This window comes from Acidocella sp. C78 (genome assembly GCF_907164655.1).
In genome coordinates, this window is sequence record NZ_CAJQZK010000019.1 from 1 (window position 1) to 54754 (window position 54754).

50 protein-coding genes, 1 tRNA gene and 1 pseudogene (1 of these 52 cut by a window edge) are annotated in these 54754 nt (G+C 70.6%); 34 read left to right on the forward strand and 18 right to left on the reverse strand.

Going from position 1 to position 54754, the window contains the following annotated elements; translation table 11 throughout:
• Nucleotides 1-150: 150 nt before the first annotated feature.
• The 9 genes from ACIDOCELLA78_RS000000107695 (at nt 151) to ACIDOCELLA78_RS000000107735 (ending at nt 9253) form a co-directional block, all read left to right on the forward strand.
• The gene (locus ACIDOCELLA78_RS000000107695) at nt 151-810 is read left to right on the forward strand and encodes a glutathione S-transferase family protein (RefSeq protein ID WP_201729085.1); all 660 of its coding nucleotides are present in this window, start codon (nt 151-153) and stop codon (nt 808-810) included.
• Nucleotides 807-1448, forward strand: coding sequence for a uracil-DNA glycosylase family protein (locus tag ACIDOCELLA78_RS000000107700; protein WP_201729086.1), 642 nt, complete (start codon nt 807-809; stop codon nt 1446-1448). Before ACIDOCELLA78_RS000000107695 ends, ACIDOCELLA78_RS000000107700 begins: the two co-directional genes overlap by 4 nt.
• A complete protein-coding gene (locus ACIDOCELLA78_RS000000107705; protein ID WP_201729087.1) occupies nt 1445-1732 on the forward strand; it encodes a 4a-hydroxytetrahydrobiopterin dehydratase in 288 nt (95 codons plus the stop codon). The genes ACIDOCELLA78_RS000000107700 and ACIDOCELLA78_RS000000107705 overlap by 4 nt, the downstream gene beginning before the upstream one ends.
• Before the next feature lie 63 nt (nt 1733-1795).
• Nucleotides 1796-3199, forward strand: a complete 1404-nt coding sequence (locus tag ACIDOCELLA78_RS000000107710; protein ID WP_201729088.1) for a dipeptidase — start codon at nt 1796-1798, stop codon at nt 3197-3199.
• A gap of 4 nt (nt 3200-3203) precedes the next feature.
• Entirely contained in the window at nt 3204-3803 is a 600-nt protein-coding gene (locus tag ACIDOCELLA78_RS000000107715) for an ATP-binding cassette domain-containing protein (RefSeq protein WP_201729089.1), read from the forward strand.
• A complete protein-coding gene (locus ACIDOCELLA78_RS000000107720) occupies nt 3800-4591 on the forward strand; it encodes an ABC transporter permease (RefSeq protein WP_201729090.1) in 792 nt (263 codons plus the stop codon). The genes ACIDOCELLA78_RS000000107715 and ACIDOCELLA78_RS000000107720 overlap by 4 nt, the downstream gene beginning before the upstream one ends.
• A 158-nt stretch (nt 4592-4749) precedes the next feature.
• Complete coding sequence (locus ACIDOCELLA78_RS000000107725) at nt 4750-6675, forward strand: S9 family peptidase (protein ID WP_201729091.1); 1926 nt, start codon at nt 4750-4752, stop codon at nt 6673-6675.
• Nucleotides 6672-7304: a VC0807 family protein gene (locus ACIDOCELLA78_RS000000107730; RefSeq protein ID WP_201729092.1), complete on the forward strand. Its 633-nt coding sequence runs from the start codon at nt 6672-6674 to the stop codon at nt 7302-7304. Before ACIDOCELLA78_RS000000107725 ends, ACIDOCELLA78_RS000000107730 begins: the two co-directional genes overlap by 4 nt.
• A 95-nt stretch (nt 7305-7399) precedes the next feature.
• On the forward strand, nt 7400-9253 hold the full coding sequence (locus ACIDOCELLA78_RS000000107735) for an ATP-binding protein (protein ID WP_249676156.1): 1854 nt from the start codon (nt 7400-7402) through the stop codon (nt 9251-9253).
• A gap of 21 nt (nt 9254-9274) precedes the next feature.
• Here the strand turns inward: ACIDOCELLA78_RS000000107735 and ACIDOCELLA78_RS000000107740 are convergent, their stop codons facing one another.
• The 4 genes from ACIDOCELLA78_RS000000107740 to ACIDOCELLA78_RS000000107755 form a co-directional block, all read right to left on the reverse strand.
• Nucleotides 9275-10291 carry a glycosyltransferase family 4 protein gene (locus ACIDOCELLA78_RS000000107740; RefSeq protein WP_201729094.1) on the reverse strand — a complete coding sequence of 339 codons (1017 nt, stop codon included), beginning with the start codon at nt 10289-10291 and terminating at the stop codon, nt 9275-9277.
• 66 nt (nt 10292-10357) lie between these two features.
• Nucleotides 10358-10765: a hypothetical protein gene (locus tag ACIDOCELLA78_RS000000107745; RefSeq protein WP_201729095.1), complete on the reverse strand. Its 408-nt coding sequence runs from the start codon at nt 10763-10765 to the stop codon at nt 10358-10360.
• Entirely contained in the window at nt 10762-11172 is a 411-nt protein-coding gene (locus ACIDOCELLA78_RS000000107750; RefSeq protein ID WP_201729096.1) for a rod-binding protein, read from the reverse strand. Before ACIDOCELLA78_RS000000107750 ends, ACIDOCELLA78_RS000000107745 begins: the two co-directional genes overlap by 4 nt.
• On the reverse strand, nt 11169-12323 hold the full coding sequence (locus ACIDOCELLA78_RS000000107755; protein WP_201729097.1) for a flagellar basal body P-ring protein FlgI: 1155 nt from the start codon (nt 12321-12323) through the stop codon (nt 11169-11171). The genes ACIDOCELLA78_RS000000107750 and ACIDOCELLA78_RS000000107755 overlap by 4 nt, the downstream gene beginning before the upstream one ends.
• A 120-nt stretch (nt 12324-12443) precedes the next feature.
• On the opposite strand from ACIDOCELLA78_RS000000107755, the gene ACIDOCELLA78_RS000000107760 reads away from it, so the two are divergent.
• Nucleotides 12444-12839 carry a flagellar assembly protein FliX gene (locus tag ACIDOCELLA78_RS000000107760; protein WP_201729098.1) on the forward strand — a complete coding sequence of 132 codons (396 nt, stop codon included), beginning with the start codon at nt 12444-12446 and terminating at the stop codon, nt 12837-12839.
• A gap of 121 nt (nt 12840-12960) precedes the next feature.
• Nucleotides 12961-13377 carry an RNA polymerase-binding protein DksA gene (dksA, locus tag ACIDOCELLA78_RS000000107765; RefSeq protein ID WP_201729099.1) on the forward strand — a complete coding sequence of 139 codons (417 nt, stop codon included), beginning with the start codon at nt 12961-12963 and terminating at the stop codon, nt 13375-13377.
• Between the two features lie 31 nt (nt 13378-13408).
• Here dksA and ligA read toward each other — a convergent pair whose 3' ends face one another.
• Genes ligA through ACIDOCELLA78_RS000000107780 form a run of 3 tightly spaced genes read right to left on the reverse strand, consistent with a single transcriptional unit; the run spans nt 13409 to nt 18051 of the window.
• A complete protein-coding gene (gene ligA, locus ACIDOCELLA78_RS000000107770; RefSeq protein WP_201729100.1) occupies nt 13409-15448 on the reverse strand; it encodes an NAD-dependent DNA ligase LigA in 2040 nt (679 codons plus the stop codon).
• Complete coding sequence (recN, locus tag ACIDOCELLA78_RS000000107775) at nt 15445-17124, reverse strand: DNA repair protein RecN (RefSeq protein ID WP_201729101.1); 1680 nt, start codon at nt 17122-17124, stop codon at nt 15445-15447. The genes ligA and recN overlap by 4 nt, the downstream gene beginning before the upstream one ends.
• Before the next feature lie 18 nt (nt 17125-17142).
• Nucleotides 17143-18051: an outer membrane protein assembly factor BamD gene (locus ACIDOCELLA78_RS000000107780; RefSeq protein WP_249676160.1), complete on the reverse strand. Its 909-nt coding sequence runs from the start codon at nt 18049-18051 to the stop codon at nt 17143-17145.
• A 382-nt stretch (nt 18052-18433) separates the two neighbouring features.
• Here ACIDOCELLA78_RS000000107780 and rpsA point away from each other — a divergent pair, with 382 nt between their 5' ends.
• The gene (gene rpsA, locus ACIDOCELLA78_RS000000107785) at nt 18434-20161 is read left to right on the forward strand and encodes a 30S ribosomal protein S1 (protein WP_201729102.1); all 1728 of its coding nucleotides are present in this window, start codon (nt 18434-18436) and stop codon (nt 20159-20161) included.
• Between the two features lie 164 nt (nt 20162-20325).
• Here rpsA and ACIDOCELLA78_RS000000107790 read toward each other — a convergent pair whose 3' ends face one another.
• A complete protein-coding gene (locus ACIDOCELLA78_RS000000107790) occupies nt 20326-20538 on the reverse strand; it encodes a hypothetical protein (RefSeq protein ID WP_249676162.1) in 213 nt (70 codons plus the stop codon).
• Between the two features lie 283 nt (nt 20539-20821).
• On the opposite strand from ACIDOCELLA78_RS000000107790, the gene ACIDOCELLA78_RS000000107795 reads away from it, so the two are divergent.
• Genes ACIDOCELLA78_RS000000107795 through der form a run of 4 tightly spaced genes read left to right on the forward strand, consistent with a single transcriptional unit; the run spans nt 20822 to nt 24199 of the window.
• Nucleotides 20822-21490, forward strand: coding sequence for a tetratricopeptide repeat protein (locus ACIDOCELLA78_RS000000107795; protein ID WP_201729103.1), 669 nt, complete (start codon nt 20822-20824; stop codon nt 21488-21490).
• Nucleotides 21487-22533 carry a PQQ-binding-like beta-propeller repeat protein gene (locus tag ACIDOCELLA78_RS000000107800; RefSeq protein WP_249676164.1) on the forward strand — a complete coding sequence of 349 codons (1047 nt, stop codon included), beginning with the start codon at nt 21487-21489 and terminating at the stop codon, nt 22531-22533. The genes ACIDOCELLA78_RS000000107795 and ACIDOCELLA78_RS000000107800 overlap by 4 nt, the downstream gene beginning before the upstream one ends.
• Nucleotides 22476-22847, forward strand: coding sequence for a PQQ-binding-like beta-propeller repeat protein (locus ACIDOCELLA78_RS000000107805; RefSeq protein WP_249676177.1), 372 nt, complete (start codon nt 22476-22478; stop codon nt 22845-22847). The genes ACIDOCELLA78_RS000000107800 and ACIDOCELLA78_RS000000107805 overlap by 58 nt, the downstream gene beginning before the upstream one ends.
• On the forward strand, nt 22844-24199 hold the full coding sequence (gene der / locus ACIDOCELLA78_RS000000107810; RefSeq protein WP_201729104.1) for a ribosome biogenesis GTPase Der: 1356 nt from the start codon (nt 22844-22846) through the stop codon (nt 24197-24199). The genes ACIDOCELLA78_RS000000107805 and der overlap by 4 nt, the downstream gene beginning before the upstream one ends.
• 65 nt (nt 24200-24264) lie before the next feature.
• On the opposite strand, the gene ACIDOCELLA78_RS000000107815 is transcribed toward der, so the two are convergent.
• The 3 genes from ACIDOCELLA78_RS000000107815 to ACIDOCELLA78_RS000000107825 all read right to left on the reverse strand — a co-directional run bounded on the left by ACIDOCELLA78_RS000000107815 (nt 24265) and on the right by ACIDOCELLA78_RS000000107825 (nt 27009).
• Nucleotides 24265-24825, reverse strand: coding sequence for a YMGG-like glycine zipper-containing protein (locus ACIDOCELLA78_RS000000107815; protein ID WP_201729105.1), 561 nt, complete (start codon nt 24823-24825; stop codon nt 24265-24267).
• 276 nt (nt 24826-25101) lie between these two features.
• Nucleotides 25102-26331: an argininosuccinate synthase gene (locus ACIDOCELLA78_RS000000107820; protein ID WP_201729106.1), complete on the reverse strand. Its 1230-nt coding sequence runs from the start codon at nt 26329-26331 to the stop codon at nt 25102-25104.
• Between the two features lie 75 nt (nt 26332-26406).
• The gene (locus tag ACIDOCELLA78_RS000000107825; protein WP_201729107.1) at nt 26407-27009 is read right to left on the reverse strand and encodes a TlpA disulfide reductase family protein; all 603 of its coding nucleotides are present in this window, start codon (nt 27007-27009) and stop codon (nt 26407-26409) included.
• Between ACIDOCELLA78_RS000000107825 and argH the strand changes: the two genes are divergently transcribed.
• From argH to ACIDOCELLA78_RS000000107845, 4 genes are read left to right on the forward strand one after another with little or no spacing between them, the layout of a single operon-like run.
• Complete coding sequence (gene argH, locus ACIDOCELLA78_RS000000107830) at nt 27008-28453, forward strand: argininosuccinate lyase (RefSeq protein ID WP_201729108.1); 1446 nt, start codon at nt 27008-27010, stop codon at nt 28451-28453. The genes ACIDOCELLA78_RS000000107825 and argH overlap by 2 nt on opposite strands.
• On the forward strand, nt 28450-28578 hold the full coding sequence (locus ACIDOCELLA78_RS000000107835) for a hypothetical protein (protein ID WP_283770848.1): 129 nt from the start codon (nt 28450-28452) through the stop codon (nt 28576-28578). Before argH ends, ACIDOCELLA78_RS000000107835 begins: the two co-directional genes overlap by 4 nt.
• Entirely contained in the window at nt 28575-29891 is a 1317-nt protein-coding gene (gene lysA, locus ACIDOCELLA78_RS000000107840; RefSeq protein ID WP_201729109.1) for a diaminopimelate decarboxylase, read from the forward strand. Before ACIDOCELLA78_RS000000107835 ends, lysA begins: the two co-directional genes overlap by 4 nt.
• A complete protein-coding gene (locus tag ACIDOCELLA78_RS000000107845) occupies nt 29891-32212 on the forward strand; it encodes a DUF4175 family protein (protein ID WP_201729110.1) in 2322 nt (773 codons plus the stop codon). The genes lysA and ACIDOCELLA78_RS000000107845 overlap by 1 nt, the downstream gene beginning before the upstream one ends.
• A gap of 118 nt (nt 32213-32330) precedes the next feature.
• Here the strand turns inward: ACIDOCELLA78_RS000000107845 and ACIDOCELLA78_RS000000107850 are convergent, their stop codons facing one another.
• Both ACIDOCELLA78_RS000000107850 and ACIDOCELLA78_RS000000107855 read right to left on the reverse strand, forming a co-directional pair.
• Nucleotides 32331-34205: a ribonucleoside-diphosphate reductase subunit alpha gene (locus tag ACIDOCELLA78_RS000000107850; protein WP_201729111.1), complete on the reverse strand. Its 1875-nt coding sequence runs from the start codon at nt 34203-34205 to the stop codon at nt 32331-32333.
• 321 nt (nt 34206-34526) lie between these two features.
• The gene (locus ACIDOCELLA78_RS000000107855; protein ID WP_201729112.1) at nt 34527-35729 is read right to left on the reverse strand and encodes a pyridoxal phosphate-dependent aminotransferase; all 1203 of its coding nucleotides are present in this window, start codon (nt 35727-35729) and stop codon (nt 34527-34529) included.
• 142 nt (nt 35730-35871) lie between these two features.
• Here ACIDOCELLA78_RS000000107855 and ACIDOCELLA78_RS000000107860 point away from each other — a divergent pair.
• From ACIDOCELLA78_RS000000107860 to ACIDOCELLA78_RS000000107875, 4 genes are all read left to right on the forward strand, one after another.
• Nucleotides 35872-35946, forward strand: a tRNA-Gln gene (locus ACIDOCELLA78_RS000000107860).
• Nucleotides 35915-36895: an ABC transporter permease gene (locus tag ACIDOCELLA78_RS000000107865; protein WP_249676167.1), complete on the forward strand. Its 981-nt coding sequence runs from the start codon at nt 35915-35917 to the stop codon at nt 36893-36895. The genes ACIDOCELLA78_RS000000107860 and ACIDOCELLA78_RS000000107865 overlap by 32 nt, the downstream gene beginning before the upstream one ends.
• 3 nt (nt 36896-36898) lie before the next feature.
• Nucleotides 36899-37708 carry an ABC transporter ATP-binding protein gene (locus ACIDOCELLA78_RS000000107870; RefSeq protein ID WP_201729113.1) on the forward strand — a complete coding sequence of 270 codons (810 nt, stop codon included), beginning with the start codon at nt 36899-36901 and terminating at the stop codon, nt 37706-37708.
• 299 nt (nt 37709-38007) lie between these two features.
• On the forward strand, nt 38008-39024 hold the full coding sequence (locus ACIDOCELLA78_RS000000107875; protein ID WP_201729114.1) for a ribonucleotide-diphosphate reductase subunit beta: 1017 nt from the start codon (nt 38008-38010) through the stop codon (nt 39022-39024).
• A gap of 27 nt (nt 39025-39051) precedes the next feature.
• On the opposite strand, the gene ACIDOCELLA78_RS000000107880 is transcribed toward ACIDOCELLA78_RS000000107875, so the two are convergent.
• The gene (locus tag ACIDOCELLA78_RS000000107880; protein WP_214006285.1) at nt 39052-39246 is read right to left on the reverse strand and encodes a hypothetical protein; all 195 of its coding nucleotides are present in this window, start codon (nt 39244-39246) and stop codon (nt 39052-39054) included.
• 520 nt (nt 39247-39766) lie between these two features.
• Here ACIDOCELLA78_RS000000107880 and ACIDOCELLA78_RS000000107885 point away from each other — a divergent pair.
• Complete coding sequence (locus ACIDOCELLA78_RS000000107885) at nt 39767-40978, forward strand: DNA methyltransferase (RefSeq protein WP_201729115.1); 1212 nt, start codon at nt 39767-39769, stop codon at nt 40976-40978.
• On the opposite strand, the gene ACIDOCELLA78_RS000000107890 is transcribed toward ACIDOCELLA78_RS000000107885, so the two are convergent.
• Together ACIDOCELLA78_RS000000107890 and ACIDOCELLA78_RS000000107895 are read right to left on the reverse strand one after the other, a co-directional pair.
• Nucleotides 40975-41778, reverse strand: coding sequence for a carbon-nitrogen hydrolase family protein (locus ACIDOCELLA78_RS000000107890; RefSeq protein ID WP_201729116.1), 804 nt, complete (start codon nt 41776-41778; stop codon nt 40975-40977). The two genes, ACIDOCELLA78_RS000000107885 and ACIDOCELLA78_RS000000107890, sit on opposite strands and share 4 nt — an antisense overlap.
• Before the next feature lie 63 nt (nt 41779-41841).
• Nucleotides 41842-42072: a hypothetical protein gene (locus ACIDOCELLA78_RS000000107895; RefSeq protein WP_201729117.1), complete on the reverse strand. Its 231-nt coding sequence runs from the start codon at nt 42070-42072 to the stop codon at nt 41842-41844.
• A 153-nt stretch (nt 42073-42225) separates the two neighbouring features.
• Here ACIDOCELLA78_RS000000107895 and ACIDOCELLA78_RS000000107900 point away from each other — a divergent pair, with 153 nt between their 5' ends.
• From ACIDOCELLA78_RS000000107900 to topA, 6 genes and pseudogenes are all read left to right on the forward strand, one after another.
• Nucleotides 42226-43035 (forward strand): helix-turn-helix transcriptional regulator, encoded by an 810-nt coding sequence (locus ACIDOCELLA78_RS000000107900; protein ID WP_201729118.1) that lies wholly within the window; start codon nt 42226-42228, stop codon nt 43033-43035.
• A gap of 45 nt (nt 43036-43080) precedes the next feature.
• On the forward strand, nt 43081-44016 hold the full coding sequence (locus ACIDOCELLA78_RS000000107905; protein WP_201729119.1) for an aspartate carbamoyltransferase catalytic subunit: 936 nt from the start codon (nt 43081-43083) through the stop codon (nt 44014-44016).
• Nucleotides 44009-45294: pseudogene (locus ACIDOCELLA78_RS000000107910) on the forward strand (dihydroorotase). The gene ACIDOCELLA78_RS000000107905 and the pseudogene ACIDOCELLA78_RS000000107910 overlap by 8 nt, the downstream one beginning before the upstream one ends.
• Nucleotides 45291-45869, forward strand: coding sequence for a glycerol-3-phosphate 1-O-acyltransferase PlsY (gene plsY, locus ACIDOCELLA78_RS000000107915; protein ID WP_201729120.1), 579 nt, complete (start codon nt 45291-45293; stop codon nt 45867-45869). Before ACIDOCELLA78_RS000000107910 ends, plsY begins: the two are co-directional and overlap by 4 nt.
• A complete protein-coding gene (gene dprA / locus ACIDOCELLA78_RS000000107920) occupies nt 45866-46987 on the forward strand; it encodes a DNA-processing protein DprA (protein WP_201729121.1) in 1122 nt (373 codons plus the stop codon). The genes plsY and dprA overlap by 4 nt, the downstream gene beginning before the upstream one ends.
• Nucleotides 46988-47006: 19 nt before the next feature.
• A complete protein-coding gene (gene topA, locus ACIDOCELLA78_RS000000107925) occupies nt 47007-49673 on the forward strand; it encodes a type I DNA topoisomerase (protein WP_201729122.1) in 2667 nt (888 codons plus the stop codon).
• Nucleotides 49674-49697: 24 nt separating this feature from the next.
• On the opposite strand, the gene ACIDOCELLA78_RS000000107930 is transcribed toward topA, so the two are convergent.
• Complete coding sequence (locus tag ACIDOCELLA78_RS000000107930) at nt 49698-50774, reverse strand: anhydro-N-acetylmuramic acid kinase (RefSeq protein WP_201729138.1); 1077 nt, start codon at nt 50772-50774, stop codon at nt 49698-49700.
• A gap of 99 nt (nt 50775-50873) precedes the next feature.
• Between ACIDOCELLA78_RS000000107930 and ACIDOCELLA78_RS000000107935 the strand changes: the two genes are divergently transcribed.
• The 3 genes from ACIDOCELLA78_RS000000107935 to ACIDOCELLA78_RS000000107945 are packed head-to-tail and all read left to right on the forward strand — an operon-like array spanning nt 50874 to nt 53846.
• Nucleotides 50874-52115, forward strand: coding sequence for a glycosyltransferase family 87 protein (locus tag ACIDOCELLA78_RS000000107935; protein ID WP_249676170.1), 1242 nt, complete (start codon nt 50874-50876; stop codon nt 52113-52115).
• A 43-nt stretch (nt 52116-52158) separates the two neighbouring features.
• Nucleotides 52159-53412 (forward strand): tyrosine--tRNA ligase, encoded by a 1254-nt coding sequence (tyrS, locus tag ACIDOCELLA78_RS000000107940; RefSeq protein ID WP_201729123.1) that lies wholly within the window; start codon nt 52159-52161, stop codon nt 53410-53412.
• The gene (locus ACIDOCELLA78_RS000000107945) at nt 53409-53846 is read left to right on the forward strand and encodes a SufE family protein (protein WP_201729124.1); all 438 of its coding nucleotides are present in this window, start codon (nt 53409-53411) and stop codon (nt 53844-53846) included. The genes tyrS and ACIDOCELLA78_RS000000107945 overlap by 4 nt, the downstream gene beginning before the upstream one ends.
• Here the strand turns inward: ACIDOCELLA78_RS000000107945 and ACIDOCELLA78_RS000000107950 are convergent.
• Nucleotides 53841-54754, reverse strand: the 3' portion of a protein-coding gene (locus ACIDOCELLA78_RS000000107950) for a glycosyltransferase family 2 protein (protein ID WP_283770849.1). The gene runs 49 nt beyond the window's last position; 914 of the gene's 963 nt are visible here — the last part of the coding sequence; its start codon lies beyond the right edge, outside the window; the stop codon is at nt 53841-53843. The genes ACIDOCELLA78_RS000000107945 and ACIDOCELLA78_RS000000107950 overlap by 6 nt on opposite strands.

Here is a 54754-nt window from a genome sequence, read left to right on the forward strand (position 1 = left end):
CGGCGGATATGGCGGGGCGGCTGCATCCGGGCTAGAGCACTACATCCGATCCGGTTGGATCGGATGTAGTGCTCTATTATATTGATAAATCGAGCATCTTTTTTCGATCAGATGATTCCATCTGATCGGATGATGCTCTAGGCTTCGGCCATGAACGACAGCTCATCCATCCTGTATATCGGCAGCCGCCGCTATTCCTCGTGGTCGCTGCGCGGGTGGCTGGCGGTGCGGCTCGCCGGGCTCGCGGCGGAGGAGCGGGTGATCCCGCTGGCCGGCGGGCATACCCCGGCGGTCAAGGCCGTCTCGCCCTCGGGCATGGTTCCGTTCCTCGAACACGCGGGCGCGCGCGTGTGGGACAGCCTCGCCATCATCGAGTATTGCGCCGAGATCGCGCCGCGGATCTGGCCGGCGGCGCGCATCGCCCGCGCCCATGCCCGCGCCATCGCCGCCGAGATGCATTCCGGGTTCCGCGACCTCCGCCTCGGCATGCCGATGAACTGCACGCGCACGCTGCCGCCCGCCGAGCCGGCGGCGGCGGTGCGCGCCGATCTCGACCGGATCGAGGCGATCTGGGCGGAGACGCGGGCGCGTTTCGGCGCCGGCGGGCCGTTCCTGTTCGGCGCGACGCTGACCGGGGCGGATGCGATGTATGCGCCGGTGGTCTCGCGGCTGCTGACCTACCGGCCGAAGGTCTCGGCGGCGACCGCGGCCTATATCGCCGCAGTGCGGGGGCATGAGCTGGTCGATGCCTGGTATCGCGCCGCCGCCGCCGAGCCGGAGGACTGGAAGATCGCCCGGTTCGAGGCATGATCGCGGCCGCCGGCCCTGGCGTGGCGGAGGGGGGCGGCGCGGCGGGCGAGACGATCGAGGCGGTGGCCGCCGCGGCGCGGGCCTGCACCGTCTGCGCCGCATCGCTGCCGCTCGGCCCGCGCCCGGTGTTCCGCATCTCGGCGACGGCGCGCGTGCTGATCATCGGACAGGCGCCGGGGACGAAGGTTCACGCGAGCGGGATTCCCTGGAACGATCCCTCGGGCGACCGGCTGCGCGACTGGCTCGGCATCGATCGCGCCACATTCTATGACGACAGCCGGATCGCGATCGTGCCGATGGGGCTGTGCTATCCGGGACGGCTGGCGCGCGGCGGCGACGCGCCGCCCCGGCCGGAATGCGGCAGGCTGTGGCAGGGGCGGCTGCGCGCGGCGATGCCGGCGATCCGCCTCACGCTGCTGGTCGGCAGCCACGCGATTCTTTATCATCTCGGCAAGGGATCGATGGAGGCGCGGGTGCGCGGCTTCGCCGCCCACCTGCCCGCGCGGTTTGCGCTGCCGCACCCCTCCTGGCGGACCCGGGCCTGGGCGGCGCGGCGGCCCTGGTTCGAGACCGAGGTGATCCCCGCCCTGCGCGACGCCTTCGCCGCCGCCCTCTCACCGCAAGGAGACCCGACATGATCCCCCGCCTGACCGATGCCGAACGCGCCGCCCTTGTCGACCTGTTGCCGGAATGGGCGCTGGCGAAGGACCGCGACGCGATCGAGCGGCGCTTCGCCTTCGCGAATTTCTCGGAGGCCTTCGCCTTCATGACCCGGGTCGCATTGCTGGCCGAGGCGCATGACCATCACCCGGAATGGTCGAACGTTTACAACCGGGTGTCGATCCTGCTCTCGACCCACGATGCGGGCGGGCTTTCGGCGCGCGATATCCGGCTGGCCGAGGCGATCGACCGGCTGGCCTGACGCCGCCGGCCTTTTCCGGCCCGCCGCCCTCCCCTATCGTTGCGGCGCAACCAGGGGAAAGCGATGAGCAGCAGGATCGACGACGTTCTCGCCCATATCGACAGCCAGCTCGACAGCGCGCGCGGGCGCTGGTTCGAGCTGCTGCGGATTCCCTCGATCAGCGCGCAGGGGCTGACCGAGGCCTCGCCGCATCGGGCGGATTGCCTGCGCGCCGCGACGCACATGCGCGACCTGCTCGGCGGCATGGGATTCGCGGCACGGCTGTCGGAGACCGCGGGTCTGCCCGGCGTGATCGCGACGCATCACCAGGCCGGGCCGGAGGCGCCGACCGTGCTGTATTACGGGCATTACGACGTGCAGCCGGCCGATCCGCTGGAATTGTGGGAGAGCGATCCGTTCGACCCGGTGCTGGCCGATCATCCCGAGGGGCCGCGGGTGATCGCCCGCGGCGCGGTGGACGACAAGGGCCAGGTGATGATGGTGCTGGAGGCGGTGCGCGCCTGGCTCGACGTGACGGGCGGCCTGCCGGTGAACCTCACCGTGCTGCTGGAGGGCGAGGAGGAGTGCGGCAGCCCCTCGCTCGCCGCCATGCTGGAGGCGGAGCGCGACGCGCTGAAGGCCGATTTCGTGCTCGTCGCCGACACCAACATGTGGGACCGGCAGACCCCGGCGATCACCACCAGCCTGCGCGGGCTCGCGGCGGTGGAGGTACGGATCTCGGGGCCGGCGCGCGACCTGCATTCCGGCCTGTTCGGCGGGCCGGCGCTCAACCCGATCCGCGCGCTGACGCGGATTCTGGGCGAGTTGTTCGACGCCGACGGGCGGATCGCGATTCCGGGGTTTTATGACGGGATTCTCGACATTCCGGCGGACGTGCTCGCCTCGTGGCGGGCGAGCGGGTTCGATGCGGCGGCCTGGCTCGGCGGGGTGGGCCTGCACCATGCGAGCGGCGAGCGCGGCTATTCGGCGCTGGAGCAGAACTGGGCGCGGCCGACCGCCGAGATCAACGGGATTTTCGGCGGCTATCAGGGCGAAGGCACCAAGACGGTGATTCCCGCCGAGGCGGGTGCGAAGCTCACATTCCGCCTGGTGCCGGGGCAGGACCCGGCGAGGGTGGTCGAGGGGTTCAGGGACTTCGTCAACGCGCGGCTGCTGCCCGACGCGACGGCGCGTTTCGAGGTGCATGGCGCCTCGGCCGGGCTGGTCGTGCCGGTCGATCTGCCCTTCGTGCGCGCGGCGCGGGCGGCGCTGGAACAGGAATTCGGCCGCGCGCCGGTGCTGGCCGGCTGCGGCGCGTCGATCCCGGTGGTCGAGGCGTTCGAGCGGCAGCTCGGGCTGAAGACGCTGCTGGTCGGCTTCGGGCTGGACGATGACCGTATCCACAGCCCGAACGAGAAATTCGAGATGCGGTGCTTTCATCGCGGCATGCGCGCCGAGGCGCGGATGCTCGCCGCCTTCGCCGGCTGACGCGGTGACGGGATTTCTCGTGGCATCCGGGTTGCGCGGCGCGGCGGGCGGGCCGTTCGACCTCGCCCTCGGGCGCGGCGCGGCGGTGGCGATCACCGGGCCGTCCGGTGCGGGCAAGTCGGTGCTGCTGCGGATGATCGCGGATCTCGACCCGCATGAGGGAGAGGTGACGCTGGGCGGGGCGGATCGCGCGGCGATGCCGGCACCGTCCTGGCGGCGGCGCGTCGCCTATCTGCCGGCCGAGCCGGGCTGGTGGCACGAAAGGGCGGCCGCGCATTTCCCCGACCGCGCGGCGGCCGAGGCGATGATGCCCTCGCTCGCCCTGGCACCGGCGCTGCTCGACCAGACGATCCACCGGCTGTCGACCGGCGAGCGGATGCGCCTCGCGCTGATCCGCACCATCCTGCCGCGGCCGGATGTGCTGCTGCTCGACGAGCCAACCGGCGCGCTCGATCCGAAGGCGACCGCGCTGGTCGAAGCGCTGCTGGCGCTGCGGCTCGCCGCCGGCACCGCGATCGTGATGGTGACGCATGACGAGGCGCAGGCGCAGCGACTCGGCGCGCAGCGGATGCATCTCGAAGCCGGGCGGCTGAACCTCGCATGACCCCGATCGACCTGACCCCGGCGGATCTGCTGATCGCCGCCTCGCTCGTGCTGGTGGACGCGCTGGCCTCGGTGCTGCTCGGCCTCCGGCTGCACCGGCAATTGCTGGTCGCGGCGGCGCGCTGCGCGGTGCAGCTGCTGCTGATCGGGTTTCTGCTCCGCTTCGTGTTCGCCGCCGAGGCGCCGCTGCTCACGCTCGGCATCATCCTGCTGATGGTCGCGATCGCGGGGCGCGAGGTCGCGGCACGGCCGGAGCGGCGGCTCGCGCGCCATGGCAACCAGATCGCCGGGCTCTCGGCGGTGGCGCTGGCCACCTTCATCACCGCGATTTTCGCGCTGGCCACCGCGATCCGCCCGGAACCGTGGTATGCCGCGCGCTATGCGATTCCGCTCGCCGGGATCATGCTCGGCAACGCGCTCAACGCCGCCTCGCTCTCGCTCGACGCGCTGCTCTCGGCGGTGACGCGCGAACGCGCCGCGATCGAGGCGCAGCTCGCCCTCGGGACGAGTTTCCGCGACGCGATGCGCCCGCTGCTCCGCGAGGCGGTGCGCCGGGGGATGCTGCCGATCGTCAACACCATGTCCGCCGCCGGGCTGGTGACGCTGCCCGGCATCATGACCGGGCAGATCCTGGCCGGGCTGTCGCCGGTTGCGGCGGTGAAATACCAGATCATGCTGATGTTCCTGCTCGCCGGGGCGACCGGCATCGCCGCCGTGGGGGCGGCCTATTTCGCGGCGCGACGGCTGACCGACGGGCGCGAGCGGCTGCGGCTCGACCGGCTGCACTGAAACGGGGCGCGGCGGTTTCGCCGCACTGACGGGGCGCGGCGGTTTCGCCGCACTGACGGGGCGCGGCGGTTTCGCCGCACTGACGGGGCGCGGCGGTTTCGCCGCACTGACGGGGCGCGGCGGTTTCGCCGCGACGCGATCTCCGATAGGAAGTCCGCATGGACCGCACGACAGACACCACCGCCCTGCCCCTCATTCCGCGCGCCGCCCTGTTCGGCAATCCGCGCCGGGCGGGGGCGCAGATCAGCCCCGATGGCGGCGCGATCGCCTTTCTCGCGCCGCGCGACGGGGTGATGAACCTGTTCGTCGCCCCGCGCGGGCGGATCGACGCGGCGCGGCCGCTGACCGACGAGCGGCGGCGCGGCATTCCGGGCTACGCCTGGGCGCATGACGGGCGGCATCTGCTCGTGGTCAAGGACAATGACGGGGATGAGAATTTCCATCTCCACGCCGTCGACCGCGAGACCGGCGCGATGCGCGACCTGACGCCGCACGGCCCGATCCAGGCGGGTATCGTCAAGCTCTCCCGCCGCCATCCCGGCGAGGCGGTGGTCAGCCACAACGCGCGCGATCCGCAATGGCCGGATCTCTACCGGATCGAGATCGCGACCGGGCGGGCGACGATGATCGCGGAGAATCCCGGCCTCGCCGGCTTCGATGTGGACGAGGATTTCACCCTGCGCCTCGCCGCGCGGCTGGAGGGCGATGGCAGCCAGACGGTGCTGCGCCCGGATGGCGCCGGCGGCTGGGCGCCGTTCATGCGCTTCGCGCCGGAAGACGCGATGACCTCGGGCGTGCTCGGCCTGTTCACCGCCGATGGGCGGACGACGCTGATGCTGAGCAGCGCCGGGCGCGATACCGCAGCACTCTTCCGCCTCGACCTCGAGACCGGCGCGGCCACGCTGCTCGCCGAGGATGCGCGGGCGGATATCGGCGAAATCATCGTCCGGCCGCACGAGAACACGCCGCTCGCCTATGGGGTGAATTACGAGCGCAACCGCTACGTGGCGCTCGACCCCGCGATCCAGCCGGATCTCGACGCGCTGGATGCTGCCGGGATCGGCGATTGGGGCATCCAGTCGCGCAGCGAGGACGACCGGTTCTGGATCGTCGGCGCCGCCTCGGACACGGCGCCCGGCGTCGCCTGGCTGTATGACCGCGAGAACCGCCAGCTCGAAAAACTCTACGACACGCGGCCCGACCTCGCCGCCGCCCCGCTCGCGCCGATGCGCCCGGTGGTGATCGCCGCACGGGACGGTCTGTCCCTCGTCTCCTACCTCACCGTGCCGCCGGATGCGGGCGCGGCGCCGCGCCCGCTGGTGCTGCTGGTGCATGGCGGGCCGTGGGCGCGGGATTCCTTCGGGTTCAACCCGTATCACCAGTGGCTGGCCAATCGGGGCTATGCCGTGCTCTCGGTCAATTTCCGGGCCTCGACCGGGTTCGGCAAGGCGTTCCTCACGGCCGGCGACCGCGAATGGGGCCGGGCGATGGATGACGACCTGCTGGACGCGGTGGACTGGGCGATCGGCCAGGGCATCGCCGATCCGGACCGGATCGCGATCATGGGCGGCTCCTATGGCGGCTATGCGACGCTCGCCGCGATGACCCGGCACCCCGAGCGCTATGCCTGCGGGGTGGATATTGTCGGCCCGTCCAATCTCGAAACCCTGCTCGCCACCATTCCGCCCTATTGGGAGGCGGGGCGCAGCATCTTCACCCGCGCGCTCGGCGACCCGGCAACGCCGGAGGGGGCGGCGCTGCTGCGCGAGCGCTCGCCGGTTCACCTTGCCGCGCACCTCGCCCGGCCGCTGCTGATCGGCCAGGGGGCGAACGACCCGCGGGTGAACCAGGCGGAATCCGACCAGATGGTGGCGGCGCTGAAGGAAAAGGGCATTCCCGTCACCTACGTCCTGTTCCCCGACGAGGGGCACGGCTTCGCGCGGCCGGAGAACAGCATCGCCTTCAACGCGATCACCGAGCATTTCCTCGCGACCCATCTCGGCGGCCGGGCGGAGGCGCTGGCGGCGGACGAGATCGGCCGCTCGACGGCTCAGCTCCTCGAAGGCGCGGACATCCTGCGATGACGGGCATCGTCACCCGCAAGCGCGTCATGATGGCGCTGGAGATTCTGTTCAATTTCCTGCTGCCCTGGACGGTCTATCACTTCAGCAAGCTGCATATCGGCGAGATTCACGCCATCATGGCCTCGGCCGCGCCGCCGATCGTGTGGAGTCTCGTGGAATTCGCCCGCCACCGGCGGGTGGACGCGATTTCGGTGATGGTGCTGGGCGGCATCGCGCTGTCGCTGCTCGGCTTCGCGCTCGGCGGCTCGCCCAAGCTGCTGCTGATGCGGGAATCGCTGATCACCGGGCTGATCGGCCTCGTGTTCATCGGCTCGGCGCTGATCCGCCGGCCGCTGATCTATGTGCTCGCCAGCGCCAGCCTGAAGCGGCAATCGGCCGAGGACAGCGCGGAATTCGAGGCGCATCGCGACCAGCCGGGATTCCGGCGGGTGATGAGCGTGATGACGATCGTCTGGGGCGTCGGGCTGGTGGCGGAGACGGCGGTGCGCAGCGTTCTGGTGTTTTCGCTGCCGGTCGGGCAGTTTCTCATCGTCGGGCCGGTCGTCGGCTATGCGACGATCGGGCTGCTGATGCTGTGGACGTTCCTTTATGGCCGCGCCGCCGAAAAAGCCGGGCTGATCGGCGAGTAAGGCGGCGGGCGGGGCGGGACCGGCGGCAGGGATTCGGTATTTATTAAAATTTATCTAATTAATTTGTAATATTTCAAATTTGTCTCATATACTGGGTGTCACGGACGGGTGCCTGGCGCATCGCGACCGCGCTTGAGACCCGGCCGGACCGCGAACGCCGCGGCTGGACGGCAATTCCGATGACGGCAGGCCTGCGGCGGGATTGGCCCGCATCGCAGGATGGAGGCGAGCAGGACATGACGGCCGGTTCCATTCCGCTGACCCTGACGCGCGCGCGGCAGCCGGCGACAGCCGCGCCGACGCCGCTGCGCGCGCTGATCGAGGCGTTCGACTGGGAGACAACGGCGCTCGGGCCGATCGGGTCGTGGCCGGCGATCCGCCGCCGCCGGATCGAGCTGATCTGCGCCTCGGATACCGCCATCGCCACCATGTGGGGGCGCGAGGGCGTGCTGATCTATAACGACGCCTGCGCCGCGCTGCTGGGGCGGTGGCATCCGCGCAGCCTCGGGCGGACGGCGCGCGAGGCGCCGGGCGGTGTGCGGCGGCTGGTTCGCGACATTCTCGGCCGCACCCTTGCGGGCGACTGCGTGATCCTGTCGGATCACTGCCTCGTCGCCGACCGGGACGGCACGCCGGAGCGGATCTGGCTGAGCCTGTCCTCGGTGCCGATCATCGATGGCGCCGGGCGGATCGACGGCGCGCATGTCGTGCTGCGCGACACCACGGCGCAGATGCGCGGGCGCGAGGCGGTGGAGGCGGAGCTGCGGCAGGCGCACAAGATGGACGCCATCGGCCAGATGACCGGCGGGATCTCGCACGATTTCAACAATATCCTGACCGGAATCCTCGGCAATCTCGACATGCTCGCGGCACGGCTCGAACAGGGCGAGACCGAGGCCGCGCGGTCGTATCTCGAAGGCGCGCGCAGCGCCGCATCCCGCGCCGCCGGGCTCACCCAGCGCCTGCTCGCGTTCGCGCGCCGGCAGACGCTGGCGCCGGACGTGATCGATATCGGCGCGCTGATCGAGGACATGCGCGAGCTGATCGACCGCATGGCCGGCCCGGCGATCGCGGTGCGGACATCGTGCCCGCCGGATATCCGGCCCGGCTTCTGCGACCGCAACCAGCTGGAGAACGCGCTGCTCAACCTCGCGATCAACGCGCGCGACGCCATGCCGGAGGGCGGGGTGCTGACGCTGGACGCGGCGAACGCGGCGCTGGGCCCGCCGCCGCGCGGCCAGAGCCGGAAGGCCGGGGCGTATGTGCGGATCGGCATCGCCGATACCGGCTGCGGGATGACGGAGACGGTGCTGGCACAGGCTTTCGAACCCTTCTTCACCACCAAGCCCGCCGGCCAGGGCACCGGGCTCGGCCTGTCGATGGTCTATGGCTTCGTCCAGCAATCGGGCGGGCATGTCGAGATCGCCAGCCGGATCGGCGAGGGCACAAGGGTCAGCCTGTTCATCCCCTGCCCTGCCCCGGACGCCTCGGCGGCGGCGACGACAGGAGAGGCGGCGGCGGCGGGCGATTCGGCGCCGCACGCGGCATGGCTGCCGGCGGGGCGCGATGTCGTGCTGATCGTCGATGACGAGGATGCGCTGCGGACGCTGCTGGCCGACATGCTGGGCGAGCAGGGATTCGCCGTGCGGCAGGCGGCGGACGCCGAATCCGGCCTCGACTGGCTGCGCGCGGATGCGGCGATCGGGCTGCTGATCGCCGATATCGGCCTGCCCGGCGCGATGAACGGGCTCGCCCTCGCCGCCCGCGCGCGGCAGATGCGGCCGGACCTGCCGGTTCTGTTCGTCACCGGCCTCGCCGGGGCGACGGGGCACAAGGCGGGGGGGCGGACGGCGACGCTGCGCAAGCCCTTCACCTTCGACTGCCTGCGCCGGCAGCTCTTCCACCTGCTGCACGGCGATGCCGACCGGATGGACCGGCGGGCGGAGTGAAGCCTCGGGGGGCTGCGCCGGTCAGGACGTTGCGAGGTGCCGCAGCGCCCGGGCCTGCTCGGGCCAGTTCGGCAGGCCGCGCGCGTGTTGCCAGGCGATGGCTCCCATCTGCGCGCGCAAAGCGGGGCTGAAGACGAGCCGGCGCATCGCCTTGCCGAGCTGGGCCACGTCATCCACCGGGGCGACGATTCCGGCACCGGTCGGCACCAGTTCGCCGGCCGCGCCACCCTCGGTGATGGCGACCGGCAGACCCCGCGCCATCGCCTCGGCGATCGCCATGCCGAACCCCTCGAACCTTGTGGCGAGGGCGAAGAGATCGGCTTCGGCCCAGGCGGCCTCGAGCGCGCTGCCGGCGAGCGGCCCGCGCCGCTCCACCTGGCTGGCGACGCCAAGCTCGGCGGCAAGCCGGTCGAGCCCCTCGGCATAGGCCGGGTCGCGCATTTCGCCGGCGATCACCAGCCGCCAGTCGAGATCGTGCAGCGAGGCGAGCGCGCGGATCAGGACGTCATGCCCCTTGCGATAGGTCAGCGTGCCGAGGGAGAGCACGGTGCACGGGCTGCCATCGGGCAGGACCGGGTTGAGCGTGCGGCATTCGTAGCGGTCGGTTCCCGGGACGAGAACGCTGATCCGGTCGCTCAGCACGCCGAATTCGGCGGACAGGCGCCCGGCGATCGGCGCGCTCGCGGCGATGACCCGGGCGAAGCCGGGCAGCGCCTCCCGCTCCAGCGCCTTGAAGGCCTGCCGCAGCTCTTCTGGCGTGCCGGGCTCGAGCGAGGTCGGGTGATGGATGAGGGCGAAGGCGCCGCGCGCCTGCAGCGCCGGGATCGCGGCGCGGGCATGGGCGAAGGCCGCGCCCTCCAGCAGGATCGGGCCATCCGGCCGCAGACGATCGGCGAAATCGGCGCCGACCGGTTGATCGAGCGCGAAGATCTCGGCGCCGCCGCCCGCCTCGCGCCAGGCGGCGAGCAGGCGGCGATGGTAGAACGAGGCCCCGGTCACCGAGTCGAACGGGGCTTCCGTGATCAGGATCAGCTTCATGCCCGGGCCATGCCACAGCCGGCCCGATCTGGCCAGAGATACGCGTTGGGAGGAGACGCGGCTGGATCAGGCGCGCAGGCTGAAGGCGACCGGCGCAACCGGGCGGCCGGCGGCGTCCTGCGCGTAGGATTGCAGCGGCTCGACCGCGGCGCGGCTGGTGTCGAGCGCCTGCATGATCGTGCGGATCACGCGCTGCTGGGTCTCGATCGCACCGCGCAGAAGCGCGCCGTTGGCGCTGATCGCCGTGTCAAGGCGACGCTGCGCCGCCTCGGCCTGCCGGCGCTCGCGCGGCGGCAGCGCCGCGCCGGTTTCGAAGGCGGCCTCGAAATCGGCGATGGCGCCGCGCTTCGCCGCTTCCAGAGTGGCGCTGGAGGCGAAATCCTGCAGGGAGAGGAGGCGGTTTTCCTCTTCGAGGACGGCGGCGAGGGCGTTGGCGGCGGCGATGGGGCCGCGAGCCGAGGCTTCGGTGTTCATGAGCCGGTTCCTGGGGATGGGGATGGAGATGGGGATGGACTCGGGACGGAGGCGGAGGCGGCGGGCTGGGGTTTGGTGCTGTCGCGCTCGGCGAGGAGCGCCTTTTCGATCATCGGCGCGAGGCCGAGTCCGCCGCGCGCCTCGATCGATTTCGCGACCGCGTCGATGAAGAAGGGACGGAACGATTTCTCGACCGCGCCGCCGCTGAACGGCGCCGCTGCGGAGCCGGCGGAGGCGAACATCGGCTTGAGCAGCTGGGCGATCGCCATCGCCTCGAATTTGTGGGCGGCGTGGACGATGGCCTGATCGCTCATCGGCGCGGTGCCGCGGGCGGGCGGGGTCGCGACGGGCCGGGTGAGCGGATCGAGCGCGGCGCCGGCGGGGCCTGCGAGCGGGGTCAGGGTCATTGCACGACCAGCCGCGCCTGCAGGGCGCCGGCCGCCTTGATCGCCTGGAGGATGCTGATCATGTCGTGCGGCGCGACGCCGAGCGCGTTCAGGCTGGAGACCAGCTGTTGCAGGCTGATATTGCCCTGGACGATATCCATTCTCTTGCCCTTGCCCTTCTTGACGGAAATCGAGGTCTGCGCGGTCGAGACCGTGTTGCCGCCGGCCAGCGGGTTGGGCTGGCTGACCACCGGGGTGTTCTTCACGGTCACGGTGATGTTGCCCTCGTCGATCGCGACGGTGCTGATGCGCACATTCGCGCCCATCACGATCGTGCCCGTCGCCTCGTCGACCACGACGACCGCGGGCGTGGAGGGCTGGACGCGCAGATCCTCGATATCGGCGAGATTCTGCACGACGTTGCGGCCCTCGAGATCGAGGGTGATGGTGCGCGGATCATCGACCGTGGCGATGCCGGGGCCGAGACGCTCGTTGATGACGCGGGCGATGCGCATCGCGGTGGTGAAATCGGGGTTGCGCAGTTCGAGCTTGGGCTGTTTCTGCGAGGCCAGCTTGAAATTGACCGAACGCTCGACGATGGCGCCGTTGGTGATCCGGCCGACGGTGGGCACGCCCTGGGTGAAGGAGGCATTCGCCCCCGCCGCCTGGATCGCGCCGGTGACCAGCGAGCCCTGGGCCACGGCATAGACCCGGCCATCGGCGCCGAGCAGCGGGGTGACGAGCAGCGTGCCGCCGGTCAGGTCGGTCGCGTCGCCCATCGCCGAGACGGTGACGTCGATCGTCTCGCCGCTATGGACGAAGGCGGGCAGGTTCGCCGTGACCATGACGGCGGCGATGTCCTTGGTTTGCAGGTTCGCCGCCTGGCTCTGGGTGTTGACGCCGAGGCGTTCGAGCATGCCGATCAGCGACTGGCGGGTGAAGACCGAGTTGTTGAGCGAATCGCCGGTGCCCTTGAGCCCGACGACCAGGCCGTAGCCGACGAGCTGGTTGTTGCGGACCCCCTGGATGTCGGTGATGTCCTTGATCCGCACCTCGGCGAAGGCCGGGCGCGCGCAGGCGAACAGCAGATAGCACGCTGCCCAGAGCAGCAGCATCGCGGCGCGCCAGCGATGCCGGCCGCAGCAACAGATATCAAGGAAATTTCGGGTCATCGGGCGCGATCATTTTGGTCACGCGGTGGAGTTTCGCAGGAAAAGGTTAATACTTTGCAGCTAAGAGACGGTCTGGCCGGATGAAAGCTGCGCGCCGGCATGGGGCGCGAGGAGGCGGGAATGACACGGATTGCAGGACTGGGCGGGCCGGGCGGCATCGGCGGCACCGCGCGCGGCGGCAAGGCGAGGCCGGCCGGCGAGAGCTTCAGCCTCGCCGCCCCGGCGCAGCAGGAAACCCCCGCGCTCGCGCCGGTCAGCGTCGCCGCGCTGATCGGGCTGCAGGACGAGAGCGGCGAGGCCCGCCGGCAGGGCGCGGCGCGGCGCGGCGGCGAACGCGCGCTCGGCGCGCTGGCCGCGCTGCAACGGGCAGTGCTGGGCGGCACCGCGCCCGATCTCGACGCGCTGGCGCGGAGCGCGGCGGAGATCGAGCTTCCGGCCGACCCGGCGCTGCGCGCCATCGTCGGCGCGATCCGCCTGCGCGCGCGGGTCGAACTCGCCCGCCACGGAAGGTTGTGACTATAAGGTGAATTGCAGCCTCTCCGCCCTTGGCGGCGGCGGGCGGCACGGGTATAAGCCGCCAACCTGTGGCCTCACCCATACCGACCCCGGGGCCCGTGCGTTGGAGGAACTGACATTCATGTTAATTACTCTTGCACCGGACTACATCCCGAGCGACGATGAAGAGTTCATGAACCCGACCCAGGTCGAGTTCTTCCGGCAGAGGCTGCTCCGCTGGCGGCACGACCTGCTGATGGAGGCGAACGGGACCCTCGCCAGCCTGTCCGAAGGCGGCATCCTGGAGCCCGACATCACCGATCGCGCGAGCGTGGAGACCGACCGGGCGCTGGAACTGCGCACCCGCGACCGCGCCCGCAAGCTGATCGGCAAGATCGACCAGGCGCTGGCGCGGATCGAGGCCGGCACCTACGGCTATTGCGAGGAAACCGGCGAGCCGATCGGGCTGAAGCGGCTGATGGCGCGGCCGATCGCGACATTGTCGATCGAGGCGCAGGAACGCCACGAGCGGCAGGAACGCATCCAGCGGGACGACTGAGGGGGCTTTTCAATCATCCGCGGCCGGCGGGTCAGAGGCCCGCGAGGTCGCGGAATTCAGCCTCGCTCAGAATGGTGACGCCGAGGCTCGCGGCCTTTGCCGCCTTCGAGCCGGCTTCCGCACCCACCACCACGAAATCGGTCTTTTTCGAGACCGATTCGGTGACTTTCGCGCCCAGCGCCTCCGCCCGGGCCTTCGCCTCCGGGCGGGTCAGCGTTTCCAGCGTGCCGGTGAAGACGATCGTCTTGCCGGCGAACGCGCCGCCTTCCGCCGCAACCTCGTCCTCGATGGTCAGCATCGGCACCAGCCGGTCGAGCAGGTCGCGGTTGTGCGGCTCGGCGAAGAAGCCGGCGAGTTCCTCGGCGATCGACGGGCCGATGCCGGAAATCGAGCCGAGTTCCAGCCGCGCATCCGAGCCGATCACGCCGGCCTGCTCCATCTGCTGGCGCCAGGTGGCATAGGAAGAATAGTGGCGGGCCAGCAGCTTCGCGTTCTGCTCGCCGATCCGCCGTATGCCGAGGGCGAAGATGAAGCGGGCGAGCGGCACCCGCCGGCGCGCCTCGATCGCGGCGACGAGCTTGCGCGCCGAAACCTCGCCCCAGCCCTCCAGCGCCGCGATCGCGGCCTCGCGGTCGCGCAGGGAGAAAATGTCCGCCGGGCTCAGAAGCCAGCCCAGGGCGTGGAACTGCTCGACCGTCCGCTCCCCCATCCCCTCGATGTCGAAGGCGGCGCGGGCGCAGAAATGGATCAGCCGCTCGACGACCTGGGCCGGGCAGCTCAGCCCGCCGGTGCAGCGGCGCACCACCTCGCCGGCCGGGCGGATCGCCAGCGCGCCGCAGGCCGGGCAGTGATCGGGGAAGACGAAGGGGGCCGAATCGGCCGGCCGGCGCTCGGGCAGGGCGCGGAGGATCTGCGGGATCACGTCGCCGGCGCGCTGGAGTTCGACCGTGTCGCCGATTCGCACGTCCTTGCGGGCGATCTCGTCCTCGTTGTGCAGGGTCGCGTGGCTGACCAGCACGCCGCCGACATTGACCGGGTCGAGCCGGGCGCGGGGGGTGAGCGCGCCGGTGCGGCCGACCTGGATGTCGATCGCGCGCAGCGTGGTGAGCGCCCGCTCGGCGGGGAATTTCCACGCCACCGCCCAGCGCGGGGCGCGGCCGGCGAAGCCGAGACGCTCCTGCAACGCGAGGTCGTCGATCTTGTAGACGACGCCGTCGATATCGTAGTCGAGCCCGGCGCGGCGTTCGGCCACCGCGCGCTGGAAGGCTTCCGCGCCCGCCTCGCTCACCCGCTCGGCCAGCGGATTCACCGGGAAGCCCCAGCGCCGCAGCGTCGCCAGATAGTCCCAATGGGTCTCGCCCACCGCAGCGCTTGCGGCACCCCGCGCATAGGCGAACAGCGAGAGCCGGCGGGCGGCGGTGATCGCAGGGTCGAGCTGGCGGAGGCTGCCGGCGGCGGCGTTGCGCGGGTTGGCGAACTGGCGGGACTGGCCCTGGTTGAGGGCGACGAAATCGGCCTTGGTCATGTAGACCTCGCCGCGGATCTCGATGAAGTCGGGCGCGTCCTCCGGCAGGGTCGCGGGCAGTTCGCGCAGGGTGCGGAGGTTTTCGGTGACGTCCTCGCCCTCGGCGCCGTCGCCGCGCGTCGCGCCGCGGGCGAAGCGGCGGTTCTCGTAGGTCAGCGAGATCGACAGGCCGTCGATCTTGGGTTCGGCGACGAAGGCCAGCGGCGCCGCGCCGAGGCCGAGAAAGCGGCGGATGCTGGCGCAGAACTCGGCGAAATCGGCCGGCTCGAACACGTTGTCGAGCGAGAGCATGGGCAGGCGGTGGCGCAGCTTGCCGAAGGCGCCGGCGGGGGCGGCGCCGACCTGGTCGAGCGTCGCGGCGAGTTCGGGATGGCGGGCGCGCAGCGACTCGGCCTCGCGCCGCAGGGCGTCGTAGGCGGCGTCGTCCATGATCGGCGCATCGTCGCGGTGATAGGCGGCATCCGCCGCGGCGAGGCGGGCGAGCAGCTCGGCGAGGCGGGCCCTGGGATCGGCCGCGGCGGCGGGGGCGGGCGGGCGGGCGCTCACGAGCGGCCCAGCAGGCTGCGCGCGGCGTCGCGCGCGGCGTCGGTAATCGTTTCTCCGGCAAGCATGCGGGCGATTTCCTCCTGCCGGGCGGCGGCGTCAAGCCGGCTGATGAGCGTCATCGCGCGGTCGCGCCCGCTGGCCTTGCTGACCTGGAAATGCGAATCGGCGCGGGCGGCGACCTGGGGCGAATGGGTGACGACGAGAACCTGGGTCTCGCGCGCGATGCGGGCGAGGCGCTCGCCCACCGCCGCGGCGGTGGCGCCGCCGATGCCGCTGTCCACCTCGTCGAAGATCAGGGCTGCGACGGGGGATTCGCCGGCCAGCACCACGTTCAGCGCCAGCAGCAGGCGTGACAGCTCGCCGCCGGAGGCGACCTTGTCGAGCGGGCCGGGCGCGCTGCCGGGGTTGGTGGCGACGAGGAAGCGCACCGAATCGGCGCCGTTCGCGTTCCACTGCGCCTCCGGCAGGTCGGCGCGGGCGACGAGGAAGCGGGCGCGGTCGAGCCGGAGCGGGGGAAGCTCGGCGGCGATGGCGGCGGCGAGGCGCTCGGCCGCCGCCTGCCGCGCGGCACTCAGCGCCGCGGCCGCCGCGCCATAGGCGGCGCGGGCGGCGCGGCTCGCCGCCTCGGCGCGGGAGAGCGCCTCGGTGCCGGCGTCGAGCGTGGCGAGGCGGGCGCGGAACTGTTCGAGCAGGGCGGGCAGCTCGATGACGGGAACCGCGTGCTTGCGCGCCATGCCGCGCAGGGCGAACAGCCGCTCCTCGATCGCCTCGAGCCCGCGCGGGTCGGCCTCGGCCTCGGAAACCGCGCGGGAGAGCAGGGTTTCGGCCTCGGCCAGGGCTTCCTCGGCGCGCTCGATCGCGGCGAGTGCGGGGCCGATGGACGCGCCCTGCTCGGCCTCGGCGATGCGGGCGAGCGCGCGGGCGGCCGCGCGCAGCGTCGCCGCCGGGCCGGCGGAGCGGCGCTCGCGCGGGGCCAGCTCGGCGAGCGCGCCGCCGATCGCCTCGGCGCGGCGCTCCGCCCCCTGCAGGCGCTGGCGGGCGGCGGCCAGTTCCTCCTCCTCGCCGGCGCGCGGCGCGAGGGTCGCCAGCTCGTCGACCGCGTGGCGGAGGAAATCCTCGTCGCGCCTCGCGGAGTCGAGCGCCGCCTCGGCCGCGGCGCGCGCCGCCTCGGCCGCGCGCCAGGTGGCGAAGGCGGCGGCCACCTCGTCGCGCAGCGCGGGCGCGACGCCGAAACGGTCGAGCATGTCGCGCTGGGTGGCGGGGTCGGTCAGGCCGAACTGGGCGTGCTGGCCCTGGATCTCGATCAGCAGATCGGCCACCCGGCGCAGCAGGGCGACGCTCACCGGCTGGTCGTTGACCAGGGCTCGCGACTTGCCACCGCGCGAGAGGATGCGACGGAGCAGGATTTCATCGCCGGGTTCGATCCCCTGCTCGGCCAGCAGCGCCATTGCCGGGTGCGTGGCGGGAATCGCGAAGGAGGCGGTGACGACCGCCTGGGCGGCGCCGGAGCGCACCAGCGCGGCATCGGCGCGGTCGCCCAGGGCGAGGCCGAGCGAATCGAGCAGGATGGACTTGCCGGCGCCGGTTTCGCCGGTGAAGACGGTCAGGCCCGGGGCGAAGCCGATATCCAGCCGGTCGATCAGGACGACATCGCGGATGGACAGCGCCGTGAGCATGGCTCCGCGCCCCCCGGGTCAGAGCAGGCCGAAGAGGAACCCGCCCGTGGCCTTCGGCTTTGCCGCGCCCGCCAGCAGCCCGTGGCGGCGCAGCGTGTCATAGGCGTGCAAATACCAGCGCGAGCCGGGATAGTTGTGGCCGAGCACGGCGGCATTGCGCCGCGCCTCCTTGACCAGGCCGAGATCAAGATAGCATTCCACCAGCCGGTCGAGCGCCTCGGGGGCGAAGGTCGTGGTCTGGTATTGCTGGACCACCACCTGATAGCGGCTGATCGCCGCGGCGTAGAGATTCTGCCGCTGGTAGAAGCGGCCGATTTCCATCTGGTGGCCGGCGAGGCGGTTCTCGACCAGGCGGAGCTTGATCCGGGCGTCGCGGGCATAGGCGCTGTCGGGGAAGCGGGAGACCACGTCCTGCAAGGCCTGGGCGGCTTCGAGGGTGAAGGTCTGGTCGCGCTGGACGTCCTCGATCTGCTCGTAGAAGCAGAGCGCCTTCAGGTAGTAGGCATAGGCCGCCTCGGGGCTTGCCGGGTGCAGCTCGATGAAGCGGTTCAGCGCGCTGACCGCGGAGTCGAAATTCTGCCGTCGGTATTGCGCGTAGCCCTGGAGCAGCTCGGCATGGCTCGCCCAGGTCGAATAGGGGTAGTTTACCTCGATCTCGCCGAAGAGCTGGGCGGCCTTCTTGTTCTCGCCCTTGTGCAGCTGGGCGATGCCCTCGGCATAGAGCGCGTCGGCCGGTTGCAGCGGCTTGGCGGCGTGCTTGTGCGCGGCGGCGCCGGTCTTGGCGCTGCCGCCGAACAGGCCGCAGCCGCCGAGGGCGAGCGGCGAGAGCAGGAGCAGGGCCGGCAGCGCGCGCGGGCGGCGCCGGCGCGTGCGCGGCTGCGAGGGGGAGAAGCGGGCCGGCCGAGCCGGAGTCTGCGAATGCGTCATCGGGCCGGGCTTATAGCATGTGATTCGGCGCCGCGAAGCCTCTGGCCGGCGCGGGTGCCGCGAAAGGTTCGGGAAAGCTTGCAAAACCGGGTGAAAAAGCCTATTCCCGCGGCAACCGCGGACATGGTGTCCACGGCTTGTCGCCAGACCGTTGCCGGGACGACGTGGACTATCCCGGCCGGGTCGGCGCGCGGCGCTGCGGAATTCCCTCTCATGGAAATCCCGGCATGCCGGCGCCGCCTCGAAACGGTGCGCAACGGTGGCACCCGAAACCCCGTCCGGACCCGTCCGGACAGTCGTGACCGCAACGGATGGAATTCCGGGCGGCGCGCCAGCCAAACCGGCCGCAAGACGGTCTCGTTTCAAGGATTCAAACCGCTTCATGGGTTCAACCGCAACTGCCATGCGCTCGCAGGGCGCTGATCATAATTCCGGCACCGAGGATTTCGCCGCGCTGCTCGACAGCACGCTCGGCAGCAATACCGGCTTCGAGGGCTCGGTCGTCTCCGGCCGGGTGTCGCGCATTGATGATGACTATGTCGTCGTCGATGTCGGGCTGAAGAGCGAGGGCCGCGTGCCGCTGAAGGAATTCGGCGCGCAGGAGATCAAGTCCGGCGACACGTTCGATCTGTATATCGAGCGCTACGAGGACAAGGACGGCTCGATCGTGCTGTCGCGCGAGAAGGCGCGCCGCGAGGAGGCCTGGACGGCGCTGGAGCGCGCCTATGAGCAGCAGGCGCGGGTCAATGGCGTGATCCACGGCCGGGTCAAGGGCGGCTTCACCGTCGATCTCGGCGGCGCGACGGCGTTCCTGCCGGGCAGCCAGGTGGATATCCGCCCGGTGCGCGACGTCACCCCGCTGATGGGCGTGCAGCAGCCGTTCCAGATCCTCAAGATGGATCGCGCGCGCGGCAACATCGTGGTCTCGCGCCGCGCCGTGCTCGAGGAGACCCGGGCGGAGCAGCGCAGCGAGCTGATCCAGGGCCTCAAGGAAGGCCAGATCCTCGATGGCGTGGTCAAGAACATCACCGATTACGGCGCCTTCGTCGATCTCGGCGGCGTCGATGGCCTGCTGCACGTGACCGACATCGCCTGGCGGCGCATCAACCACCCGGCCGAGGCGCTGACCATCGGCCAGCCGGTGCGGGTGCAGGTGATCCGCTTCAACCCCGACACCCAGCGCATCAGCCTCGGCATGAAGCAGCTCGAGACCGATCCGTGGGAAGGCGTGGACGTCAAGTATCCGCCGGGAATCAAGGCGACCGGCCGGGTCACCAACATCACCGACTACGGCGCCTTCGTGGAGCTGGAGCCGGGCGTCGAGGGTCTCGTGCACGTCTCCGAGATGTCGTGGACCAAGAAGAACGCGCATCCCGGCAAGATCGTCGCGACGAGCCAGGAAGTCGAGGTCATGGTACTCGACGTGGATGCCGGCAAGCGCCGCATTTCGCTCGGCCTCAAGCAGGTTCAGCGCAACCCGTGGGAGCAGTTCCTCGACGAGCACCCGGTGGGCTCGATCGTCGAAGGCGAGATCCGCAACATGACCGAGTTCGGCCTGTTCGTCGGCCTTGCGCCGGAGATCGACGGCATGGTCCACATGTCCGACCTGTCGTGGGACGAGCCGGGCGAACTCGCCATGGCGAAGTTCAACAAGGGCGACGTGGTCAAGGCGAAGGTTCTCGACGTCGATGTCGAGAAGGAGCGCATCAGCCTCGGCGTGAAGCAGCTTGAGGAAGATCCCGCCGCCGGCGTGCTCGACCGTGTCCACAAGGGCATGATCGTGACCTGCGTGATCACCGCGGTGCAGGCGAACGGCCTCGAGGTGAAGGTGGACGACGTTCTCACCGGCTTCATCCGCCGCGCCGAACTCGCCCGCGACAAGGCCGACCAGCGGCCGGAGAAGTTCGCGCCGGGCGAGAAGATCGACGCCAAGATCACCGCTGTCGACCGCGCCGCGCGCAAGCTGCAGCTCACGGTCAAGGGCAAGGAGATCGACGAGGAGAAGCAGGCGATGGCCGATTACGGCTCGTCCGACTCGGGCGCCTCGCTCGGCGACATCCTCGGCGCCGCCATCCGCCGCCGCAACCAGCAGGCGCAGGGCGAGAACTGAACCGGCGCGCGCCCGGCTCCGGCGCCATGCCGGGTCCGGGCATGCCGGGCGGCGCTTTTGCACCGCAGGACCAACGGGAACGCCGCCCCCAAGGGGCGGCGTTTGTTGTTGACGGCGTTTGTTATTGGTGGGGGTTGCCGATGGCGGTCGGGCGAAGCGGCCGGTCAGGGCCAGCGCCCCTCGGCGCTTTCGATCTGGGCGCGGGTGGTCAGCCGGTAGGGGCCTTCGGCGATTTCCGGCGCGTGGTCCGGCAGTTTTTCGGGATCGGCCCAGCATTCGGGGTCGCCCAGGGTCTGGGTGCAGTAGGGCGGCGGCCGCGGCGGGACGTATTTCGGCGCGCAATAGCTCTTGTCCGGTCGAGCCGGACCATCGAGCAATCGCGCCCGGTGACCAGCGAGACGACCGCATCCGGCACGGTGCGGTGGATCGTGGTCAGCGTGACGACATTCGCGGCCACGGTGGCACCCGCACCGATGCCGCACCCGGCGAGCGGGACCGCGCAGAGCATGACAAGCATTCGTCGCATTGCCGGTAGAATGCCATGAAAAAATGAAGACCCGGTTACGTTGCCCAACGTGCCGCGCGCGGCTATGGTCCGCCGCGAAAACCCGATCCAGCCCGCGGGATACCCTCCCCGGCGCCAAGCGAGCGAGAGCCCGAGTGCCCGATATTTTCGATGAAGTCGCCGAAGACCTGCGTGCCGAACGCACGCGTCAGTTCCTCGTCCGGTATGCCGGCGCGATGGCCGGCGCAGCACTGGTCGTGCTGGTCGCGATCGGCGGGTGGAAGGCGTGGCAGTGGCACCGCCACCTTCTCGATGTGCGGGCGGCGGAAGGCTACACCGCGCTGATCGCCGAGATCGGCCAGCAGGCGGGCGGGGCGACCAAGGCGGGCGATCTGGCCGATGCGAAGCGGCTTGCTGGATATGCCGCCAGCGCGCCGGCCGGCTATGCCAATCTCGCCCGGCTGCGCGCCGCCGCACTTTACGAGCAGGGCGGCGATGGCAAGGCCGCGCAACGCCAGTGGGCGGCGATCGCGGCACCGGGCAGCGGCGCGCTGCCGACGATCCGCGACCTCGCGATCCTGCTCGGCGCGCAGCACGAGATGGACGGCAAGAACGCCGCCGCCGCCCGCGCCGGGCTGCAGACGCTGAACCGGCCGGGCAATCCGTGGCAGCCGCTGGCCCAGCTCGACCTCGCCCTGCTCGACATCCACGCCGGCAAGACCGCCTCCGCCGGCGCCCTGCTGGCGGAGGTGAGCGCCAACCCCGCCTCCGCGCCCAATCTGCGCAATCTCGCCCAGGGCCTGATTGCGAAACTGAAGGGATGACCCGCCGGACCATGACCGATCTTCGCGCCCTTTCCACCATCGGGCGGCGCGGCGCGCTGCTGTCGTCGCTGGCGATGCTCTCCGGCTGCGGCCTGCTCTCCACCCCGCCGAAGCCGCCGGTGCCGGGCCGCAAGATCCCGGTGCTGCCGCCGCACAACCCGCTGCGGGTTGCCGCCGGGGCGCCGCCGGTGACGCTGCCGGCACCGCAGACGCGGACCGGCTGGGGCCAGGCCGGCGCCACCGCCGCGCACGATGCCGGGGTGAGCGCCCTGCCCGCGCGGCTGCGCATGGCCTGGCACGACGATATCGGCGCCGGCGCCACCTATCGCCGCACGCTGCACGCCGCCCCGGTGATTGCCGGCGGGCGGGTGTTCACCGTGGATGCCAATGGCGTGGTCGAGGCCCGCGCGATCGCCGATGGACATCGGCTCTGGCGACATTCGATGCGCCCGCGGCACGACAACAGCTTCGCCTATGGCGGCGGGCTCGCGGCGGATGACGCGGCGCTGTATGTCGCCTCGGGCTTCGGCCAGCTCCTCGCCCTCGATCCGGCGAGCGGCAAGCCGCGCTGGACGAAAACGCTCGACCAGCCGTTCCGCTCGGCCCCCGGGCTCGGCGGCGGGATGATCTTCGTCATCATGCTCGACAACACGCTCCAGGCCTTCGATGCGAAGACCGGCGCCTTCGCCTGGCGGTTCCCGACCGGGAGCGGCGCCGGCGGGTCGATGTTCGGCGCCGGCACGCCCGCCTATCAGGACGGCATCGTGGTCGCCGGCTTCGGCTCCGGCGTGCTGGCCGGGGTGAACGCGACCGGCGGGTCGGCGGTGTGGGAGCAGAGCCTGGCGGCGGGATACGCCCAGACCAATCCGCTCGACGTCTCCAGCATCGTCGCGAGTCCGGTGATCGCCGGGGGCTGGCGATCGCGACCGGGCTGGCCGGCACCACCGTCGCCTTCGACCTGCGTTCGGGCCGGCGGATCTGGAGCATCAGCGCGGGCGGCGGCGAGACCCCGGCGGTGGCCGGCGACTGGCTGTTCCTGCTGACCGAGGGCCAGCGCCTTGCCGCGATCCGCGTCGCGGATGGCGCTGTCGGCTGGGTGACCGACCTGCCTGCCTATGGCAACCCGGCGCGGCGCCGCCAGCCGCTGTCGTGGCATGGCCCGCTGGTGGCCGGCGCCGGGCTGCTGCTGACCGGCTCGGACCGGCGGATGATCGTGGTCGATGCGCTGGCCGGCAAACTGCTCACCCCGCCCGACCAGGGGCTGGCCCTCAATGGCGAGTCCGGCCTCGCCCCGATCGCCGCCGCGGGGACGCTGTTCGCGCTCACCCGCAACGCGGTGCTGACAGCCTATCGATGACCACCTCCCCTGCCCGCACCCCGCGGGTCGCGATCTGCGGGCGGCCGAATGTCGGCAAATCCACCCTGTTCAACCGGCTGGCGGGCAAGCGCATCGCGCTCGTCGCCGATGAGCCCGGCGTCACCCGCGACCGCAAGGAAGCCTGGGGCGAGCTTGCCGGGGTGAAGGTCCAGCTGATCGACACCGCCGGCCTTGAGGAAGCGCCGCCGGACACGCTGCCCGGGCGGATGCGCGCCTCGACCGGGACGGCGGTGGACGAGGCCGATCTCGTGCTGTTCGTGTTCGACGCCCGCGCCGGGCTGCTGCCGGAGGACCGGCATTTCGCCGCCTGGCTGCGACGGACGGGCAAGCCGGTCATTGTCGTCGCCAACAAGGCGGAGGGGCGCGGCGGCAGCAACGCGGCGCTGGAGGCCTATGCGCTCGGCCTCGGCGAGCCGGTGCCGGTGTCCGCCGAGCATAACGAGGGCGTGTCCGACCTGATCGACCGCATCATCGAGGCGCTGCCGGAAAGCGGGGCGGCGGAGGATGAGGATGGCGAGCGGCCGATGCATCTGGCCATCGTCGGGCGGCCGAATGCGGGCAAATCGACCCTGATGAACCGGCTGCTGGGCGAGCAGCGGGTGATCACCGGCCCCGAACCCGGCCTGACGCGCGACGCGATCGCCGCCGAACTGACCGATGCCACCGGGCGGCGCTACCGGCTGTTCGACACCGCCGGGCTGCGCCGGCGCGCGAGGGTCGAGGCCGGGCTGGAGAAGCTCTCCACCTCATCGACGATCGAGGCGCTGAAATTCGCCGATACGGTCGTTCTCGCCATCGACGCGCATGAGGGGCTGCACGACCAGGATTTCACCATTGCCCGGCTGATCGAGCGGGAGGGGCGCGCCTGCGTGATCGCGCTGACCAAATGGGACCTGGTGGAAGACCGCGACCGCACCCGCCGGGCCATTCTCGAACGGCTGGAGCATTCGCTCTCGCAGATGAAGGGGATCACGCTCGTGCCGCTCTCGGGCGAGACCGGCGAGGGGGTCAGGAAGCTGCTGCCGGCGGTGCGCGAGGCTGACCGGATCTGGAACACGCGGGTGACGACCGCTTCCCTCAACCGCTGGTTCGAGGGCGCGCTGGAGCGGTTTCCGCCGCCGCTGGTCGAGGGGCGGCGGCTGAAGCTGCGCTATATCACCCAGGTCAAGGCGCGGCCGCCGAGTTTCGCGGTGTTCGGCACCAGGGCGGAGCTGACGCCGGACAGTTACCAGCGCTACCTCGTGAACTCGCTGCGCGAGAAATTCGGCCTCGACGGCGCACCGATCCGCCTTGCACTGCGCGGCACCAAGAACCCCTACGCCGACGAATAGGCCGGCCGGCGCGCGGGCAGAGCATCTTTATCCGATCAGATGAGTCCATCTGATCGGATGATGCTCTAGTATTGCCCGTTCTGGTAGCCGTTGCCCTGGTCATACGGGTTGCCCTGATTGTAGGGATTCCCCTGATTGTACGGGTTGCCCTGGTCGGGAGCGCCGTTGTTGTAGGGGGCACGGTGATCCTGCCGGTATTGGCCGCTCTGCGGATACTGGTTGCCCTGCCGGTATTGGCCGTTCTGCGGATACTGGTTGCCCTGCTGATACTGGCCGTCCTGCCGATATTCGTTGTCGTGGCGGTACTGGTCGCCTTGCGGCCTGTCGGGGCGGCGATAGGCGCCATAGGCGCCGGGCGGCGGGGCGGGTTGCGGGGTTGTCAGCGCGCCACCGAGGGCGCCGACCGCGCCGCCGATCAGCGCGCCGGTGGCTGGGCTGCCGCCGGTGGCTGCCCCGATCGCGGCCCCCGTGCCGGCGCCGATCGCCGCCCCGCCCAGGGCGCGCTGGCCGGGATCATAGGGGTTGGTGCAGCCGGCGAGCGCCAGCGCCGCGGCGACCACCGCGACGGCGGCGCCGGAACGCCGCAGAGAGCGGCGCGGGAAAAGGCGGGATGGGATCGGGGTCATGCTCTGCTCCTCCTCAGATCGGCCGCATGACGTCCCGGCCCTGCCGGAATGGATGTCGCGCGGCCATAACGTCGTCATGACGGCGGGAGATGGCCCGGCGATGGTGGAAATGTGGCGATTGTGGAGCAGACGGCCCGCGCCGCGGGGGCGGAGCGGTCTGTCCGGCCGGATGGAAACATCCAGTCGGACAGATGAGTCCCGCAGCGCCGCCGCTTGATGCTCTATTTATCAATACCATAGAGCACTACATTCGATCCGGATGGATCGGAAAGTGCTCTAAAGCGCGCCGCCGCGCCGGCCGATGGCGCCGCCGAGGCGTAGGCGCAGGGCGTTCAGCTTGATGAAGCCGGCCGCGTCCTGCTGGTTGTAGGCGCCCTCGTCGTCCTCGAAGGTGACCATCCGCGCCGAGTAGAGCGAGTTGGGGCTTTCGCGGCCGGCGACGATCACGTTGCCCTTGTAGAGTTTCAGGCGCACCCGGCCGGTGACGGAGTTCTGGCTGGCGTCGATCAGCGCCTGGAGCATGCGCCGCTCGGGGCTGAACCAGAAGCCGTTATAGATCAGCTCGGCATAGCGCGGCATCAGGCTGTCCTTCAGATGCGCGGCCTCGCGGTCGAGCGTGATGCTCTCGATGGCGCGATGCGCCGCCAGCAGGATCGTGCCGCCCGGGGTTTCATAGACGCCGCGCGACTTCATGCCGACGAACCGGTTCTCGACGAGGTCGAGCCGGCCGATGCCGTTGTCGCGGCCCAGCTCGTTGAGCCTGGTGAGCAATGTCGCCGGCGAGAGCGCCTCCCCGTTCAGCGCCACCGCGTCGCCCTGGGCGAAATCGATGCTGATTTCGGTGACCACGTCCGGCGCCGCCTCGGGGCTGATCGTCCGCTGGTAGACGATCTCGTCCGGCGCCTCGGCGGGGTCTTCGAGGATCTTGCCCTCGGAGGAGGAGTGCAGCAGGTTCGCATCGACCGAGAACGGCGCCTCGCCGCGCTTGTCGCGGGCGATGGGGATCTGGTGCGCCTCGGCGAATTCGAGCAGCTTCGTACGGCTGGTCAGGCTCCATTCGCGCCAGGGGGCGACGACCTTCACATCCGGCTTCAGCGCGTAATAGGCGAGTTCGAAGCGGACCTGGTCGTTGCCCTTGCCGGTCGCGCCATGGGCCACGGCGTCGGCCCCCACCGCCTCGGCGATCTCGATCTGGCGCTGCGCGATCAGCGGCCGGGCGATCGAGGTGCCGAGCAGGTACTGGCCCTCGTAGAGCGCGTTGGCGCGGAACATCGGGAAGACGAAATCCTTCACGAAGGTTTCGCGCAGATCCTCGACGAAGATTTCCTTGACGCCGAACATCTCGGCCTTGCGCCGCGCCGGCTCCAGCTCCTCGCCCTGGCCGAGATCGGCGGTGAAGGTGACGACCTCCGCCGCCCGCTCGGTCTGCAGCCAGCGGAGAATGACACTGGTATCGAGCCCGCCCGAATAGGCCAGCACAACTTTCTTTACGGTGTTTTCAGCCATCGTTCTCTGTCCCGGTTCTGCCTCAGGCGCGGCCTATCAGCCGGATCGCGGCGGGGCAAGAGCCGGCGCGGCGGATCAGGTCGACGTGGTGGGCGGTGCGGCGGCCGGTTTCGGCCCGACCAGCCGGCGCAGCCGCGCGATGGTCGCCGGCGTGTCCCAATCCCCCGCCCCTTGCAGCGAGGCGACCATCTGCCCCGCGCGATCGACGATCACGGTGAAGGGGATGCCGCCGATGTTGAACGCATCGAGCGCGCTCGAACTCGGGTCGAGCAGCATCGGCACGCCGGTGATGTGATGGCGGGCGAAATAGGGGCGCACCGCCTTGATCCCCTGGCTGTCCACCGAGATCGGCAGGACGCGCATGCCATCGGCGCGGATTTTCGGGTCGAGCGCCAGCAGCGTCGGCAGTTCGGCGCGGCAGGGCGGGCACCAGGTGGCCCAGAAATTCACCACCAGCCCCTCGCCGCGGAAGGCGGCGAGCGTCATCCGCCGGCCGGAGGCGTCGAGGAAATGGAAATCCGGCTCCGGCTGCGGCACCGTCGCGTCGAGATTGGGGCCGACATCCGGCAGCGTCATCGCCGCGGCGGATTTGCCGATCCCGGCGAGCGAAGTTAAGTCAGGCAGCACAAGACCCGCACCCAGTTGCGCGAACCGCCGCCGAGAAAGCCCGAAACGCATGACCGCCGATACCTCTTCCAAATCGAATACGACGAAGTCTGGTGCCGAACAGGCCGAAACGCAACCATCGAGCCTGCAATGGGGCGGGCGTTTCGCCGCCGGTCCCGCAGCCGTGATGCAGGCGATCAACGCCTCGATCGGGTTCGACCAGCGGCTCTGGCGCGAGGATATCGAGGGCAGCCTCGCCCATGCCGGCATGCTCGCGGCGCAGGGCATCATCTCGGCCGATGACGAGACGGCGATCCGCGCCGGGCTCGGCGAGATCGCCGGGGCGATCGCCGACGGCGCCTTCACCTTCGATCCCGCGCTGGAGGACATCCACACCAATATCGAGGCCTGGCTGGTCGCGCGGATCGGCGAGGCGGGGCGGCGGCTGCACACCGCGCGCAGCCGCAACGACCAGGTGGCGACCGATTTCAGGCTCTGGGTGCGCAAGGCGATCGACAGTCTCGACGAGCAGGTGCGCTCGCTGATGCGCGCGCTGGCCGACCGCGCGGCCGAGCACGCGGGCACCATCATGCCCGGCTTCACCCATTTGCAGACCGCCCAGCCGGTGACGCTCGGGCATCATCTGCTCGCCTATGTCGAGATGCTGGGGCGCGACCGCGGCCGCCTCGCGGATGCGCGCCGGCGGCTGAACGAATGCCCGCTCGGCGCCGCCGCGCTGGCCGGCACCACCTTCCCGATCGACCGCTTCATGACCGCCGCCGCCCTCGGCTTCGACCGGCCGACCGCGAATTCGCTCGATTCGGTGTCCGACCGCGACTTCGCGCTTGAATTCCTCTCGGCGCTCTCCATCCTCGCGATGCATCTTTCGCGTTTCGCCGAGGAGATCATCATCTGGACCAGCGCGCCCTATCGCTTCATCCGGCTGTCCGACGCCTATACCACCGGCTCGTCGATCATGCCGCAGAAGCGCAACCCCGACGCCGCCGAGCTGGCCCGGGCCAAGGCGGGGCGGATTTTCGGCGCGCTCGCCGGGCTGCTCGCGGTGATGAAGGGCCTGCCGCTCGCCTATGCGAAGGACATGCAGGAGGACAAGGAGCCGGTGTTCGACGCCGCCGACGCCGCCGAGCTGTGCCTCGCCGCGATGACCGGCATGGTGCGCGACATGGAGCCTGACGCGGGGCGGATGCGCGCGGTGGCCGGCGCCGATTTCGCCACCGCGACCGACCTTGCCGACTATCTCGTGCGCGATCTCGGCCTGCCCTTCCGCACCGCCCATCACGTGACCGGGCAGATCGTGAGCGCCGCCGAGTCGCGCGGGCTCGACCTCGTCGCCCTGCCGCTCGCGGTGATGCAGGAGATCGAGCCGCGGATCACCGAGGCGGTGTATGATGTGCTGACCATCGAGGCCTCGGTCGCCGCGCGCCGCACCTTCGGCGGCACCGCGCCCGACAATGTCGCCCGCGCCGCGGCGCGCTGGCAGGAGGCGCTGGCATGACCCGCGGACTGCTGCTGGTTGTGCTGGCCTGCGCCGCCCTCGCCGCCTGCGGCCGCGCCGGCGCGCCCTCGCCGCCCGGCCCGGCGGGGCAGATCACCTATCCGCACCAATATCCCTCCGAATGATGAACGCCCTCACCCGCGACCAGGCCTGGCATCGGCTCGTCGCCACCCGGCCGAACCTGTCCTTCCACGCGATGGACGGGCTTTGCCTCGATGGCGTGCCGCTGGCCGCCATCGCCGCCAGCCACGGGACGCCGAGCTGGGTCTACAGCGCCGCAACGATCGAGGGGCGGCTCGCCGCCCTGCGCGCGTCCTTCACCGCCGAGGGGCTGACCCCCGCGATCCGCTACGCGGTGAAGGCGAACGACCATCTCGCCATCCTCGGCCTGGTGCGGGAAGGCGGCGCCGGGGCGGATGTGACCAGCGCGGGGGAGTTCGCCCGCGCCGCCGCCGCCGGGATCGCGCCGGGGGCGATGGTGTTCTCCGGCGTGGGCAAGCGGGAGGACGAGCTGCGCCGCGCGCTGGCCGCCGGCATCGGCCAGATCAATGTCGAAAGCGCCGAGGAGCTGGAGATGATCTCCGGCATCGCCGCGTCGATGGGGGTTGCGGCACCGGTCGCGCTGCGGGTGAACCCGGATGTCGCGGCTGGCGGACACGACAAGATCAGCACCGGCCGCAAGGGCGACAAGTTCGGCATCGGCTTCGATGACGCGGGCGCGCTCTACCGCCGCGCCGCCGCCCTGCCCGGCATCGCGGCGGTCGGGTTTTCGACCCATATCGGCAGCCAGATCTTCGCCCCCGACGCCTTCGAGGCGGCGTATCGGCGGGTGCTCGGGCTGATCGGGGCGCTGCGCGGCGAGGGGCTCGCGCTGCGCCGCTTCGACCTCGGCGGCGGCTTCGGCATTCCTTATGACGACGGCGCCGCCTTCCCGCTCGCGGCGCAGGCGGCGATGGTGCGCCGCGTGCTCGGCGGCCATGATCTCGACCTGATCGTCGAGCCCGGCCGCTGGCTGGTGGGCCCGGCCGGCGTGCTGATCGCCCGGGTGACGCTGATCAAGCGCGCCGGGGCGGAGCGCTTCGTCGTGCTCGATGCCGGGATGAACGACCTGATGCGCCCGGCGCTTTACGGCGCGCGGCACGGCATCGTCCCCATCGGCGCCGCCGATGCCGCGGGCGCGCCGCTGCCGGCCGAGGCGGTGGGGCCGGTCTGCGAGAGCAGCGACCGTTTCGGCACCCACGACCTGCCCGATCTCGCCCCCGGCGCGCTGGTCGCGCTGCTCGATGCCGGGGCCTATGGCGCGACGATGAGCAGCACCTATAACGGCCGGCCGCTCGCCGCCCAGGTGATGATCGCCGATGGCGCGCCGCATCTGATCCGCCGGCGGCAGGCGCTCGACGATCTCTGGCGCGACGAGATCGTGCCGCAGCGCCGGTAATGCCGGCGGCGCGCCTCGCCCGGCTGCGGCGGCGGGCGCGCCGCGTGCTGGTGGCCGAGGCCGTCGCCATCGCCGCGATGCCGCCCGCCGGAGTGGTCGCGGTGTTCCTGATCGTCGGGCTCGCCGGATTCGGCGGCTGGCGGGCCGATCTCGCCGGCCTCATCACCCTCGGCCTCGCGCTGCGCCACGCCATCCGCCGCTATCGCCCACCCGCGGCGGAGGCCGCCGACCGCCGGATCGAGCGGGATTCCCGCCTGCATCACCGCCCGCTCGCCGCCTATGGCGACGCGCCGGCGCTGGCCGGCGCGGCACCGCTCTGGGAGGCGCACCGCGCCCGCACCGATCGCGCGCTCGCCACCGCCAGGGTCGGCCTGCCGCGGCCGGATTTCACCGCACATGATCCGTTCGCGCTGCGCTTTCTGCTCCTGCTCGGCCTGATCGCCGCCTGGGCCGCCGCGGGATCGCGGGCCGGATCGCGGCTCGCGGCCAGTGTCGATTTCGCCTCGCCCTTCGCCCGCCCCGGCCTTGCCGTGCAGGCCTGGATCACGCCGCCGCGCTGGGCGGGGGCGACGCCGCGCCTGATCGGGGCGGGCTCGGGCAAGGTGACGGCGCTTGCCGGCTCGACGCTCGCCATCATCGTCACCGGCGCCGGCGATGCCGCCCCGGCGGCGTGGATCGGCGGCAAGGCGCTGGGGTTCGCCGGCATCGGCACCGGCAGCTTCCGCGCGCGGGAGACGCTCGACCGCACGACGACGCTGCGCATCGGGCCGTTCTGGAACCGGATCGCGCGGGAGCGGATCATGGTGATCGCGCCGACGCCGCCGCGAATCGGCTTCGCCGCGCCGCCGGCGCCGACCGCGGCGGCGCGGCGCGTCGCCCTCGCCTGGCGCGGCGTCAGCCGCTACGGGCTAACTGCGCTGCGCCTCGTGCTGCGGCCGGTGGATGCGCCGGGCGCGAGGGCCGACCGCGCCGCGCTGCCGGTGGCAAAGCCGCATGGCGAGCGCATCGCCGGCAGCACCCGGCTCGACCTGCTGGCCAGCCCGCTCGCGGGCATGACGGTGGATGCCACGCTCGCCGCGGTGAACCGCGCCGGGCAAACCGGGCGCTCGGCGCCCGCGCGCCTCGCCCTGCCCGCCCCCGCGCTGCACGACCCGACGGCGCGGGCGCTGGAGGCGATCCGCCAGGCGCTGGCGCGCGGCGAACCGGGTCGCCCGGCGCTCGCCGCCCGGCTCGGCACCCTCGCCGCCACGCCGCCGGGCAAGCTGACGCCGGGCACACGCGCGGCGCTTGCGCGGTTCGCCGCCGGATTCGGCCCGACGGCCCCGGATTACGCACAGGCCGAGGCAGGGCTGTGGACGCTGGTGCAGCGCGCGGAACTCGGCGCCGCCTACAAGGCGACGCGCCAGCTCGACGCGGCGGCGCAGACGCTGCATCAGGCGCTGGCGCGCGCCCTTGCCGGTCACCGCATGGAGCGGGCGCGGTTTCAACAGCTGATGCAGCAGCTCGACCGGGCGATGCAGGCGCGGCAGGACGCGACAAAGCGGTCTGCGCGCGGCGATCAGGCACAGCAGGCGGCGCAGCGCACGGCGATCGACCGGCTGGCAAACCAGATCCGGCAGGAGCTGGCCTCCGGGCAGACGGCGCAGGCCGCGCGCGACATGGCAAGGCTCGGGCAGATGCTGAACCGGCTGACCGCGCCGCAGGCGAGCGGTTCGGCGGCGGCGCAGCAGCAACAGCAGCAGCGGCAAGCGGCCGCGCGCCGGCTTGCCGCGATCATGCGCGAGGAGGCGAAGCTGATGGACCGGACCGCGCGGCGCGGCGCGATGCCGGCACCGGGCGGCCAGCCCGCTTTGCCCGCGCAGCAAGGGGCCGCCGGCCTCGCGCAGCGGCAGGAGACGCTGCGCCAGCAGCTCGCCGACGCCGCCCGGGCGATGCAGGGGGAAGGTCTGCCGGGCCAGTCGACGCTCGGCCAGGGCCAGCGGTCGATGACCGCCGCGCGCGACGCGCTTGGCACCGGCGACATTCCGGCGGCGCTCTCCGGCGAGCGGCAGGCGATCGCCTCGCTGCAACAGGCGGCGGGCGCGCTGGCGGCGATGGCGGGGCAGAACCCGGCGGGCGGAGGCCCGGTGGCGGCGGGGCAGAACGCGTCCGGCGGCGAGGGCGCGTTCGGCAACCAGAACGCCAGCGATGTCAGCCTGGGCAAGGCGGGGCTGCATTCGGCGGCGCGGCAGATCGAGAACGCGCTGATCCACCGCGACCAGAGGCCGGGCCTGCCGACGGACGCGCGCCGCTATTACGGCAGGCTGCTGGGGAGCGAATGAGGCGGGCGGCCGAAACACGAAAGGCCGCCGGCGGGATGCGGCGGCCTTCGGGCGGGCTTCCGGCCCAATCCTGCTATTGCCGATCTTGCGACTGCCAATCTTGCGACTATCAATCTCTCTACTGGCAGGCGAGGCATTCCTCGTAATCGGTGGTGCTCGCCGCGGCGGCGGGCGGCACCTTGGCGGCGGGGGCGGCCTCGCCATGCTCGTGGCGCTGCACCTTCTCGCTCACCGTATCGGCCCGCTGGATCGACAGCGAGCGGCAGTAATAGAGCGACTTCACGCCCTTCTTCCAGGCCTGATAGTGGATCTGGTGCAGGTCCCGCTTGTGGACATTGGCGGGCAGGAACACGTTGATCGACTGGCTCTGGCAGATATGCGGCGTGCGGTCGGCGGCGTGCTCGATCACCCAGCGCTGGTCAAGCTCGAAAGCGGTCTTGAAGACGGCCTTCTCGTCATCGGTGAGGAAGTCGAGATGCTGGACCGAGCCCTTGTTGACGGTGATGTTCGACCAGGTTTCCTCATCGTCGCGGCCCTTGGCGGCGAGGAGAAGCTGGAGGTGGCGGTTGCGCACCGAGAAACTGCCGGAGAGGGTTTTCTGCAGGAACACGTTGGCGGCGATCGGCTCGATGCCGGGGCTGGAATTGCCGGCGATGATCGAGATCGAGGCGGTCGGCGCGATCGCCATCTTGTGGGAGAAGCGCTCCATCACGCCATATTCGGCGGCATCCGGGCAGGGCCCGCGCTCTTCGGCGAGCTTGCGCGAGGCGGCATCGGCGCCGGCGCGGATGTGGCGGAAGATGCGGATGTTCCAGGCCTTGGCCATCGCGCTCTCGAAGGGGATGTTGAGCGATTGCAGCAGCGAGTGGAACCCCATCACGCCGAGGCCCACCGAGCGCTCGCGCATCGCCGCGTATTTGGCGCGGGCCATCGAATCGGGCGCGTTGTCGATGAAATCCTGCAGCACGTTGTCGAGGAAGCGCATCACGTCCTCGATGAATTGCGGGTTGTCGTGCCATTCGAGCCAGGTTTCGAGATTGATCGAGGACAGGCAGCAGACGGCGGTGCGCTGCTGGCCGTGCTGGTCGAGCCCGGTGGGCAGGGTGATCTCGGCGCAGAGATTGGAGGTTTTCACCTCGAGGCCGGCGAGCTTGTGGTGCTCGGGGCGGGCGTTGTTCACATGGTCGCCGAAGATGATGTAGGGCTCGCCGGTCTCGATCCGGGCGGTGAGGATGCGGATCCAGAGCGAGCGGGCCGAGACGGAGCGGACATGCGCGCCATCCTTTGGCGAGGTGAGCGGCCACATCTCGTCCGCCTCGACGGCGCGCATGAACGCGTCGGAGACCAGGATGCCGTGATGCAGGTTGAGGGCCTTGCGGTTCGGATCGCCGCCGGTGGGGCGGCGGATCTCGATGAATTCCTCGATTTCGGGATGCGAGATCGGCAGGTAGACGGCGGCCGAGCCGCGGCGCAGCGAGCCCTGGCTGATCGCCAGCGTCAGGCTGTCCATCACCCGGATGAAGGGAACGACGCCGGAGGTCTTGCCGTTCTGGCCGACCTTCTCGCCGATCGAGCGGAGATTGCCCCAGTAGGAGCCGATGCCGCCGCCCTTGGAGGCGAGCCAGACATTCTCGTTCCAGAGATCGACGATGCCTTCCAGACTGTCCGACGCCTCGTTGAGGAAGCAGGAGATCGGCAGGCCGCGCTTGGTGCCGCCGTTCGACAGAACGGGCGTCGCCGGCATGAACCAGAGCTTGCTGATGTAGTCATACAGCCGCTGGGCGTGCTCGGCGTCGTCGCCGTAATAGGAGGCGACGCGGGCGAACAGGTCCTGATAGCTCTCGCCGGGCATCAGATAGCGGTCGTTCAGCGTGGCGCGGCCGAACTCGGTGAGCAGGGAATCGCGCGTGCGGTCGATCCTGATCTGATGGCCCCCGCGGATCTGCACGTCGGTATCGAGCAGGGCGGGCTCGGGTCGGTTGATCGCGTTCATCGCAGTTGCAGCTCCTCGGTTCGGCGTGTCGCTATCACTACATATTGGGCACGCCTCGCGCAATCGACACTAGATCAAGTTGGTCCAAAAAATTTCTCTTGCCCCGAGTCGATGCGGCGGCAAGACTGTCGTTCACTTTTTGTTCCAAACTAACCCCGAAACCGTCCGCCGGCAAGCGGAATCCCCGGCAAGACGGGCGGCAGGCAAGACGGGCCGAACGAAAGACCCGCGCGAATGGCATCGCGCGGGTCCGGCATCCGAGGGGTCGGGCGGCAGGCGGGTCGGATGGCAGGCGGGTCGGGCGGCAGGCGGCGGCCGCGCTCAGCGCAACCCCTGGCAGAAGGTCTGGATGCGGGTGCAGGCGTCGCGCAGCGCCTCGGTCGAGGTCGCGTAGCTGACCCGGAAATAGCCGGGATAGACGAAGGCGCTGCCATGCACGGCGGCGACCCCCTGCTCTTCCAGCAGCGCCGTGACGAAGGCCTCGTCATCGACGATTTTGGTGCCCCCCGCCGAGGTCTTGCCGAGGCAGCCGGCGATCGAGGGGAAGACGTAGAACGCGCCCTCGGGCTTCGCACAGGTGATGCCCGGCGCCTGGTTCAGCATCGCGACCACGAGGTCGCGCCGCTCGCGATAGGCGGCGCGCATCACGTCGATCGCGTCTTCCGGGCCTTCCAGCGCGGCGAGCGCCGCCGCCTGGCTGACCGAGGAGGTGTTCGAGGTGGACTGGCTCTGCAGCTTGTCCATCGCCTTGATGAGCTGGACCGGCGCGCCGCAGAAGCCGATTCGCCAGCCGGTCATCGCATAGGCCTTGGAGCAGCCGTTCATCGTCACCGTGCGCTCGCGCAGCCTCGGCTCGACGCCGACGATGGTGGCGGGCGTGAAACCGTCATAGACGAGCTTTTCGTAGATGTCGTCGGTGAACACCCAGATGTCGGGGTGGCGGAGCAGCACGTCGCAGATCGGGCGGAGGTCTTCCGCCGAATAGGCCGCCCCGGTCGGGTTGGAGGGCGAGTTCAGCATCAGCCACTTGGTCTTCGGCGTGATCGCCGCCTCGAGATCCTCGGCGCGGAGCTTGAAGCCGTTGTTCTGGCTGCAGGGGACGAAGACCGGCTTGCCCTCGGCGAGCTGGACGATGTCGGGGTAGCTGACCCAGCAGGGTGTGGGGATGATCACCTCGTCGCCGGCTTCGACGGTGGCGAGCATGGCGTTGAAGATGACCTGCTTGCCGCCGGTCGAGACGATGATCTCCTGCGGCGTGTAGTCGATCCCGTTGTCGCGCTTGAACTTGGCGGCGGCGGCCTTGCGCAGCGCCATGGTGCCGGCGACGTCGGTATATTTGGTCTCGCCCGCCTCGATCGCGGCGATGGCGGCGCGCTTGATGTGATGGGGCGTGTCGAAATCCGGCTCGCCGGCGGAGAGGCTGATGATGTCGCGGCCCTCGGCCTTGAGCTGGCGCGCCTTGGTGGAAATGGCGATCGTCTGGCTCGGGCTGATCCGGTTCAGGCGTGCGGCGATCAGGTTCATGTGCGATACTCCCCTTGGCAACCGGCCCGATGTAACCGAACTGTCGGGCGATGAACATGGGCGCTTCGTGCGGTCCGGCCCGAATTGCGCACATGGCGGGACTTGCCGAGCCGGCGGCAACGCCATATCAGTCAGGCCCGGATGGGGTGTAGCCAAGCGGTAAGGCAGCGGATTTTGATTCCGCCATGCGGAGGTTCGAATCCTCCCACCCCAGCCAGCGCCAGCAGGGCTCGCCTCTGGCCTGGGTCAGGACGGCCCGAACCGGGCAGGAGCAGGTTTCCGACATGAACGACACGCAAGCGGCCGCACCGGCCCCGACCAGCTTCCGCCGCGCAGCGTTTTTCACCCTCTCGGCCGATCGCGGGTGGGGACAGCGGACCAGTCTCGCCCTCGCCGACCTCGCCGAGGGCGCGCGGCTCTGGCAGCTGGTCTGGACGCTCGCTTTCTACGACATCAAGCTGCGCTATCGCGGCTCGGCGCTGGGGCCGTTCTGGCTGACGATCTCGACCGGCGTGCAGGTCGGCGCGATGGCGTTTCTCTACGGCGTGCTGTTCCACACCGACATCCATACCTACCTGCCCTATCTCGCGATCTCGCTGGTGCTGTGGACCTATCTCAACACGCTGATCTCGGAGGGGAGCACCTGCTTCACCCAGACCGACACGCTGATAAAGGGCACGCGCATGCCCTTCAGCGTGCATGCCGCGCGCAACGTGGTGCGCAACACCATCGTGCTCGGGCATAACCTGATCGTGATCGTCGTCGTGTTCCTCATCATGGGCGTGCATCAGAGCCTGTATTCGTTGCTGGCGATCCCCGCCCTCGCGCTGTGGATGATCGACGCGCTGGCGATCTCGCTGCTGATGGGCGCGCTCTGCGCGCGGTTCCGCGACCTGCCGCAGATCATCCTCTCGGTGATGCAGATCGCCTTCTTCATCACCCCGGTGATCTGGTACGCCAAGGTGCTGGACAGCCACCCGATCGGCCGGCTGCTGGTCGATCTCAACCCGTTCTATCCCATCCTCGAAATCCTGCGCGCGCCGCTGCTCGGCACGCCGGTCAGCACGCGGCTGGTGCTCGCTGCGATCGGCGTCTCGGCCCTGCTGGTCGGGGTCGCGGCAATCGGCTTCGCGCGGATGCGCGGCCGCGTGGCCTACTGGGTCTAGACCATGGCATATCTGACCGCCTTCGACATCTCGGTGGATTTCCCGCTCTATCACGGGGACAGCCGGTCGCTGAAGAAAACCCTGCTCGGCCATGCCTCCTCGCGCTTCGCCCAGGACCGGCGCAGCCGCCCGGTGGTGCAGGCGCTGCGCGACATTTCCTTCTCGCTGAAAACCGGCGACCGGCTGGGGCTGATCGGCTCGAACGGCTCGGGCAAGACCACCCTGCTGCGCGCGCTCTCGGGCATCTACCAGCCGACCGCCGGCGCACTGTCGATGGAGGGGCGGCTGCAATCGCTGCTCGACCCCGGGCAGGGGATGAACCCCGACCTCACGGGGCGGGAGAATATCCGCCTGCGCGGGCGCTTTCTCGGCCTGCCGCGCCCGGAGATCGACCGGCTGGAGGCGGATGTCGAGGATTTCTCCGAACTCGCCCAGTTCCTCGATCTGCCGGTGCGCAACTATTCCTCCGGCATGGTGGTGCGCCTCGCCTTCGCGATGGCGACGGCGTTTCCCCCCGAGATCCTGCTGATGGACGAGTGGATTCTCGCCGGCGACGCCGCCTTCATGGAAAAGGCGCGCGCGCGGGTCGAGGGCATGGTGCGCCATGCCGACATTCTCGTGCTCGCCAGCCACAGCCCCTCGATCCTGGTGGAATGGTGCAACCGGCTGCTCTGGCTGGAGGGCGGGCGGATCCGCGCCGATGGCCTGCCGATGCAGGTCCTCGCCGACTATCTGCCGCCGCAGCAATATGACGAGCTGCTCGCCGCGCATGGCCGGACCAATGCCGCCGACAGGCTGCCGGCACAGGACTGAACCCTGGCCCGGGCCGCCGCGCTCTCCACAACATCTTGTGGATAAATACTCCATGACTACAACATGGGGTGAAAAACCGGATCAAGTTTCGCGCTGGCGGGTTGCCGGATCATGGCCCTGCCCCCATACTGGGGTCAGCGAATCAGACCGGTGATGACGAGGGTCGGCCATCGCGGCCAAGTGATCCTGACGATGAAGCGAGGGCGTCTGCGCGCCCCGCCGTCAGGGGTCGCTCGCCACCCTCGCCGCCGGCCGCACCGCCTGATGTCTGTCTCTCACGCCCGCAAGGATCGTCCCGAATGTCCGTCACCCTGCCCGATACCGCCGCCCCCATTCCGGTGGAGACGCCGGCGCATTTCGACCTGCTGACCGAAAACCCGGTCTACAAGCCGTTCCGCTACCCCTGGGCCTATGAATCGTGGCTGACCCAGCAACGCGTCCACTGGCTGCCGGAGGAAGTGCCGCTCGCGGATGACGTGAAGGACTGGCACAAGAACCTCACCGAGGGCGAGCGCAACCTGCTCACCCAGATCTTCCGCTTCTTCACCCAGGCGGATGTCGAGGTGAACAACTGCTACATGAAGCATTACAGCCAGGTGTTCAAACCGACCGAGGTGCTGATGATGCTCTCGGCCTTCTCGAACATCGAGACCATCCACATCGCCGCCTACTCGCATCTGCTCGACACGATCGGCATGCCCGAAGTCGAATACTCGGCCTTCCTCAAATACAAGGAGATGAAGGACAAGTACGACTACATGCAGGAATTCCGGGTCGACTCGAAGCACGAGATCGCCAAGACGCTGGCCGCCTTCGGCGCCTTCACCGAGGGGTTGCAGCTCTTCGCCTCGTTCGCGATCCTGCTGAACTTCCCGCGCTTCAACAAGATGAAGGGAATGGGCCAGATCGTCTCATGGTCGGTGCGCGACGAAAGCCTGCACTGCCTGTCGATCATCCGGCTGTTCCGCACCTTCGTCGCCGAGAATCCGGAAATCTGGACCGAGACGCTGCGCCAGGAACTCTATACGTGCTGTGCCACCATCGTCGAGCATGAGGACGCCTTCATCGACCTCGCCTTCGAGCTTGGCGCGGTGGAGGGGCTGACCGGCGCCGAGGTCAAGCGCTATATCCGCTACATCGCCGACCGCAGGCTGTTGCAGCTCGGGCTCGACCCGCTCTTCCATGTCGACAAGAACCCGCTGCCCTGGCTCGACGAGATGCTCAACGCGGTCGAGCACGCGAATTTCTTCGAGAACCGCGCCACCGAATACAGCAAGGCGTCGACGGTCGGCACCTGGGAAGAAGCCTGGACCTGAGCTGACCGGCACGGCCGGGAACACGCCTTACGCCGCGGTGTCCTCGCTCTCGCGCTCCTGCGGGAGCGCTGGACGGGTGGGGAGACCCGCGTCACGCCCGCGGTGGCGGCGATAGGGGAAGAGCTGCGGCCAGAGCAGCCGGTCCTCGGGCGGCAGGGATCGCGTCTCGGAGCGCGATCCGGGGCGGTCGGGCGATGGCGTTTTATCGGCAAGAGCTGACATGGCGACCTGTCGTGAGTTGGTGGACGTGCTGCCGCGAACCCGGAGCGCGGCCAGGGCAGCAATAGGCGGACGGCGTTAACAAACCATTTCGCGAACGGTTCGCGAGCCGGAAACGATACGGATAGCTCCCACTCTTGTTTTGTTAGGGCAACGTCCGGCCCCGCCTGCCGGGCATCTGACTTTATCCTGTTGATAATGGTTGTATCCCTGCCAAAACGGACAGGATCATCCCATCGGGTAGTCGCGGGAGCCCCGAACGGCGGCGGCCGTTCGTGACGCGCGCTTCTAGAGCACTTTCCGATCCATCCGGATCGGATGTAGTGCTCTATGATATTGATATTCAGAGCATCTTTATCCGATCAGATGAGTCCATCTGATCGGATGATGCTCTAACAGGCGGCATCGTGGAGACAAATGAAGACTTGATGTCATTTTCCCCATGTCGGCTGCCCCATGTCGGCCGCGGCGCGCCGCGATCTCTCCGCTTGGTGCCGTGCGGCCGCGCTGATATGGTCGTGCCATGCGCCAAACGCAGCCCGCCTCTGCCGCGGACTCTGCCCTGGTTCGCGACATTCTCGACTTCGCCGCGCTCGGCAGCGCGACGAGCCACGAACGCGCCGAGGGAATCGACTATTTCATCAATGCGTTCTGGACCGCCGGGCAGCGCCAGGCGCATGCGATCCACGAGATTTCCTATCGCGCCTGTTTCAAGCCGCAACTGCCGGAATTCTTCATCGCCCGCCTCACCGCGCCCGGCGACCTCGTTTTCGACCCGTTCATGGGCCGCGGCACCACGCCGTTGCAGGCCGCGCTGATGGGCCGCCGGGCCGGCGGCAACGACATCAGCGGGCTTGCGGCGATGCTATGCCGCCCGCGGCTGCGACCGGTCGGGACCGACGCGGTCGAGGCGGCACTGCGCGGCGTCGACTGGTCGCGCGGCGCGGTCCGCCGCCCCGAGTTGCTCGCCTTCTACCACCCGGCGACCATGGCCCGGCTCGAGGCGCTGCGGGACTGGATCGGCGAGCGCGCCCCGCCGGGCGACGACAGCCCCGATCCGGTCGTGGACTGGATTCGCATGGTGGCGATCAACCGGCTCGCCGGCCATTCCCCCGGCTTCTTCTCGGGCCGCTCGATGCCGCCCAACCAGGCGGTGTCGGTCGCGGCACAGCTGCGGATCAACGCCCGGCTCGGCCGCGCGCCGCCGGAGCGCGATATCGCCGCGCTGATCCTGCGCAAATCCCGCACCCTGCTGCGCGACGGCGCGGTGCCGCAGGGCGCGCGGCCCCGCCTGTCCACCGGACCGGCCTGGGATGTTCCGCTCGACGCCGGCGCGGTCGCGCTCGCCGTCACCTCGCCGCCATTTCTCGATGTCGTCGACTACGCGGCGGACAACTGGCTGCGCTGCTGGTTCGCCGGGCTCGATGCCGGCGCCGCGGCGCTCGGCCAGCACCGCGGCGCGGCGGGCTGGACGGCGATGGTCCGGCGGGTGCTCGCCGAGCTGGCGCGGCTGGTGCGGCCGGGCGGGCATGTCGCCTTCGAGGTGGGCGAGGTGCGGGGCAGGCGCATCCTGCTCGAACGGCAGGTCTGGCAGGCGGCGGCGGAGCTGCCGTTCGAGCGGCTGGGCGTGCTGGTCAACCGGCAGCTTTTCACCAAGACGTCGAATTGCTGGGGGGTGAGCAATTTCACCCGCGGCACGAATTCAAACCGCGTCGTCCTGCTGCGCCGGCGCTAGCAGGCCGCGATGGCGCCGTAGAGCACCGGCCGGCGGTCGGCCAGCAGCGTGTCGCGCCGGCGGGTTTCGGCCAGATGGCCAGGGTCGATCCGCGCCATCAGCCTCGTCGGCGTCGCCCCGGCCCGGGCCAGCACCGCGCCATCCGGCCCGCAGATCGAGGATTGGCCGATATAGTCGAGGCCCGGCTCGCGGCCGCAGCGATTGGCATAGGCGATGTAGACCTGGTTCTCGTAGGCGCGGGCCGGGATCAGCGCTTCCGCCACCACGTGATAGGGCGGCATCAGCGCCGTCGGCACCAGAACGAGATCGGCCCCCGCCAGCGCCATCACCCGCGCGGTTTCGGGGAATTCGATGTCGTAGCAGATCGCCACACCAAGGCTCAGCCCGCGCCAGGCGACCAGCGGGAACCCCTCGCCGCGCACGGCGAACATGTCGCGGTCGAGATCGCCGAAGAGATGCGCCTTGCGATAGATCAGCCGCACGCCGCCGGCCTCGTCGATCAGCGCCGCGCTGTTGGCGACCGCATCGCCCACAAGCTCGGGGAAGCCGAGACAGAGCGCGATGCCGTGCGCGGCCGCGATCTCCCGCGCCCGGGCCAGTTCCGGCCCCTCGGGGTCGAGGGCGAGGGCGCGGGCCCGCGCCGCGCCGAGATTGTAGCCGGAGAGAAACAATTCGGGCAGCACCAGCAGGTCGGCGCCGGCGGCGGCGGCCTCCCGCGCCTCGGCGGCGAGCAGGTCGAGCGCGGCCACCGGATCGGCGAACCGCCCCTCGGTCTGGCAGAGGGCGAGCGTGATGGCCATGCCCCGTTCAATAGACCCGCCGCGGCAGCGGGGCAATCGGCGCGCGGGGCGCCGCATTCCCGCTCACATCGGCGCCAGGACCAGCTGGTCGCCCCTGCGGGCGATCGCCCCCATCCGCGCCCCGGCGGCGCCCGAGGCCATCACGATGTCGCCCGGCGCGATCAGGTCGGCGGCCGGGCCGAAGAAGCCGACATCCCCGAGCGTGTCCAGCGCCCCCTCCCCCGCGCGGTAGTGCCAGAGGGTTAAGCCGTTGGCATAGGCGAGGACGGAAAGGTTGCGCAGGATGAAAGCCATGGTCTGTCTCCTCAGCGTGACCACCGGCCGGGCTGGCCGATGTGAACAAAACAAGAACAAGATAACCACAGGTTGTATTCGACGCAATAGTTAACTGTTCGTTTACCGCAAATCTTTCTTCCCAAACCGGGTAAATCCGTTAAGAACAACGCGATGCAGCATGACGATATCTGGCGTGCGATCGACGCCCTGGCGGCGCAGCGCGGGCTCTCGGCCTCCGCCCTCGCGCGCAGCGCCGGGCTCGACCCGACCAGTTTCAACCCCTCCAAGCGGCGCGCGCCGGATGGGCGGCTGCGCTGGCCATCGACCGAGAGCATCGCCAAGATCCTCGCCGCCAGCCAGACCGGGTTCGAAACCTTCGCGGCACTGGCCGCCGGCAGCGCCATCGCGATTACTGACACGGCACCAGCCGCGATTACTGACGCGGCACCAGCCGCGATTACTGACGCGGCACCAGCCGCGATGATCCCCGACGAACCGCCGGCGGAAGCAGAGCCCGCAACGCCTGACGAACCGCCGCCCGAAGCGCTCGGAGGGTCCGACGCCGCCCAGCCCGGCACGGTCTGTGGCGCGGTGCCGGTGATCGGCCTCGGCGCGGCCGATGGCGGGGCCTTCGACGAAGAGGGCTATCCCGGCGGCACAGGCTGGCGGCGTCTGGAACGGGTCATTGCCGAGATCGGCATCGTCGATGATCCGCATCTCTTCGCCCTCGCGGTGGAGGACGAGTCGCTGGAGCCGGTCTGCCGGCGCGGCCATGTCGTCATCGTCTCGCCGGATGCGCCGGTGCGGATGGGCGATCTCGTGGTGGCCCGTCTTGCGTCGGGCGGCCTCGTCCCCGGCCGGCTGCTCCGCCGCACCATCTCGCGGATCGACCTTGGCGGGCTCAACCCCGCCGTCCCGCCGCGCGACTTGCCGGCCGAGGCGGTCGTCGCACTCCAGCGCATCATATGGGCCAGCCAGTAGACCGCGCTCTTCCCGCCGGCGCGGCGGGGCTGTAAGGAGACCGTCATGCGGTTGCCGACGCGACATCTCCTGGGAATCGAAGGCCTTCACCCGCGCGACATTTCCGCCCTGCTCGACCTCGCCGAGAGCTATGTGCTGCTCAACCGGTCGGGCAAGACAAGGCGGGACGTGCTGCGCGGGCGAACCCTGATCAACCTGTTCTTCGAGGATTCCACCCGCACCCGCACGAGTTTCGAACTTGCCGGCAAGCGGCTCGGCGCCGATGTGATCAACATGTCGGTCTCGACCTCCTCGGTCTCCAAGGGCGAGACCCTGCTCGATACCGCGGCGACGCTGAACGCGATGAACTGCGACCTGCTGGTGGTCCGCCACAAGGCCTCCGGCGCGCCCGCCCTGCTCGCCCAGAAGGTCGATGCCGCGGTGATCAACGCCGGCGACGGGATGCACGAACACCCGACCCAGGCGTTGCTCGACGCGCTGACGATCCGCCGCAACAAGGGCACGCTCGCGGGCCTCACCGTCGCCATCTGCGGCGATATCGCGCATTCCCGCGTCGCCCGCTCGAACCTGCTGCTGCTCACCGCGATGGGCAGCCGGGTGCGCGTGGTCGGCCCGCCGACGCTGATCCCCGCGGGGATCGACCAGTTCGGCGCCAGCGTGTTCCACGACATGCGCGAAGGCCTGCGCGACGCCGACATCGTGATGGCGCTGCGGTTGCAGACCGAGCGGATGAGCGCCGGGCTGATTCCCAGCGCGCGCGAATTTTTCACCTTCTACGGGCTCGACGCCGCCAAGCTCGCCGTGGCGAAGCCGGACGCGCTGGTGATGCATCCAGGCCCGATGAATCGCGGCGTCGAGATCGACAGCCAGGTCGCCGACGACGCCGCCCGCTCGGTGATCCGCGAGCAGGTGGAGATGGGCGTCGCCATCCGCATGGCGGTGCTCGACGTGCTGGCCAGGACGGCGCTCGTCCATGCATGACACGCCCCCCGACACGCTGATCCGCGGCGCGCGGATCGTCGATCCCGCCACCGGCCACGATGCGGTGGGCGACCTGCTGGTCCGCGACGGCATCATCGCCGATTTCGGCGCCGGCCTCGGCCGGCCGGATGGCGCGGTGATCGTCGATGCCGCCGAGCAGATCCTCTGCCCCGGCCTGGTCGATGCCCGCGCCTCGCTCGGCGAGCCCGGCTACGAATACCGCGAGACCATCGCCACCGCCGCCGAGGCGGCCAATGCCGCCGGCATCACCACCATCGCCGTGCTGCCGGACAATATTCCCGCCACCGACGACCCCGCCCTGGTCCGCGCGCTGGCCGGCGCCGGCGCGGCGACCGGCCGGCTCACCATCGCCCCTACGGCGCAGCGACGCGGGGCTGCAAGGGCGAGATGATCGCCGAATACGGCCTGCTGCGCGCGGCCGGCTCGGTCGCCTTCTCCGATGGCGCGCGGGCGATCGGCCCGGCCGGGCTGATGCGCCGCGCCCTGTCCTATGCGCGTGGCTTCGGCGCCATGATCGTGCAGCATCCCGAGGAGCCGAGCCTCGCCGCCGGCGGTGCGGCGACCGCCGGGGCGCGGGCGACGCTGATGGGCCTGCCCGGAATCCCCGCCTGCGCCGAGGCGATGATGGTCGCGCGCGACATCCGCCTTGCCGAACTCACCGGCGGCGCGGTGCATTTCGCGCATGTCTCGACCGGCGAGGCGCTCGACCTGATCCGCGGCGCGAAACGCCGGGGCCTCGCGATCACCTGCGACACCGCGCCGCCCTATTTCGACCTCAACGAGAACGCGATCGGCGATTTCCGCACCTATGCGAAACTCTCGCCGCCGCTGCGCAGCGAGGCCGACCGGCTCGCGGTGTGCGCCGCCCTCGCCGATGGCACGATCGACGCCGTGGTTTCCGACCACCAGCCGCGCGACGCCGACGACAAGCGCCTGCCCTTCGCCGAGGCCGCCCCCGGCGGCGCTGGGCTCGCCACCCTGCTCGCGGTGACGCTGGCGCAGGTGCAGTCCGGCGGGCTCGGGCTGATCGCGGCGCTCTCGCTGCTGACCGACCGGCCGGCCCGGCTGTTCGGGCTGGATGCCGGGCGCATCGCCCGTGGTGAAGCGGCCGATCTCTGCCTCTTCGCCCCCGAGCGCCCCTGGCGGATCGAGGCCGGCGCCCTGCCCGGCAAGGCGCAGAACACGCCCTTCGACGGACGGCCGGTCGAGGGTGTGGTCACCGGCACGTGGAAGGCCGGGCGGCGGGTGCGCGGATGATCGCGCTCTACGCCCTGCTCGGCTATCTGCTCGGTTCGATCCCGTTCGGCCTGCTGCTGACCCGGGCGGCCGGGCTTGGCGATGTGCGGCGGATCGGCTCGGGCAATATCGGGGCGACCAACGTGCTGCGCACCGGGCGCAAGAGCCTCGCCGCCCTGACCCTGCTGCTCGATGGCGGCAAGGGTGCTGCCGCCGTGCTGCTCGCCGGTCATGCCGGCAGCGCCGCCGCCGATCTCGCCGCCCTGTTCGCGGTGATCGGCCATCTCTACCCGGCCTGGCTTGGCTTTCGCGGCGGCAAGGGGGTGGCGACCGGCCTCGGCGTGCTGCTCGCCCTCGCCTTTCCCGTCGGCGCCGCCTGCTGCCTGATCTGGCTGGGCATGGCCTTCTGGCGGAAGATTTCCTCCCTCGCAGCACTGACCGCCTTCGCCGCCGCCCCGCTTCTCGCCCTGCTCGCCGGGCGCGGCCACGCGGCGCTGGTCGCCCTCGCCATCGCCGCCCTCGTCGTGTTCAAGCACCGGGCGAACATCGCGCGGCTGCGCGACGGCACCGAGCCGAGGATCAGGCTCTCGGCGTGAGCGATCCGGCGACGCTTCTGCGCCTGATCCGCACCGAGGGCGTGGGGCCCCAGACCTTCCGCCGCCTGCGCGAGCGCTTCGCCAGCCCCGAGGAGGCGCTTGACGCGCTGCCCGGCCTCGCCCGCCAGGGCGGGCGGCGGGGCGGCCTGCGCAGTCCCAGCCTCGCCGAGATCCGCCGCGAACTCGACCGCCACGCCGAACTCGGCGCGAGCCTGCTCTTTCTCGGCGATGCCGACTATCCGCCGCTGCTCGCTTTGCTGCCGGACGCGCCGCCGGTGATCGCGGTGAAGGGCGACATCGCCCTGCTGCGCCGGCCGGTCGTCGCCGTGGTCGGGGCGCGCAACGCCTCGGCCAATGGGCGGCGGATCGCCGCCGACATCGCCGGCGACCTCGCCGCCGCCGGGCATCCGGTGGTCTCGGGCCTCGCCCGCGGGATCGACGCCGCGGCGCACGCGGCGGCACTGCGCGAGGGCGGCACCATCGCCGCCATTCCCGGCGGGCTCGACGTGATCTATCCGCCCGAGCACCGGGACCTGCAGGCGAGGATCGCCGAGGCCGGCGCGGTCATCGCCGAGGCACCACCGGGCACCGCGCCGCTCGCCCGGCATTTCCCCAAGCGCAACCGCATCATCGCCGGCCTCGCCCTCGGCGTCGTCGTCATCGAGGCGGCGCTGCGCTCCGGCAGCCTGCTGACCGCCCGCTATGCGCTGGATTACGGCCGCGAGCTTTTCGCCGTGCCCGGCTCGCCGCTCGATGCGCGCGCCCGCGGCGGCAACGACCTGATCCGCCAGGGCGCCGGCCTCGTCGAATCCGCCGCCGACATCCTCGCCAACCTGCCGCTCACCCCCGGCGCGCCCTTTGCCGGCGCCCGGCAACCCGCCCTGCGGCCGGGCTTCGCCGAACCGGCGGCGGCACCGCCCGAGACCAGCGAGGTGCTCGACCGCGCCCGGCGCGAAATTCGCAAGCTGCTCTCCGCCAGCCCCGTCAGTGTTGACGAACTGTCACGGCACTGCCAGTTCTCCACACCGGTCATCGTTGCCGTGCTGGCCGAACTCGAACTCGCCGGCCGGCTCGAAACCCTGCCGGGCAACCGGGTCTGTCTGCTCTCAGAGTGCTGAACGGGACACCGCGCTGAACATGAATGCCATCGTCGTCGTCGAATCTCCGGCCAAGGCCAAGACGATCAACAAATATCTCGGCGACGGATTCACCGTGCTCGCCTCCTTCGGCCATGTCCGCGACCTGCCGCCCAAGGACGGCTCGGTGCGCCCGGACGAGGATTTCGCGATGTCGTGGGAGGAGGACGCCCGCGGCGACCGGCAGGTGGCCGCCATCGCCAAGGCGCTGAAAGGGGCGGACACGCTCTACCTCGCCACCGACCCCGACCGCGAGGGCGAGGCGATTTCCTGGCATGTCCGCGCCATGCTCGAGGCGCGCAACGTGCTGAAGGGCAAGCAGGTTCACCGCATCACCTTCAACGAGATCACCAAGTCGGCGGTGCAGGCCGCACTCCGCGCCCCGCGCGACCTCGACACCCCGCTGATCGAGGCCTATCTCGCCCGCCGCGCGCTCGACTACCTGGTCGGCTTCACCCTCTCGCCGGTGCTCTGGCGCAAGCTGCCCGGCAGCAAGAGCGCCGGGCGCGTGCAGTCGGTCGCACTGCGGCTGATCTGCGAGCGCGAGGCCGAGATCGAGCTGTTCCGCCCGCGCGAATACTGGACCATCGAGGCCGAGTTCCGCACCCCGGCCGGCGCGCCGTTCCGCGCCCGCCTCACCCATCTCGACGGCCGCAAGCTCGACCAGTTCGACCTCGCCGACAAGGCGGCCGCCGATGCGGCGAAGGCGGCGGTGGAGCGCGGCGCGTTCAGCGTCGTCTCGATCGAGAAGAAGCGCGTCCGCCGCAACCCGCCGCCGCCCTTCACCACCTCGACCCTGCAACAGGACGCCTCGCGCAAGCTGCACATGACGGCGCAGGCGATCATGCGCACCGCCCAGCAGCTCTACGAGGGTGTGGAGATCGGCGGCGAGACGGTGGGCCTGATCACCTACATGCGAACCGATGGCGTGCAGATGGCGCGCGAGGCGATCACCGCCGCCCGCCAGCAGGTGAAGGACGCGTTCGGCGCGAACTACCTGCCCGCCGCGCCGCGCGAATACCAGTCGAAGGCGAAGAACGCGCAGGAAGCCCACGAGGCGATTCGCCCGACCGATTTCACCCTCACCCCCGAGCGCGCCGCCCGCCACCTCTCGCCCGAGCAGGCGCGGCTCTACGAGCTGATCTACAAGCGCGCGCTGGCCTCGCAGATGCAATCGGCCGAGCTTGACCAGACCACGGTCGAGCTTGCCGATGGCGCCGGCACCACGCTGCGCGCCACCGGCTCGATCCTCGCCTTCGACGGTTTCCTCAAGCTCTACCGCGAGGGGATGGACGAGGACCCGGAGGACGAAACCGCGCGGCTGCTGCCGCCGATGGCGAAATCCGATCCGCTCGCCGGCGGGCCGGTGGCCGCCGAACAGCATTTCACCCAGCCGCCGCCGCGCTTTTCCGAGGCCACCTTGGTCAAGCGGATGGAGGAGCTCGGCATCGGCCGCCCCTCGACCTATGCCTCGATCCTGACCGTGCTGCGCGAGCGCAACTATGTGCGGATGGAGAACCGCCGCTTCATTCCCGAGGATCGCGGCCGGCTGGTCACCGCCTTCCTGGTCAGCTTCTTCGCCCGCTATGTCGAGACCGGCTTCACCGCCAATCTTGAAGAGAAGCTCGACGAGGTCTCGGATGGCCGGCTCGACTGGCGGGCGGTGATGCGGGATTTCTGGGCCGATTTCTCCGGCGCCGTCGAGCAGATCAAGGATCTCAAGATCTCCGACGTGATCGACGCGCTGGATGAGGAACTCGGGCCGCATTTCTTCCCCGCCCGCGAGGACGGGTCCGACCCGCGGGTCTGCCAGGCCTGCGGCAGCGGCCGGCTCGGCCTGCGGCTCGGCCGCTTCGGCGCCTTCATCGGCTGCTCGAACTATCCCGAATGCCAGTATACCCGCCGCCTCGCCGTCGAGGGCGGCGAGGACGAGGGCGACCAGCTGCGCGACGGGATGAAGCTGCTCGGCGAGACCGCCGAGGGCATTCCGGTCACGCTGCGGCGCGGCCCCTATGGCCTCTATGTCCAGCTCGGCGAGCCGGACCCGGAGGACAAGAAGGCGAAGCCCCGCCGCGCCGCCCTGCCGCGCGGCATGAGCGGCGAGACGATCACGCTGGACCAGGCGATCGGCCTGCTCTCGCTGCCCCGCGTGGTTGGCGTGCATCCGGAGACGAAGCAGGAGATCCAGGCCGGCATCGGCCGGTTCGGCCCCTATGTGAAGATGGGCCCGATCTTCGCCTCGCTCGACAAGGATGACGACGTGCTGGCCGTCGGCCTCAACCGCGCGGTGATGGTGCTGGCGAAGAAGCAGGAAGGCATCCGCGATCTCGGCCCGCACCCGAAGGACGGCGAGAGCGTGACCGCGCGCAAGGGCCGCTTCGGCCCCTATGTCCAGCACGGCAAGACGGTCGCGACCCTGCCGCGCGGCAGCGAACTCGGCGCGGTGACGCTGGACGAGGCGGTCGCCCTGCTCGCCGAGAAGGGCAAGACGCTGGCGCCGCGCGGCCGCAAGGGCGCCAAGCCGGCAGCAAAGTCGAAGGACGCGGCGGCGCCGAAAGCCGCCGCCAAGCCGAAACCAGCCGCGAAGCCGAAGGCCGCTGCGAAGCCGAAGGCGGCCGCCACCAAGGCTAAGCCTGCCGCCCGCAAGGCCGCGCGCTCCGGCGGCTGAGCCGGCCGCTTCCTGTTCGGCTTACTATTCCGCCTCTGGACCGGGCCGGACGATCCGCCCGCCCGCGAGCGGCGCGGGCACGCCCGTCGTCTCCGGCAGCGAGAGCGGCAGCCCGCGCAGGGCGCGGACCGCGAGAAACCCGAAGCACTGCGCCTCCAGCGCGTCGCCATCCCAACCCGCCGCCTCGACCGGCTCGACCGGGGCGGCGAAGTGCCGGCGCAGCGCGTCCATGATCGCGGCATTGTGCCGCCCGCCGCCGGCCACCAGCACGCGCAGCGGCGGCGCCGGCAGCGGCGCGGCCGCGATCGAAGCGGCGGTGAAGGAAGCGAGCAGTGCCGCGCCGTCCTCGGCGGACAATCCCTCCATCGCGTGCGCGAGGCGGGGTGAGAAGTGCAGCCGGTCGAGCGATTTCGGCGCCGGCCTCGCGAACCAGGGATCGTCCATCAGCCGCGCGAGCCGCGCCTGATCGACCCGTCCGGCGGCGGCCATGGCGCCGTCAGCGTCGAAGGCGGCGCCGGTGCGCAGCCGCACCCAGTCATCCAGCGGGCCGTTGCCGGGGCCGGTGTCGCAGGCGAGCACCTCGCCCCGCGGCCCGAGCCAGGTGATGTTGGCGACCCCGCCGATATTGACCACCAGCAGCGGCTTCTCCAGCGCCGCGGCGAGGGCGGCGTGAAACAGCGGCGCCAGCGGCGCGCCCTGCCCGCCGGCGGCGACATCGGCGCCGCGGAAATCATGCACTACCTTCAGCCGCGTCTTGTGCGCGAGATGCGCCGCATCGCCGATCTGCCAGGTCCGCCGCCGGTCGGGGTCGTGCAGGATGGTCTGGCCGTGGAACCCCACCACATCCGCCCGGCTCGCCACCATCGCCACCGCCTCGGCATGGCGGTCGGCCAGCAGGCGGTCGAGCGCGCGGAGTTCCGGGTCGTCGGCGGCAAGCCCTGGAGCGGCATCGAGCAGGGCGCGCAGCCGGGCGCGGAGCGGCTCTTCGTAGAACAGAGTCGCCGAGCGGCCGGTGGCGAGGATGCGCTCGCCATCGGTCCGGATCACCGCGGCGTCGACCCCGTCGAGCGAGGTGCCGCTCATCAGGCCGATCGCGTGCAACGCGGCGCCGTCGTTAGCGGTCTGGAAACCTGTTTCGGGCATGTCTTGCTTATCCGCCGCGGCGGCGGGGTTTACAAGCAGTGGAACAAAGGATCGGACGTGGACCCTCGCGCGGCGCGCGGCAGCTTCCGCCCGGCGGTGAACGGGCGAACCTTCCTGCCCTGGCTGGTGCTCGGCATCGCCAGCCTCACCTGGCTGGCGCCGGCGCGGGCGACGCTGCATCTGCTGGGCGTGATCGCCGCCGCCGTGCTGGCGGGCCGGCACGTGGTGCCGGCGGTGCTGCCGAGCGATTTCTTCGCCTTCTGGCCGGCCGCGCATATCGCCGTCTCGGCCGCGCCGGCGTCGCTCTACACGCCGTCGCGCTTTCTCGGCTGGACCGCGGCACATGTGGGACCGGGGCTGCCGGGCTTCATGCAGTTCTTCTACCCGCCGCCGGCGCTACTCGCGATGCTGCCGCTGGCCCCGCTCGCGCCCGGCGCCGGCCTGCTGATGTGGACGATCCTGATCGCCCTGCCCTGCCCGTTCCTGCTGCGCCGCGCCGGCGCGCCCTGGCCGGTGATCGCGGCGGGGCTGCTCGGGCCCGCTTCGCTCACCGGCGTGTCGATCGGCGAATTCGGCCCGCTCTCGGGCTGCCTGTTCATCGCCGCCCTCGCCGCCGCATCGGCGCGGCGGAGGGACGCGGGGGCGCTGTTCGGCCTGCTCTCGCTCAAGCCGCAGGCCGGGCTGCTCGGCCCGGTCGTGCTGCTCGCCCGCGGCGACTGGCGGGGCCTTGCCACCGGCGCGGCGCTGGCCGCCGCCCTCGCCGGCGCGATCACCCTGGTCACCGGCCCGGCGATCTGGGCGGCGTGGCTCGGCCGGGGCATGGCGGCGGCGCACGCCCATCTCATCGCCCCGTTCCCGGCGGGCTACGAGCTGAACGGCGTTTCGGTGTTCTGGATGGCGCGCAGCCTCGGCGCCGGCGTGACGCTCGCCGGCGCGGCCCAGGCCGCCGCCGCGCTGGCTGCCGCGCGCTGGTGCTGGCGGGCCTGGCGCATCCCGGCGCCGGACCCGATTGCCCGCGCCGCACTCACCGTCTGCCTCACGCTGCTCGTCACGCCCTATGCCTATGTGAACGACATGACCGGGGTTTCGGTCATGACCGCGTGGCTCGCCTGGCGGCGCGGCCGGCTGGAGCCGGCGGATGCGCTGCTCTGGCTCTGGCCGGTGCTCGGCCCGCTGATGGCGAGCCTCGCGCATGCCGAGGTCGCCCCGCTCGCGATCCTGCTCGGCGCCCTGCGCGCCGCCCGCGCGGCCGGCGGAATTGGCACGCCGGCCCCCGCGTGCTACCCCGCGCCCATCTGAAGACCCACAGGCCGATTGCGGCCACCCCGACCACGGCGGAACCATGCCCATGAGCGATACCGGCGATTTCCTGCGCGAGGCAGAAGCGCGCGGCTACATTTTCCAGTGCACCGACACCGAGGGACTGCGCGAGGCGATGCGCGCCGGCCCGATCGCCGGCTATATCGGCTTCGACTGCACGGCCGACAGCCTGCATGTCGGCCACATGATCCAGATCATGATGCTCCGCCTGCTGCAGAAGCACGGGCACAAGCCGGTTGCCATTCTCGGCGGCGGCACCACCCGCATCGGCGACCCCTCGTTCCGCGAGGAAGCCCGCCAGCTCCTCACCGAGGAGCAGATCGCGCTCAACATGGCCGGTATCCGCGACAATATCGCCGCCTATCTGCGCTTCGGCGACGGCCCGTCCGACGCCATCATGGTCAACAACGCCGACTGGCTGGACACGCTCGGCTATATCGACCTGCTGCGCGAGGTCGGCGTGCATTTCAGCGTCAACCGCATGCTCTCCTTCGATTCGGTCCGCTCGCGGCTGGAGCGCGAGCAGGGCCTCACCTTCCTCGAATTCAACTACTCGATTTTGCAGGCCTATGATTTCCGCGAGCTGAACCGCCGCCATGGCGTGGTGCTGCAGATGGGCGGGTCGGACCAGTGGGGCAACATCGTCCAGGGCATCGACCTCGTCCGCCGCACCGACGGCAAGCAGGTCTATGGCCTGACCGCGCCGCTGATCACCACCGCCTCGGGCGCGAAGATGGGCAAGACCGCGGCCGGCGCCGTCTGGCTCTCGGCCGCACGGCGCAGCCCGTTCGACTACTGGCAGTTCTGGCGCAACACCGAGGACGCCGATGTCGGCCGCTTCCTCCGCCTGTTCACCGACCTGCCGCTCGGCGAGATCGCCCGGCTCGAGGCGCTGCAAGGGGCCGAGATCAACGAGGCGAAGAAGATCCTCGCCACCGAGGCGACCGCGCTCTGCCACGGGCGCGCGGCCGCCGAGGACGCCGCCGAGACCGCGCGCCGCACCTTCGAGGGCGGCGAGGCGGCGGAGACGCTGCCGGGGATCGACATTCCCGCCGCCGAGCTTGCAGCCGGCATTCCCGCCTTCGCCCTGCTGGTTCGCGCCGGTCTTGCCGCCAGCAATGGCGAGGCGCGCCGGCTGATCCGCGGCGGCGGCGCGCGGCTGAACGACGCCCCGATCGCCGACGAGGCGCACACGGTCACCCTCGCCGACGTGATCGACGGCGCGGCCAAGCTCTCGGCCGGCAAGAAGCATCACCGCCTGGTCCGCCTGGCATGAGCGCGCCGCCCTTCGTCGTCCCCGCGCAGGAAAGTGCTTCCGCGGCGATCGCCGCCCTGCGCGACGAGCTGTTCCTGTTCGATGACTGGATGGACCGCTACCAGTTCATCATCGAGCTGGGCCAGGCGCTGCCCGCCTTCCCCGAGGCGCTGAAGACCGAGGAGCGGCTGGTGCCCGGCTGCCAGAGCCGGGTCTGGCTGGAGCCGAAGCTCGAAGGCGGCAAACTCTATTTCGCCGGCGCGTCGGACGCCGCCATCGTCAGCGGCCTCGTCGCCATGCTGTTGCAGGTCTATTCCGGCCGCACACCGGCGGAGATCCGCGCGACACCGCCGGATTTCCTCAAGGACTGGGGGCTGATCGGCGCCCTGTCCGGCAATCGCGGCAACGGTGTTGCGGCAATGGCCGAGCGCATCCAGCGCTTCGCCGCCTCATGACCCCGGCGACGAATCGCCGCCGCTGATCCCGCGCACGATATAGAGCGGCCGCTGCTTGCTCTCTTCATAGAGCCGGCCGAGATATTCGCCGATCATGCCGAGGGCGATGAGCTGCACCCCGCCGAGGAACAGGATGGCGACCAGCAGCGAGGGATAGCCCTGCACCGGATTGCCATAGACGAGCTTGCGAAAGATCGTCACCGCGGCATAGACGAAGGCAAACAGCGAAACGGCGAAGCCGAGATAGGACGCCAGCCGCAGCGGCGCGCTGGAAAACGAGGTCACCCCCTCCAGCGCGAAATTCCATAGCTTCCAGTAGGTCCAGCTCGTCCGCCCGGCATGGCGCGGGGCGCGGTGATAGGTGATGGTGGTGGTGCGGAAGCCGATCCAGGCGAACAACCCCTTCATGAACCGCCGCCGCTCCGGCAGCCGCTTCAGGGCCTCCAGCGCCGGCCGGGCGATCAGGCGGAAATCCCCGGTATCGCGCGGGATCGGCACGTCGCTCAGCCGGTTCATCACCCGGTAGAACATATGCGCGGTGAAACGCTTCACCGCGCCGTCGCCCTCACGCGAGACCCGCGTGGCGTTGACCACGTCGTAGCCCTCGCGCCATTTCGCGAGCAGCGCCGGAATCGCCTCGGGCGGGTCCTGCAAGTCGGCGTCGAGTGGAATCGCCACCGCGCCGCGCGCATGGTCGAGCCCGGCGGTCAGCGCCGCCTCCTTGCCGAAATTGCGCGACAGGTCGATCACCCGCACCCGCGCATCGCGCGCAACCAGGCCCTGAAGGGCGCCGAGCGTCGCGTCGCGGCTGCCGTCATTCACGCAGACCAGCTCCCAGCTCTCGCCGCTGCCGTCGAGCACGGCGGCGAGCCGCTCGTAAAGCGGCGCCACATTGCCGGCCTCATCGT

Bases quoted from the DNA above. Each gene is read 5' to 3' on its own strand.
- ACIDOCELLA78_RS000000107695 (WP_201729085.1), top strand. From the start codon at position 151: ATGAACGACAGCTCATCCATCCTGTATATCGGCAGCCGCCGCTATTCC.
- ACIDOCELLA78_RS000000107700 (WP_201729086.1), top strand. From the start codon at position 807: ATGATCGCGGCCGCCGGCCCTGGCGTGGCGGAGGGGGGCGGCGCGGCG.
- ACIDOCELLA78_RS000000107705 (WP_201729087.1), top strand. From the start codon at position 1,445: ATGATCCCCCGCCTGACCGATGCCGAACGCGCCGCCCTTGTCGACCTG.
- ACIDOCELLA78_RS000000107710 (WP_201729088.1), top strand. From the start codon at position 1,796: ATGAGCAGCAGGATCGACGACGTTCTCGCCCATATCGACAGCCAGCTC.
- ACIDOCELLA78_RS000000107720 (WP_201729090.1), top strand. From the start codon at position 3,800: ATGACCCCGATCGACCTGACCCCGGCGGATCTGCTGATCGCCGCCTCG.
- ACIDOCELLA78_RS000000107725 (WP_201729091.1), top strand. From the start codon at position 4,750: ATGGACCGCACGACAGACACCACCGCCCTGCCCCTCATTCCGCGCGCC.
- ACIDOCELLA78_RS000000107730 (WP_201729092.1), top strand. From the start codon at position 6,672: ATGACGGGCATCGTCACCCGCAAGCGCGTCATGATGGCGCTGGAGATT.
- ACIDOCELLA78_RS000000107740 (WP_201729094.1), bottom strand. From the start codon at position 10,291: ATGAAGCTGATCCTGATCACGGAAGCCCCGTTCGACTCGGTGACCGGG.
- ACIDOCELLA78_RS000000107745 (WP_201729095.1), bottom strand. From the start codon at position 10,765: ATGAACACCGAAGCCTCGGCTCGCGGCCCCATCGCCGCCGCCAACGCC.
- ACIDOCELLA78_RS000000107750 (WP_201729096.1), bottom strand. From the start codon at position 11,172: ATGACCCTGACCCCGCTCGCAGGCCCCGCCGGCGCCGCGCTCGATCCG.
- ACIDOCELLA78_RS000000107755 (WP_201729097.1), bottom strand. From the start codon at position 12,323: ATGACCCGAAATTTCCTTGATATCTGTTGCTGCGGCCGGCATCGCTGG.
- ACIDOCELLA78_RS000000107760 (WP_201729098.1), top strand. From the start codon at position 12,444: ATGACACGGATTGCAGGACTGGGCGGGCCGGGCGGCATCGGCGGCACC.
- dksA (WP_201729099.1), top strand. From the start codon at position 12,961: ATGTTAATTACTCTTGCACCGGACTACATCCCGAGCGACGATGAAGAG.
- recN (WP_201729101.1), bottom strand. From the start codon at position 17,124: ATGCTCACGGCGCTGTCCATCCGCGATGTCGTCCTGATCGACCGGCTG.
- ACIDOCELLA78_RS000000107780 (WP_249676160.1), bottom strand. From the start codon at position 18,051: ATGACGCATTCGCAGACTCCGGCTCGGCCGGCCCGCTTCTCCCCCTCG.
- rpsA (WP_201729102.1), top strand. From the start codon at position 18,434: ATGGGTTCAACCGCAACTGCCATGCGCTCGCAGGGCGCTGATCATAAT.
- ACIDOCELLA78_RS000000107800 (WP_249676164.1), top strand. From the start codon at position 21,487: ATGACCCGCCGGACCATGACCGATCTTCGCGCCCTTTCCACCATCGGG.
- der (WP_201729104.1), top strand. From the start codon at position 22,844: ATGACCACCTCCCCTGCCCGCACCCCGCGGGTCGCGATCTGCGGGCGG.
- ACIDOCELLA78_RS000000107815 (WP_201729105.1), bottom strand. From the start codon at position 24,825: ATGACCCCGATCCCATCCCGCCTTTTCCCGCGCCGCTCTCTGCGGCGT.
- ACIDOCELLA78_RS000000107820 (WP_201729106.1), bottom strand. From the start codon at position 26,331: ATGGCTGAAAACACCGTAAAGAAAGTTGTGCTGGCCTATTCGGGCGGG.
- argH (WP_201729108.1), top strand. From the start codon at position 27,008: ATGACCGCCGATACCTCTTCCAAATCGAATACGACGAAGTCTGGTGCC.
- ACIDOCELLA78_RS000000107825 (WP_201729107.1), bottom strand. From the start codon at position 27,009: ATGCGTTTCGGGCTTTCTCGGCGGCGGTTCGCGCAACTGGGTGCGGGT.
- ACIDOCELLA78_RS000000107835 (WP_283770848.1), top strand. From the start codon at position 28,450: ATGACCCGCGGACTGCTGCTGGTTGTGCTGGCCTGCGCCGCCCTCGCC.
- lysA (WP_201729109.1), top strand. From the start codon at position 28,575: ATGATGAACGCCCTCACCCGCGACCAGGCCTGGCATCGGCTCGTCGCC.
- ACIDOCELLA78_RS000000107845 (WP_201729110.1), top strand. From the start codon at position 29,891: ATGCCGGCGGCGCGCCTCGCCCGGCTGCGGCGGCGGGCGCGCCGCGTG.
- ACIDOCELLA78_RS000000107850 (WP_201729111.1), bottom strand. From the start codon at position 34,205: ATGAACGCGATCAACCGACCCGAGCCCGCCCTGCTCGATACCGACGTG.
- ACIDOCELLA78_RS000000107855 (WP_201729112.1), bottom strand. From the start codon at position 35,729: ATGAACCTGATCGCCGCACGCCTGAACCGGATCAGCCCGAGCCAGACG.
- ACIDOCELLA78_RS000000107865 (WP_249676167.1), top strand. From the start codon at position 35,915: ATGCGGAGGTTCGAATCCTCCCACCCCAGCCAGCGCCAGCAGGGCTCG.
- ACIDOCELLA78_RS000000107870 (WP_201729113.1), top strand. From the start codon at position 36,899: ATGGCATATCTGACCGCCTTCGACATCTCGGTGGATTTCCCGCTCTAT.
- ACIDOCELLA78_RS000000107875 (WP_201729114.1), top strand. From the start codon at position 38,008: ATGTCCGTCACCCTGCCCGATACCGCCGCCCCCATTCCGGTGGAGACG.
- ACIDOCELLA78_RS000000107880 (WP_214006285.1), bottom strand. From the start codon at position 39,246: ATGTCAGCTCTTGCCGATAAAACGCCATCGCCCGACCGCCCCGGATCG.
- ACIDOCELLA78_RS000000107885 (WP_201729115.1), top strand. From the start codon at position 39,767: ATGCGCCAAACGCAGCCCGCCTCTGCCGCGGACTCTGCCCTGGTTCGC.
- ACIDOCELLA78_RS000000107890 (WP_201729116.1), bottom strand. From the start codon at position 41,778: ATGGCCATCACGCTCGCCCTCTGCCAGACCGAGGGGCGGTTCGCCGAT.
- ACIDOCELLA78_RS000000107895 (WP_201729117.1), bottom strand. From the start codon at position 42,072: ATGGCTTTCATCCTGCGCAACCTTTCCGTCCTCGCCTATGCCAACGGC.
- ACIDOCELLA78_RS000000107900 (WP_201729118.1), top strand. From the start codon at position 42,226: ATGCAGCATGACGATATCTGGCGTGCGATCGACGCCCTGGCGGCGCAG.
- ACIDOCELLA78_RS000000107905 (WP_201729119.1), top strand. From the start codon at position 43,081: ATGCGGTTGCCGACGCGACATCTCCTGGGAATCGAAGGCCTTCACCCG.
- plsY (WP_201729120.1), top strand. From the start codon at position 45,291: ATGATCGCGCTCTACGCCCTGCTCGGCTATCTGCTCGGTTCGATCCCG.
- topA (WP_201729122.1), top strand. From the start codon at position 47,007: ATGAATGCCATCGTCGTCGTCGAATCTCCGGCCAAGGCCAAGACGATC.
- tyrS (WP_201729123.1), top strand. From the start codon at position 52,159: ATGCCCATGAGCGATACCGGCGATTTCCTGCGCGAGGCAGAAGCGCGC.
- ACIDOCELLA78_RS000000107945 (WP_201729124.1), top strand. From the start codon at position 53,409: ATGAGCGCGCCGCCCTTCGTCGTCCCCGCGCAGGAAAGTGCTTCCGCG.